Raw genomic sequence first — 57671 nt, 5'->3', positions numbered from 1 at the left:
CAAGCTCCTGCTAGACCCCTATGCCAAGCGGCTTTCCGGGCGGCTGGTCTGGAGTGACGCGCATTTCGCCTATCGCACCGGAAGCCCGCGCGAGGATCTGTCGTTCGACCGGCGCGACAACGCGCGCGGCATGCCCAAGGCTGTCGTCGTCGACGAGACCTTCAACTGGGGCCGCCGCGAGATCCGGCCCAACATTCCCTGGGAAGACACCATCATCTACGAGGCCCACGTCAAGGGACTGACACAGAAGCGCGACGACGTCCCGCCGAATTTGCGCGGCACCTATGGCGGCCTGTCCTCACCGGCGATGATCGAGCACCTGAAGAAGCTCGGCGTCACCACCGTTGAGCTCCTGCCGGTGCACAGTTTCGTCGATGACCGCATCCTGGTGGAGAAGAAGCTCGCCAATTACTGGGGCTACAACACCTTGTCCTTCTTCGCGCCCGAGCAGCGCTACGCCCAGGACAACGCCCTCGATTCCTTCCGCACCACCGTCGCACGCCTGCACGATGCCGGCATCGAGGTGATGCTCGACGTCGTCTACAACCACACAGCCGAGGGCAATCATCTCGGCCCGACGCTGTGCTACCGCGGCATCGACAACGCCTCCTATTACTGGCTGAACCGCGAGAACCCGCGCTACTACGACGATTTTACCGGCTGCGGCTCGTCGGTGAACCTCACCCATCCGCGCGTGCTGCAGATGGTGATGGATTCCCTGCGCTACTGGGTCGAGGTCTGCCACGTCGACGGCTTCCGTTTCGACCTCGCCACCACGCTGGCGCGCGGGCCGAACGGTTATGATCGCGGCAGCTCGTTCCTGACCGCGATACGCCAGGACCCGGTGCTGGCGAGCGTCAAGCTCGTCGCCGAACCCTGGGACCTCGGCCTTGGCGGCTACCAGGTCGGCGCATTTCCTTCACAATGGTCGGAGTGGAACGACCGTTATCGCAGCGCTATGCGCCGCTACTGGAGCGGCGAAGGCAGCCTGATCGGCGACATCTCCAGCCGCATGACGGCGTCCTCCGACCTGTTCAACCACGACGGACGGCGGCCGCGCGCCAGCGTCAACCACATCACCGTGCATGACGGTTTCACCCTCGCCGATCTCTTCAGCTACAACGAGAAGCACAACGAGGCCAATGGCGAGGACAATCGCGACGGCTCCAACGACAACCACAGCAACAATTGCGGTGTCGAGGGCCCGACCGACGATCCCCAAATCGTCAGCTTGCGCCGGCAGCTTCGCAAGAACGTACTGGCTTGCCTCATGTTGGCGCAGGGCATTCCGCTGATCCTCGCCGGCGACGAGGTCGGGAATTCGCAATCAGGCAACAACAACGCCTATTGCCAGGACAACGAGGTTGGCTGGGTCGGCTGGGACAATCTCGGCAAGGACGGCGACGACATGGTCGATTTCGTCGCCGAGCTCGCCGATATCCGCCGCCGGTTCTCGCAGCTTCGCAGCCATCGCTGGCTCGACGGCCGCCCCAAGGACGGCATCTCCTACGGCGCGCTGTGGCTGACGCCGGCCGGCGACGAAATGACGGAAAGCGACTGGAAATTCCCGGAAGGGCGGTTCCTCTCCTATGTGATGGGGCCGATGGAACCGGGCAGCGCCGCGATCTTTATCGTACTCAACGCAGCCCCCGAAGAGATCGCATTCAAATTGCCAAAATTGACCGAATACAAGAGCTGGCAGCAAATCCTGAACACGACCGACGCCAAGCTGAACACGGTCGACTTCCTGCCCGGAAGCGACAGCAAGGCGCCGCCGCGCTCCGTGCTCGCTTTCGCGGGGGCGCTATGAGGCCATCCTTCGGGGCGAGGCCGACGAAGGACGGCGTGTCGTTCCGGCTGTGGGCGCCTGCAGCGCGTCGTGTCGATCTCCTGCTCGACAGACGACACGCGATGCAGCGCCGGCAGGATGGCTGGTATGTCGCCGAGATTGCCAATCTGCCCGTCGGCAGCAACTACAAATTCAGGATCGACGACGAGATCGACGTGCCGGATCCGGCGTCTGCATTCCAACCCGACGACGTGTCCGGCCCGAGCGAGGTGATCGATCATGACGCCTTCGCCTGGCGCACGCCCGATTGGCGCGGGCGTCCCTGGGAAGAGACGGTACTGATCGAGACGCATGTCGGCACCTTCACTGCGGAAGGCACCTATCGTGCCATGATCGACAAGCTCGATCATCTCGTAGCGACCGGCATCACCGCGGTCGAGCTGATGCCGCTGGCCGACTTCGCCGGTCGTCGCGGCTGGGGTTATGATGGCGTGCTGTGGTACGCGCCCGACAGCGCTTATGGTCATCCCGATGATTTGAAGGCGCTGATCGACGAAGCCCATCTGCGCGGGCTGATGGTGTTCCTCGACGTCGTCTACAATCATTTCGGCCCCGAGGGAAATTACCTCGGCCGCTACGCGTCCGCCTTCTTCACCGACGCGCACACGCCATGGGGCAGTGCGATCGATTATCGCGTGCCGCAGGTTCGCGCTTTTGCCGTCGAGAACGCGCTGTCGTGGCTCAGCGACTATCGCTTCGACGGCCTGAGGCTTGATGCCGCCAATCACATCATGGCGATCCCCGGCGAGCAATCGATGCTGCAGGACCTCAGCGTCGCCGCGGGCGAGCTTGCCAAGGCCACGGGACGGCATATCCATCTCGTGCTGGAGAACGGCGACAACCGCGCGAGCCTGCTCGACGCCGCGCAGGAGCCTCCGAACGGCAAATATCGCGCCCAGTGGAACGACGACTACCACCACGTCTGGCACGTGATGCTGACGGGCGAGCTCGCTGGTTATTACGCGGACTATCAAACACCGCGCCTCGATCTCGCACGCGCGCTCGCCTCCGGCTTCGTCTATCAGGGCGAAATCTCTGAATTCTGGGGCAAGAAGCCGCGCGGCGAGAAGAGTGACGCGCTGCCGCCGGCAACCTTCGTCAATTTCCTGCAAAACCACGACCAGATCGGCAACCGGCCGCTCGGCGACCGGCTCGAAAGCCTGGCATCGCCCAAGCAGATCGAAGCAGCACTCGCGGTGACCCTGCTCGCGCCGATGGTGCCGATGCTGTTTCAGGGCGAGGAGTGGGGCTCCACCGTGCCCTTCCCGTTCTTCTGTGACTTCCAGGGCGGACTGGCTGATGCCGTCCGCAAGGGGCGCAGGCAGGAATACGCCTGGGCCTATGAAAAGTACGGCGACGACGTGCCCGACCCGCTCGATCCGGCAACGCTGCGATCGGCCGTGCTCGACTGGAGCGGCCACACGCCGGAGCAGGATGCACGCCTCGCGCTGGTGCGGGAGCTGCTCGCACTCCGCCACAAGGAGGTCGCGCCACGACTGAAAGGTGCGCGCTTCGGTGATGCCGCCGTGGCCGATAGCGGGCTGCTCACCGCACATTGGCACATGGGGGATGGCGCGACGTTGCGCCTCGTGGCCAATCTCTCCGACAAGGACGCCGCATATTCCGACGACGGTGTGGGGACCCTGATCTGGGGCGGCGCGACCGGCGATCGGCTTGCGCCCTGGTCGGTGGTCTGGCGCCTCGGAGGTTGACATGCCTCCAGCCATTCCTCTCGCAACCTACCGGCTTCAGCTCACCGCGGATTTCGATTTCGACAGGGCCGCCGCAGTCGTGCCCTACCTGAAGGCGCTGGGGATCACGCATCTCTACACCTCGCCGGTGATGAAGGCCCGCAAGGGCTCGACCCACGGCTATGACACCGTCGATCACAGCCAGTTCAATCCGGAGCTCGGCGGCGAGGCCGGCTTCGCGCGGCTGAGCGAAGCACTGACGCGACACGACCTCGGCCTCATCATCGACTTCGTACCGAACCATGTCGGCGTGCACTTTGCTGACAATCCCTGGTGGCTGGACGTGCTGGAATGGGGCCAGGCCTCGCCGCACGCCGTCTCCTTCGATATCGACTGGGATCAACTAGCTTTCCGCGCCCGTGGCGGCGTGCTGCTGCCGATCCTCGGAGCGTCCTATGGCGAAGCGCTCGAGAGCGGCGATATCGAGCTGCGCTACGATCCGGCCGAAGGCAGTTTTTCCGCCTGGTATTTCGAGCATCGATTGCCGATCGCGCCGGAGCGCTATGGCGAGATGCTGCGGATGATCGTGAAGGAAGCCGACGCCGCCGAAACCGAGGCCGGCAAGCGCCTGCTGTCGCTGGCGGCCCGCTACACGGGACTGCGGCGCCCCAACCGCAAGGAAGCGCCCGGCTTCAAGGCGGAGCTCAAAGAGATCGCAGGCGACGCCGACATCATCGCGCGCGGCCTCGGCGCCTATCGCGCCGCCAAGGACCGCCCCGCACAGACGCTGGCGCTGCATCATTTGCTGGAGCGCCAGCACTACAAGCTCGGGCACTGGCGGCTTGCCTCCAGCGACATCAATTATCGCCGCTTCTTCGACGTCAACGGGCTCGCCGGCATGCGCGTCGAGGATCCCGGCACGTTCGCCGCCACGCACCGGCTGGTGAAGCAACTCATTGCCGACGGCAAACTGCAGGGCATCCGGCTCGATCATATCGACGGCCTGCGCGATCCCGCGCAATATTGCCAGCGGCTGCGCCGGCTGGTGCGCGACGCCCAGGGCACCACAAAGCCGTTCTATACGGTGATCGAGAAAATCCTGTGCGAGCACGAGCGCCTGCCGCATTTCGCCGGCGTCCAGGGCACCACCGGCTATGAGTGGATGAACGCCATCACTCACGTTCTGGTCGACGCCAAGGGGCTGGAGGCCCTGGACGAAATCTGGCGGCAGATCAGCAACCGGCCGCCGCGGCTCGCGCCTTATGTCAAGGACGCCAAACGGCGCGTGCTGGAGACGCTGCTGACTAGCGAATTCACGGTTCTGACGCGCCTGCTTGCGCGCATCGCCAACGGGCACTACTCGACCCGCGACTTTTCCGCCGACAGCCTGCGGCAGGCGCTCGAGCTCTACGTGCTGCATTTCCCGGTGTACCGCACCTATTTGACGACAAGCGCGCCGACCGCGAACGATCGCAAGCTGATCGACGACACCATCGAGGCCGCTCGCCAGGAATGGTTCGCCGCAGACGAAGGCATTTTCGACTTCCTGCGCGACGCGCTCACCATGGATCTGCTCAAGCCTAGCCGTCCCCCGCACAGCGCCCCGCGCGTGCGCCGCTTTGCGCTGAAGGTGCAGCAGTTCACCGGGCCGATGATGGCAAAGTCGCTGGAGGACACTGCCTTCTATCAGTTTCACCGGCTGCTCGCCCTGAACGAAGTGGGCGGCGATCCCGCGAGCAAGGGCCTCACCATTCCCGCTTTCCACGAGACCATGCAGGCCCGCGCCAGGGAATGGCCGCAAGGGATGACGGCGACCGCCACGCACGACACCAAACGTGGCGAGGACGCCCGCGCGCGGATCGCTGCCTTAAGTGAAATTCCCGGCGAATGGACCAGCGCCGTGGCACGCTGGAAAGTCCTGAACGCGCCGCACCTCGCGCTCGACGGCAATCTGCGCGCTCCGTCGGCCACGTTCGAATACATGCTCTACCAGACCCTGCTCGGCGCCTGGCCGCTTGGGGAGTCGGCCGAAGCCGGCTTCGTCGCGCGTATCCAAGCCTATGCGCTCAAGGCCGCGCGCGAGGGCAAGGAGGAGACCAGCTGGCTCAACCCGCACGAGGCCTACGAGAGCGGCGTCAAGAGCTTCATCGCGAAGATCCTCGATCCCGCGCAATCAGGCGAGTTCCTGGAGGCGCTGCAAACCCTGGCTCGCCGCGTCGCGCTGCTCGGCGCGCTGAACGCGCTGAGCCAGCTCACGCTCAAAGCGACTCTGCCGGGCGTGCCCGATTTCTATCAGGGGACCGAATTCTGGGACCTGTCGCTGGTCGATCCCGACAACCGCCGCCCGGTGGATTTTTCCGCGCGACACGCGGCGCTGGGCACGCTGGACAATCCGGATTGGAATCACCTGATCAAGAGCTGGCCGGACGGCCAGCTCAAGCTGGCCTGGACGCGGCACCTGCTCAAGCTGCGCAACGAGTTGTCCGACGTCTTCGCGCGAGGCGACTACCAGCCGCTTCAGGTGCGGGGCGCACATGCCGACCATGTCGTGGCCTTTGCCCGCCGCCACGGCCGTACTGCTGCGATCGTCATTGTCGGGCGCCACTTCGCACCTTTCACGCAAGCAGGACGCGAATGGCCGGCGCTCGATGAGGCCGACGCCACCATCGACGTCACGGGCTACAGCATGCCGGGTTTCGCCGGCAACGATCTGCCGCTCGCGCAGGCGCTTCGCGGTTTTCCCGCTTCGGTCATCCCGGCGCGGCCCGTGGACGCGGCGAAACCGGTGCGACAGCGCACCCGCGCTTGAACGCTAGCTCTTCCCGTCTTTGCCCAACAGCAGCTGGCCGCGTTTGCGGATCGTGGCCTGCGCCATCTCGGCAAAGCGCTGCAACAGCCAGGGCAACACCACCTGCACCTTGACATGATCGTCGGCGACATCGACCTGGCCGCTCGCAATCTGCCCGAGCGCGCGGATGCGGAAATTCATGCTGTCGCCGTTCCAGCGCTCCTCCTCGACCTGCATCACCGGAATGCTGGCGGCAGCACGGCCGAGCCCGGTCTTGAGCCGGCGTACCGCCTCCTCGCGGCCGAGGCGGTGGGGAATAGAGACGACAAGCGGTGCTGACATGGCTCTGCCCCGTTAGTGATTGAACCTCACATAATCATGCCCACCGGTACCACAAAGGTTCCATGCAAGTTGAGCGTGCACGCCGTGTTTCATAGGCGGAACTATAAAACCTGCGGCAAGTTGCCCTGGCACAACGGGACAGGTTGCAAGAGACCCTTCAACGAAGGGCTGGAGGAGATTTGGCATGTCTATCGGTACGATCATTCTGATCATTTTGGTCATCGCGCTGCTCGGCGGCTTCAGCGGCATCGGCGGCGGCCCGTTCTACGGCACCGGCTATTACGGCGGCGGCGGTCTCGGGCTCGTCATCGTGATCCTGCTGATCCTGCTCCTGCTGGGACGGATCTAGCCGGGTTCGGTAGGGTGGGTTAGCCGCAAGGCGTAACCCACCTTTTTTCTCTCCGCGTCAACAGAAGTGGTGGGTTACGCTTCGCTAACCCACCCTACTTCGTTTTCCCCGCGAGCTTCTTGATCGCTGCCTTGATCGACACGGCCGCATCGTCATAACCATCCCACGCCTTCGACCGCGGCAGCAGCCCCGGCACCGCCCGCAACGTATAGCGCTTCGGATCGAGATCGGTCTTCACCTGCGCCCAGGTGAGCGGCATCGACACGGTGGCGCCGGCGCGTGCACGCGGCGACAGCGGTGCCACCGCCGTCGACATGCGATCGTTGCGCAAATAGTCCAGGAAGATCTTTCCATTGCGCAGCTTCTTCGACATGTTGAGCAGATAGCGCTCGGGAGCGTCGTCCGCCATCCACTGGCAAACGCCTTGTGCGAAGGCCTTGGCCTCTTTCCAGCTCACCTGATCGCGCGCGCCATGACGCAGCGGTACCACGACGTGCAGGCCCTTGCCGCCGGTGGTCTTGCAGAAGCTTTCCATGCCGATGTCGGTCAGCCGCTGCCGCATCTCCTTGGCGGCCTCGACGACCTCGGCGAAGACGACGTCGGGCGCGGGATCGAGATCGAACACCAGCCGGCCCGGGGTATCGTAGGCGTAGGGCGCACAATTCCAGGGATGCAGCTCGACACCGCCGATCTGCGCTACGGCGGCGAGCCCCTCGATTCGATCAATCTGCAAATAGGGTTTGCGATCGCCGGAGACCCTTGCGAGCTCCAGAAGATTCGATGTCCCCTGCATGGCGTGACGCTGGAAAAAGCATTCGCCCTTGATGCCGTCAGGGGCGCGGATCAGCGAGCACGGCCGGCCCTTGAGATGCGCGATCATCCATTCGCCGACGGCTTCGAGATAGCGGGCGAGGTCCAGCTTGGTGACGGGATTGCCATTGCCATCGTCCGGCCAGAGCTCCTTGTCCGGCTTGGAGATGACGACTCCCATCACTTCGGCACTGCCGCCGGCCTGGGCCGTTCGTGCGCCGGTCTTCGCTTTCGCGCGCGGCTTCGTCGAGGGCTCGGCAAGCTCGGTATCGACCGGTGTCTCAGCCTCCACCTCCTCCGCCGGCTTGTCCTGCCGCAGACCCTTGAAGGCGGCCTGGCGGATATTCCCGTCGGCGGTGAAGCCGGCGAACTCGATCTCGGCCACGAGCTCCGGCTTCAGCCAGTGCACCTCGCGCGTCTTTTTCGGTGCATTCTTGCCGCCAAAGGGGCTTTGCTTCGCCTCCATGGCCTTCAAGGACGGCATGATGCGCTTGACCTTGTCGGCGCCGAAACCGGTGCCGACCATGCCGACGAACGCGAGATGGTCACCGCGGTGCACGCCGGCCATCAGCGAGCGGAATTTGCCATTGGTGGTCTTGTAGCCGCCGATCACGACCTCATGGCCGGCGCGGCATTTTGCCTTGGTCCAGCTTTCCGTCCGCCCCGAACGATAGGGCGCGTCGAGCTTCTTCGACACCACGCCCTCGAGCTCGAGCTTGCAGGCCGATTGCAGCACGGCGTCGCCGCCGCTTTCGAAATGCTCGACATAGCGAATCTGGCTCGATTTGCGCTTGCGCGCCTCCAGCAGCTCCTTCAACCGCGCCTTGCGCTCGCCGAGCGGCAGCCGGCGGTAATCGAGACCCTCCGCAAACAGCAGGTCGAACGCAAAGAAGATCAGCTCCTCGGTCTTGCCGTCCGACAGCGCCGCCTGGAGCGACGAAAAGTTCGGTGCCCCATTATGGTCGAGCGCGACGATCTCGCCGTCGATCATCATGTCCGGTAACGCGCCTGCTTCTTTCGCGATGCTCGCGAATTTTTCGGTCCAGTCGAGGCCTTTGCGCGTCTTCAACGTCGCCTTGCCGCCCTCGACCCGCAGCTGCACGCGGTAGCCGTCGAACTTGATCTCGTGGCACCAGCCATCGCCGCCCGGCGGGCGCTCGACCGACGTGCAGAGCTGCGGCGCGACGAAGTCCGGCATCTCCGCCGCGTTCTTCGCGGTCGTTGCGGTCGTGGCTTTCTTCTTTGCCGTCCTGCCGGCCTTCAACGCCGCGCGCGGCGCCGGCTTGACCGTGCGCCCTTTCGCCTCGTCCGCCCGATCGGACTGCCAGACCGCGTCGGCCTTGGCCTTGGTGCCCTTCGCCAGCATGAACGGTTTTGGCGCGCGCCCCTTGCCTCCGGCGATCTGCTCCATCGCGCGCCCTGAGGCGACCGACTTGTCCTCCTCGAGAATGTCGTTGTCTGCGCCCTCGCGAACATATTCGTCGCGATGCTTGATCAAGAGCCAATTGGTCCGTTTGCCGCCGGTGCGATCGTTGCGCATGCGCACCAGGACCCAGCTGCCGTGCAGCTTCTCGCCATGCAGTGTGAATTTCAGATCGCCCTTCTTGAAACCGCGTTCGGGATCTTCGGATTCCCAGGTGCCGCGGTCCCACAGCATGACCGTGCCGCCGCCGTACTGGCCCTCCGGAATCGTGCCCTCGAAGTCGCCATAGTCGAGCGGGTGATCCTCGACCTCGACGGCCAGCCGCTTGTCGTGCGGATCAAGCGAGGGCCCTTTCGTTACTGCCCATGACTTGAAGACGCCGTCGAACTCGAGCCGCAGATCGTAGTGCAGCCGCGTGGCGTCATGCTTCTGAATCACGAAGCGGCGCTGCTTCGACGGCGCCACCGCGGTCTTGCCCGACGGCTCCGGCGTCTTCTCGAAATCACGTTTCTGTCGATACTTGGAGAGCTTTTGCAGCACGACTGGTCCCGGATTCTCTTTGGCGTGAAAGCCTATCACGGCCCGCATCCCACCCGGAACCAAAACCCCGCGGGACGGTTGGGGTTCCAAAATGACTCGCAGACGCTGGAGAACGGAATGGCACCGCGCGCCTATTGGAAGGGAACGTTGAAGCTCTCGCTGGTCAGTTGTCCCGTTGTGCTTTATCCGGCGACCACCGCGGCCGAGAAGACGCGGTTTCACATGATCAACCGCGAGACCGGCAACCGGTTGAAGCAGCAGATGATCGACGCCGAGACCGGCGACGTCGTCGAGAGCGACCAGAAGGGCCGCGGCTACGAGCTGCGCAAGGGCAAATATGTCGAGATCGAGCCAGAGGAGCTCGAAGCGGTCCAGATCGAGAGCAATCACACCATCGACATCGAGAGCTTTGTGCCGAGCGACGAGATCGACCAGCGCTACCTCAACCATCCCTACTACATCGCGCCCGACGGCAAGGCCGCGGTCGATGCTTTTGCCGTGATCCGCGACGCCATGAAGGACCAGGATCGCGTCGCGCTGGCCAAGATCGTGCTCACCAATCGCGAGCACATCATCGCGATCGAGCCGCTCGGCAAGGGCCTGCTCGGCACCACGCTGCGCTTCCCCTACGAACTGCGCGACGAGGACCAGTTCTTCGACGACATCAAGAGCCCGAAGATCACCAAGGACATGGTTGAGCTCGCCGGCCATATCCTCCAGACCAAGGCTTCCCATTTCGATCCCAGCAAGTTCAAGGACGACTACGAGAACGCGCTGAAGGCCCTGGTGAAGCGCAAGGCCAGCGGCAAGACAATCGAGCTGCCGGAGCCCGAGGAGAAGCCGAGCAACGTCGTCAGCCTGATGGATGCGCTGAAGCAGAGCTTGAAGGGACGCGGCGGAAAGAAGACGGCGGCGAAGTCCCATGCGCGCCGGGCATCGGGGCGAACGAGGGTCGCGAAGAAGACGCATCGCTCGACGGCGCGGCAGAGGAAGGCGAGCTGAGGAGACTGCTCGCCTAATTCTAGATCTCGTAGGGTGGGCAAAGCGGAGCGTGCCCACCATTATGCGCACTGCGACCGAAATGGTGGGCACGGCGCTTTGCGCCTTTGCCCACCCTACAAGTGTCTCTGGAACGTCAATCCCCCGCCTTCAACCGATAGCCGATGCCCGTCTCCGTCAGCACATATTGCGGCCGTTCCGGATCGGCCTCGATCTTCTGCCGGAGCTGGCGGACATAGACGCGCAGATATTGCGCGTCGGTCAACTCGTCCCAGAGCTCCCTCAGCAGGAAGCGGTGGGTGAGCACCTTGCCGGCGTGCTGCACCAGCACACGCAGGAGGTCATATTCCTTCGGCGACAGTTTGACGTCGCGCTCGCCGACTTTGACGATCCGGCGCACCAGATCGACCGAGAGATCGCCGGCACGAAACACCGGGCGTTCGCCCTGGATCTGAAGCTGGTGCCGCAGCGCGGCGCGCAGGCGCGCCAGCAGCTCGTCCATGCCGAACGGCTTTGTCAGGTAATCGTCGGCCCCGAGATCCAGCGCCTCCACCTTGCCGGCCTCGTCGCCACGGCTCGACAGCACCACGATCGGCACAGCTTCGTTGCGGGCGCGGATGGTGCGCAGCAGCTCATGGCCCTGGATGTCGGGAAGGCCGAGATCGAGGATGATCAGCGCGGGACCCTCGCTGAGCTTCTCCAGCGCGGTCTTGCCGTTCGACGCCTCCAGTATCTCATAGCCTTGCGTCGAGAGCCCCATCCGCAGCAATTTGCGGATCGGCGGCTCGTCGTCGATGACCAGCACCTTGATCGGGGCTGCGCTCATGCGGCGGTATCCAATGCGTGGGTCGGGGCCGGAATGGGCAGGCGGATGGTCAGAACCGCGCCGCTCCGGTCGCTGCGATTCGCGGCCGAGATCGTGCCATGCATCGCCTCGACGAAGCCGCGGGAGATGGCGAGCCCGAGCCCGGTGCCGGGACGGACATGGTCGCCCTTCTGCGCGCGATAAAACTTGTCGAACACGCTCTCGAGCTCCTCCGACGGAATGCCGTCGCCCTCGTCGGCAATCTGGAGCACCACATGATCGCTGTCGCGCCGGCTGCGGATCGAGACCACCGCGTGGGGCTGCGAATATTTGGCGGCGTTGTCGAGCAGGTTGAACAGCACCTGCTCGAACAGCACCGCATCGAGCTGGAGCATAGGCAGGTCTGCGGCCAACTCCAGCTCCACCTTGTGGGCGGTGAGGATCTTGGCTGCCCGCCGGAGCGCGCTGCCGACGATCTCTCCGAGATCGTGCAACGCCGTGTTGGGCACGATGGCCCCGGATTCGAGCTTGGTCATGTCGAGCAGATTGGCGATGAAGCGGTTGAGCCGTTCGGATTCGTCGATGACCGTCGCGAGCAGGTCGCGCTTCTCGGTGTCGGAGAGCGCGCTGGCGAGATCGCGCATGGTCGAGGCTGCACCCAGCACGGATGCGAGCGGCGTCTTCAGGTCGTGTGAAATCGACGTCAACAATGCGGAACGCAGCCGCTCGGATTCGACGGAGCGCTTGACGCGATCGACGTCCTCGACCAGCAGCACGCGCTCGATCGCCAGCGCGCCCTGGTCGACCAGCGCATCGAGCAGCCGGCGCTGGTCAGGCGTCAGCAAGGGACCGGTGCGGTCGTCGTCGATGCCGATCACGCCGATCGGGCCGCGCCCGGTGCGCATCGGCAGGAACAGCCGTTTTGCGCCAGGCAGGGTGTCCGAGCCGCGGCCTGCAGGGCGGTCGTTGCTCCAGGCCCAGTTGGCGGCGGCAAGATCGGCCTGATCGAGATCGTCTTCGGGGGGATAGCCCGACTTCACCGTGAGCAGGCCGTCCTCCGGCAACAGCAGCACCACGCGGACTTTCAGCATCAGCGCGATCTGGTAAGCGGTCGCCCACAGCACGTCGTCGAGCGTGCCGGTGCCGGCGAGCTTGCGGCTGAAAGCATAGAGCTGTTCGGTGGTTCGGATGCGGCCGATCGCAGCATCGGCCTGGGTTCGGACCCGTCCCGCGACGTTCGACACCACGAACGCAATCAGCATGAAGAAAAAGAACGCCGCGACATTGGTCGGATCGGTGATGGTGAAGGTATAGACCGGCGGCAGAAAGAAGAAATTGTAGGCGAGTGATGCCGCGACACTCGCAAGTAACGACGGCCACAATCCGTAGCGCACGGCAACGGTCACCACGGCGGTCAGGAACATCAGGTCGACGTTCTCAATGCCGAAATACGGCTTGATGGCCACGGCAGCAGCGAGGCCAAGTGCGGTGATCCCGAGAGCCTTCAGATAGGGCCGCGCATCGAACGGCTCCGATCGCGTTGCGGTCTGCACCGCCGTCTTTGGCGCCGGCTCGCTCGTGAGCTCATCGCCAGGGATGACATGCACGCTGATGTTCCCGGCGCGGCGCACCAGATCGTGCACGACGGAGCCGCGCGTGATCTCGAACCAGAGCGAGCGCGTCGACTTGCCGATCACGATTTGGGTGACGTTGTTGCCCTGCGCGAAGTTGACGACGTCGTCGGCGAGGCGGCGGCCGACGCCCGGAATCGTCAGCGCCTCACCGCCAAGCGATTCCGCGAGCCGCAGCGTATCGGCCAGTCGGTCGCGCTGCTCGTCGGAGAGCTGGAGCGAGCGCCGCGTCTCGATCGAGACCGCGATGAACGGCGCGTGCAGCCGGTCGGCCAGCCGCTTGGTGTAGCGCACGAGGCTGGCCGCACGCGGATCTTCGCTGACGCAGACGAGGATGCGCTCGCCTGCGGCCCAGGGACCCGCGATCGCATTCGCCTGCATGTGGGTGAGCAGCTGCTCGTCGACCCGCTCGGCCGTGCGCCGCAGCGCGAGTTCGCGCAGCGCGGTCAGGTTGCCCGGCGAGAAATAATGCTCCAGCGCCCGCTCGGCCTGCCTGGAGACATAGACCTTGCCCTCTTTCAGCCGCTGGATCAGGTCGTCCGGCGTGAGATCGATCAGTTCGATGGCGTCTGCGCGGTCGAACACCGAATCCGGCACGGTCTCCCGCACCCGCACATGGGTGATCTGCGCAACGACGTCGTTCAGGCTCTCGATGTGCTGAATATTGACGGCGGTGTAGACGTCGATGCCATGGGACAGCAGTTCTTGGACATCGAGATAGCGTTTTGGATGGCGGCTGCCGGCGGCATTGGTGTGGGCGAGCTCGTCGACCAGCGCGATTTTCGGCCGGCGCGCGATCACGGCGTCGAGGTCCATTTCCTCGACAGTCTGGCCGCGATAATCGAGCTTCTTGCGCGGGATCACTTCCAGCCCGCGCACCAGCGCCTCAGTCTCGGCCCGGCCATGGGTCTCGACGAAGCCGACCACGACGTCGATGCCTGACTTGCGCCTGGCGTGGGCGCTTTGCAGCATCTCGTAGGTCTTGCCGACGCCGGGCGCGGCGCCGACGAAGATCTTCAGCTTGCCGCTCACGCCCTCCTCCCGGCGCGCAGCTTCCAGCAGCGCCTCGGGCGAAGGACGTTGTTCGGGATCGCGGCGCTCTCGGACCATCAGCTCAATATAATCATCCGCGCGGACCTAGCCTAGACTACTTCGTGGCACGATCGAGCGCGAGATTGAGAGCCAGCACGTTGACCCGGGGCTCGCCGATCAGGCCGAGCAGGCGGCCCTCGGTGTTGGAAGCCACCATTTGCTTGACCTGATCCTCCGGCACGTTTCGCGCCTTCGCTACGCGCGGCACCTGGAATTGCGCCGCTTCCGGCGAGATATCCGGATCGAGGCCGCTGGCCGAGGTCGTCACGAGGTCGACCGGCACGGCGACATTGGGGTTCTCGCTCTTGAGCTTGTCCACATCTTCCTTCAGCCGGTCGGCGAGCGCCTTGCTGGTCGGGCCGAGATTGGAGCTACCCGAATTGGCGGCGTTGTAGGGCGCCGGCACCGTCTTGGTCGAATCGTTCGGGTCCGGCGCTACCGTCGCGGAGGGACGGCCGTGGAAATATTTGTCGTCCTTGAACTCCTGCCCGATCAGGGCGGAGCCAATCACCTTGCCGTCCTTCTCGATCATGCTGCCCTGCGCCTGCGCGGGGAAGATTGCGCCGGCAATAGCGGTCATCGCGAGGGGATAGGCCAAGCCAGTGACGGCGGTGAGCACCAGCAGCAGGACGATGGCGGGACGGATTTCTCTGAGCATGTGTTTCTCCTATTTCTCCGTCATTGCGAGCGAAGCGAAGCAATCCAGAATCTTTCCGCAGAGGCAGTCTGGATTGCTTCGTCGCTTCGCTCCTCGCAATGACGGGTTAAGCCAGGTGCAAGGCAACGACCGCGAGATCGATCGCCTTGATGCAGATGAAGGGAATGACGATGCCGCCGAGGCCGTAGATCAGCAGGTTGCGCCGGAGCAATGCGCCCGCCCCGACCGCGCGATAAGCGACGCCCTTGAGCGCCAGCGGGATCAGCGCGATGATAACAAGCGCGTTGAAGATGATCGCCGACAGGATAGCGCTCTGCGGGCTCGACAGGTTCATGACATTGAGCACGTTGAGCTGGGGGTAGAACGCCAGGAACATCGCCGGGATGATCGCGAAATATTTCGCGACGTCATTGGCGATCGAGAACGTGGTCAGCGCGCCGCGCGTCATCAGCAGCTGCTTGCCGATCTCGACCACCTCGATCAGCTTGGTCGGATTGGAATCGAGGTCGACCATGTTGCCGGCCTCGCGGGCCGCCTGCGTGCCGGTGTTCATGGCGACACCGACGTCGGCCTGCGCGAGCGCCGGCGCGTCGTTGGTGCCGTCGCCGCACATCGCCACCAGCTTGCCCTTGGCCTGCTCGTCCCGGATCAGCTTGAGCTTGTCCTCCGGGGTTGCCTGCGCCAGGAAGTCGTCGACGCCGGCTTCCGCTGCAATCGCGGCGGCCGTCATGGGATTGTCGCCGGTGATCATGACGGTGCGGATGCCCATGCGCCGCAGCTCGGCAAAGCGCTCGCGGATGCCGCCCTTGACGATGTCCTTGAGCTGGATGACGCCGAGCAGCCTACCGTCCCTGGCGACCGCCAGCGGCGTGCCGCCGGCCTTCGAAATGTCGTCGGCAATGGTCTGGATCTCGCGACCGATGTCCGAGAGCCCGGCGGGCTGGATGGAACGAGCCGTGTTGCCTGAGGCGACCACCAGCGGTGCACCACCACCGACATAGTTGAGGATGGCATCGACCGCGCCCTTGCGCACTGACGAGCCGCCGGCGTCGACGCCGCTCATGCGGGTCTGCGCCGTGAACGGGATGAAGGTGGCTCCCAACTCGGCCATGTCGCGGCCACGGATGCCGTATTTCTCCTTGGCCAGCACCACGATCGAACGGCCCTCCGGGGTCTCGTCGGCAAGCGAGGCGAGCTGGGCCGCGTCCGCGAGCTCCTGCTCGGTGACGCCGCGCACCGGGCGGAAGGAGGTCGCCTGGCGGTTGCCGAGTGTAATCGTTCCGGTCTTGTCGAGCAGCAGCGTGTCGACGTCTCCGGCGGCCTCGACGGCGCGGCCGGACATCGCCAGCACGTTGAAGCGGACCAGGCGGTCCATGCCGGCGATGCCGATTGCCGACAGCAGCGCGCCGATCGTGGTCGGGATCAGCGTCACGAACAGCGCGACCAGCACAACCACCGAGATCGAGCCGCCGGCATACGCCGCGTAGCTCGGGATGGTGACGGTTGCGAACACGAAGATGATGGTGAGGCCGGCCAGCAGGATGTTGAGCGCGATCTCGTTCGGGGTCTTTGCTCGTTCAGCGCCCTCGACCAGCTTGATCATGCGGTCGATGAAGGTCGAACCTTGCGCTGCCGTGATCCGCACGCGAATCCAGTCGGACAGCACCTGGGTGCCGCCGGTCACCGCCGAACGGTCGCCGCCGGATTCGCGGATCACGGGTGCGGACTCGCCGGTGATGGCGGCTTCGTTGACGGAAGCAACGCCCTCGATCACCTCGCCATCGGAGGGGATGGTATCGCCGGCCTCGACCAGCACGATGTCACCAACCTTGAGGCTGGTCCCCGGCACGAGATTGAAGGCCAGGCCGGCGCCGGTCAGCAGCTTGGCCTGGCTCTCGGTGCGGGTCTTGCGCAGCGATTCCGCCTGCGCCTTGCCACGGCCTTCGGCCACCGCTTCGGCGAAGTTGGCGAACAGCACCGTGAACCAGAGCCAGACGATGATCTGGAAGGTAAAGCTGAGATTCCCACCGCCCGTGACGAGATCGCGCAGGAAGATCACAGTGGTGAGCGCGGCCACGATCTCGACCACAAACATCACGGGATTCTTGATCATCAAGCGCGGATCGAGCTTGGCGAAGGACGCGCGGATCGCAGGCACGACGATCTTGGGATCGAGCATCGCCGAGACGGACGCGCGTTTTTGCAGTTTCATGGTATCCATGGAGGTCACTCCGAACAGTCAGAAGGCGGTCGATCAGAACACTCGCTGGTCAGAACACTTGGCCGGCGTTCATCGCGAGATGCTCGACGATGGGACCGAGAGCGAGGGCCGGGAAGAAGGTCAGGCCGCCGATGATCAGAATCACGCCGACAACGAGGCCGACGAACAGCCCGCCCGTGGTCGGGAGGGTGCCCGCGGACGGCGGGATCGATTTCTTGGCGGCCAGCGAACCCGCAATCGCCATCGCCGGGATGATCATGAAGAAGCGGCCGACGAACATCGCGCTTGCCAGCGTGAGGTTGTAGAAGAAAGTGTTGCCGGTGAGGCCTGCGAAGGCCGAGCCGTTGTTGCCGGTCGCCGAGGTGAAGGCGTAGAGCACCTCGGTGAAGCCGTGCGGCCCGGCATTCGCCATTGAGGCGACCGCCGCCGGATAGACCACGCCGACCGCGGTCCAGCCGAGGATCATCAGCGGCAGCACCAGGATCGCGAGCATCGCCATCTTGACCTCGCGCGCCTCGATCTTCTTGCCGACATATTCCGGCGTGCGGCCGACCATCAGGCCCGCCACGAAGATCGCGAGGATGACGAACAGCAGCATGCCGTACATGCCGGCGCCGACGCCGCCGACAATGACTTCGCCGAGCTCGATGTTGATCAGCGGAATCATGCCGCCGAGTGCGGTGAAGCTGTCATGCATGGCGTTGACCGCGCCGCAGGAGGCGGCCGTCGTGATCACGGCGAACAGCGAGGACGCGACGATGCCGAAGCGGACCTCCTTGCCCTCCATATTGCCGCCGGTCAGCCCGAGCACGTGCATGGTCGAAGTGCCGCTGGCTTCCGCCCAATAGGTGACGGCGACCCCAGCGACGAACAGCACGCCCATCACGGACAGGATTGCCCAGCCCTGGCGCTGGTTGCCGACCATGCGGCCGAACACGTTGGTCAGCGCCGCGCCGAGCGCGAAGATCGACAGCATTTGCACGAAGTTCGACAGCGCGGTCGGGTTCTCGAAGGGGTGCGCGGCGTTGGCATTGAAGAAGCCGCCGCCATTGGTGCCGAGCATCTTGATCGCGACCTGCGAGGCGACCGGGCCGACCGCAATGGTCTGCTTGGCGCCTTCGAGCGTTGTCGCATCGACATAATCGCCAAGCGTCTGCGGTATGCCCTGCCAGACCAGGAACAGCGTGTAGAAGACACAGATGGGCAGCAGGACGTACAATGTGCAGCGGGTGACATCGACCCAGAAATTCCCGACGGTGCGTGCCGACGCACGCGAGAAGCCACGGATCAGCGCCACCGCCAGCGCGATGCCGGTCGCCGCCGACAAGAAATTCTGGTGCGTCAGGCCGAGCATCTGCACGAGATAGGAGATCGTGCTCTCACCACCGTAGTTCTGCCAGTTGGTGTTGGTGATGAAGGAGATCGCGGTGTTAAAGGACAAGTCGGCGGCGACCGCCGACTGCCCGGCTGGATTGAACGGCAATACATCCTGAAGCCGCATCACGCCGTAGATGATGAGAAAGCCACCGACGTGGAACAGCAGCATGGCGACCGTATAGGTCAGCCAATGCTGCTCGCGCTTCTCGTCGACGCCGGAGAACCAGTAGATGCCGGCCTCGATCGGACGCAGCAGCGGCGACAGGAAGGTCCGCTCGCCGTTGAACACGCGCGTCATGTACCAGCCGAGCGGCTTTACGAGCGCGACGATAATGACGCAAAAGAGAATGATCTGGAGCCAACCGATCATAGTCATGAAATCAACCCTTCAGGCTTCGTGAGCACGGTCAGAATCGCTCGGGCCGCAGCAGCGCGTAAGTGAGGTAGAACAGGAGGCCGAGCGAAACGGCACCGGCGAGCGAATAATCGAAGATCATGGTCCGCTCCCTCAAAGCCGCTCGCAGGCGTAGGTGTAGCCGATCGCAAGGGCGAAGAAGCCGAAGCCCAGCGCCAGCATCAGAATGTCCATCATGGAGATACTCCTCGTTGCGCCCTTGATTTCGGCGCAACCGTTTCTCGGGAGACCCGGTCGGCGCGTGAAAGGAAATGCCGGTGCATTCCACGGCGCCTACCGGGACTTTTGACCGTGCTGAAGTGCCACCGCGGGCATAGGTTTTCGAGACGAAGGCCGTGGCGAAGTTATAGGAATCTCATAAAGGGGCGGGGCTGACAGCCTGGTCGGACAACGCTCGCGAGGCACATCACATCGTCGTCCCGGCGAAGAATGGCGCGCCACCGCCCCATCCCACACTTATGAAATCCCTATATCTCCCGCCCCGCCCCCATATCGTTTTCAAATGCCATTTTCGCCATCTTGGAGAGGCCGGCCGACTGACCGACGCCAATTCCAGGAGGCCTGACATGACCGCCGCACGCCGACACCACGAACTGCCGTCACTCAGCGACCGCTTGCGCAACACGCAGGTGATGACGCGGCCGTTGATGCTCGACATCATCGCGCACGTCTGCCGCCGCTTCCCTTCGCTTGGACCAAGCGAACGCACCGCACGCATCATGCGCCTGATCGATGTCGAGGCCTGGGCCGATGCCACGCTGGCGCTGGTAGAGCTGGAGCTGCCGCTATGGCAGGTCCGCCGCATCGCCTATGACGAGGGCGAATGGCACTGTGCGCTCTCGCGCGAACGCGAGTTGCCGGACTGGCTCGACGCCGCGGTCGAGGCCAGCCACGTCGATCTTTCGCTGGCGCTGCTGTCGGCTTTCATCGAGGTCGAGGCATTGGCCCTGGAAGTTTCGCGTCCGAGCGTTCCCACTGTTCGTCCCGCGTCTGACCCGCTCTATGAGCCGGTCGGCTGCGAAAATTTCGGCTAGTCCGCCGCTTGTCATCACAGTCGTGGCGCGCAGCCTCGGAGCATAAGCCCTCAGGCGCATCGACCGCGAATTGACCATGGCTGCCTACGGGGCGAGCAACCGGCTCCGTGGCCAAGAGGCACGGCTAAAAGGCGTGGCCAAAAACACTCGGCCGATCTGGCGCAGTTTCACGGAACCGTGTAGATCGGTTTCATGAGCATCAGCAACGTCAACGTGGTCGCCCATCCCCTGGTCCAGCACAAGCTCTCCCTGATGCGGGAGAAGGACCGCTCGACCAAGAGCTTTCGCGAGATCCTGAACGAGATCGGGATGCTGCTCGGCTACGAGGTGACGCGCGACCTGCCGCTGGAGCTGGTCGATATCGAGACGCCGATTTCGCCAATGCGGGCGCCCAAGATCGCCGGCAAGAAGCTCACGCTGGCGCCGATCCTGCGCGCCGGCGTCGGCTTCCTCGACGGCATGCTGGCGTTGATGCCCTCGGCGCGCATCGCCCATATCGGGCTCTACCGCGATCCCGAGACGTTGCAGGCCGTGGAATATTACTTCAAGGCGCCGCAGGACCTGTCGGACCGCACCGTGATCCTGATGGATCCCATGCTGGCGACCGGTAACTCGGCCTGCGCCGGCGCCTCGCTGCTGAAGGCGCGCGGCGCCCGCGACATCCGCTTCGTCTGCCTTCTGGCCGCGCCTGAAGGCATCGCGCAGTTCCAGAGCGAGCATCCCGACGTGCCGGTCTGGACCGCCGCGATCGACGAGCGGCTCAACGACCACGGCTACATCGTGCCGGGGCTGGGCGACGCTGGCGACCGGATGTTCGGCACCAAGTAGACAGGTTCGCGCGATCGGGTTAGCCCGGTTGCCATGAGCGCTAACGAATTTTCGCTGCAATCGCTGATCCGGACCGAAGCCGCCGCCGACCCGGCCTTCGTGTTCGACGGCACGCCGGTCTCGCGCGCGGAATTCTCGGAAAAGATCGAGCAGACCGCCGCCTGGCTTGCCGCGCGCGGTATCGGCAAGGGCGATGTCGTCGCGGTCTGGCTGGTCAACCGGATCGAATGGATCCCGCTGCTGTTCGCGGCCGCCCGGCTTGGGGCAATCGTCGCCGCCGTCAATACGCGCTACCGCAGCGCGGAGGTCGCGCATCTCCTGAAGCTGTCCGGCGCCCGTCTGATGGTGATCGAAGCCGCGTTCCGCTCGATCGACTTTGTCGCTATTCTCGCCGACATTGCGAAGGACGAGGTGCCTGCGCTGCGAGAGATCGCGGTGGTCGGCGCGGATGAGATTCCCGCCCAATGGCCCTGCGTGCGCCTCGATGCCTTCGAGAAGCCCTATCCGCCGGCCCCGCCGGCTCAGGATGATTTCGATCTGCCGGTTCTGCTCTACACGACATCGGGCACCACCAAGGGACCGAAGCTTGTCGCGCATTCGCAGCGAACGTTGGCCACGCACGCCGCCTGCGTTGCCAAGGCGCTCAAACTCTCGCCACAGCGCCATGCGCTGCTGGCCATGCTGCCGTTCTGCGGCACTTTTGGCATGACGAGCCTGCTCGGCTTCGTCGCAGCGGGCGCGACCGTCCATGTGCTCGACGCCTTCGAGGCGGCGCCGGCGCTGAAAATTCTCCGCGAGTGCGGGATCACGCACGCCTTTGGCTCGGATGAAATGTTCCGCCGCATCCTCGCCCTCGCCGAGGCGCCGCATCCGTTTCCGCATCTCGAACTCTGCGGCTTTGCCGCGTTCCAGCCCGGCTGGCGCGAGCTCGCTGCCGAGGCCGAGGCGCGCGGCATGCCGTTGCACGGCCTCTACGGTTCGAGCGAGGTGCAGGCGCTGTTCTCGATCGCACACTCGAGTGATGGCTTCACCGATCGCATCGAGGGCGGCGGCTGGCCGATGTCGCCGGAGGCAAGGGTCCGTGTGCGCGACACGGAGAGCGGCGAACTTGCGGCTCCTGGTGTATCCGGAGAGATCGAGATCCGGGCGCCGTCACGCTTCCTCGGCTACTACAACAATCCCGATGCGACGCGCGACGCCATCACCGCGGATGGCTTCTTCCGCACCGGCGATATCGGCCGGCTGCGCGGCGACGGCTCCTTCGTCTACGAAACCCGCGCGGGCGATGCCATGCGGCTCGGCGGCTTCCTGGTTGCGCCCGGCGAGATCGAGGACGAGCTCAAATCGTGCGCTGGCGTGGCCGATGCCCAGGTCGTCGCGGTCGATTTGAAGGGAAACGCCCGCTGCGTTGCCTTCGTGATCCCCGCCCGGGAACCCCACCACGAGCCGCCGCAGCAGGACGCGTTGATCGCGCGTCTGCGCGAGCGGCTGGCCGGCTACAAGGTCCCGGCGCGGATCTATGTCGTGGAAGCTTTCCCCGTCACCGACAGTGCCAACGGCGTCAAGATCCAGCGCGCCCGGCTTCGAGCCATGGCGATGGAGCGGATCGCTGCCGAATAACGTCTATGGGCTTCGCTTGGAGGCGACCATCGCAGCGCCCCACAATGGTGCGCGCTCAAGCCTAGTATGACTTGGCCAGCCCCAGCACCTTTTCCGCAATGAAGCTGAGCGCAAGCTGCGGGCTGACCGGTGCGATGCGCGGGATCAGAACTTCGCGCAAGTAACGTTCGACGTGGAACTCCTTGGCATAGCCGAAGCCGCCATGGGTCATCACCGCCTGCTCGCAGGCATGATATCCGGCTTCGCCCGCAATGTATTTCGCGGCATTGGCGGCGCCACCGCAAGGCATGCCCTTGTCGTATTGCCAGGCGGCCGACATCACCATCAGCCAGGCCGCCTCGAGCTCCACCCAGTTGACGGCCAGCGGATGCTGAATGCCCTGGTTCTTGCCGATGGGCCGGTTGAACACCACGCGGGTCTTGGCGTATTCGGTCGCGCGCGACAGTGCGAGCTTGCCGAGACCGACGGCTTCCGCTGCGATCAGAATGCGCTCCGGGTTCATGCCCTCGAGGATATACTGGAAGCCTTTGCCTTCTTCGCCGATGCGGTCTTCCATGGGGATCTCGAAATCCTCGAAGAACAGCTCGTTGGAATCGACGACCTTGCGGCCCATCTTCTCGATCTCGTGGACCTTGATCCTGTTGCGATCGAAGTCCGTATAGAACAGGCTCAACCCATGCGTCGGCGAGCGCACCTCCTCCAACGGCGTGGTGCGCGCCAGCAGCAGGATCTTGTGCGCGACCTGCGCGGTCGAGATCCACACCTTCTGGCCGTTGACGATGTAGCGGTCGTTCTTGGCCACCGCGCGGGTCTTGAGCTGGGTGGTGTTGAGGCCGGTGTTGGGCTCGGTCACGGCAAAGCACGCCTTCTCGCGGCCCTCGACCATTGGCGGCAGCATGCGCTTGCGCTGCTCCTCGGTGCCGAACACGACCACGGGATTGAGGCCGAACACGTTGATGTGCACCGCGGATGCGCCGGACATGCCGGCGCCGGATTCCGCGATGGCGCGCATCATGATCGCGGCCTCGGTGATGCCGAGGCCGGAGCCGCCGTAGGCCTCCGGCACGCAGATGCCGAGCCAGCCCGCGTCGGCGAGCGCCTTATGGAAGTCGTGCGGAAAACCGCCGTCGTGGTCCTTCTTCAGCCAATAGGCGTCGGGAAAGTCTTCGCAGATCTTCGCGATAGCGTCGCGAATGGCCTCCTGCTGATCCGTGAGCGCGAAATCCATGATGGTCTCCTTGCTGGGAGCCGCGCCCGCGCAATCTCCCGCCTCTTCGCGTTTCCCATGCGAGGGCCGTGGCCGATGACTGTACCCGGACGTGCCCTCGCTTGCGTTCTTTAGCTTGAAAAACCGGGCACAGATACGTGAATTTGCCTGCCAACTGTGTGTACCATGCATGGGATCATGCGGCGCCACGGTGTGAACGCGCCGTTATTTCGCAGGGAGGAAGACCGCGATGGCCGGACTTTATTTCGAGGAGTTTTCGGTGGGCCAGGAGTTCAGGCATCCCCTGACGCGGACCGTCACGGAGATGGACAACACCATGTTCAGCCTGCTGACCCTCAATCCGCAGCCGCTGCACATCGACGCGCATTTTTCGGCCCAGACCGAGTTCGGCCAGCGCATTTTCAACAGCCTTTACACCCTCGGCATCATGATCGGCATGACGGTCTATGATACGACCATGGGAACCACCGTCGCCAATCTCGGCATGACCGACGTCACTTTTCCGAAACCGGTCTTCCATGGCGACACTTTGCGGGCGACGACGAAGGTGCTTTCGTTGCGGGAATCCAAATCGCGCCCCAAGGCGGGCATCGTCGAGTTCGAGCACCACGCTCTCAACCAGAACGACGAGATCGTCGGAAAATGCCGCCGCATGGCGATGATGCACAAGAGGCCGGTCTGATGCGTTCGATGCTGTTCGTGCCGGGCGACTCCCCGCGCAAATTCGAGAAGGCCAGCGAAGGCAACGCCGACGCGCTGATCATCGATCTCGAGGATTCCGTCGTCACCGACAAGAAGCCGGAGGCGCGCGGATTGACGCTGGCGATGCTCAACGGCCGCAACAAGCCCCATCAGCTCTATGTCCGGGTCAACGCGCTCGACACCGGCATGACGCTCGCCGATCTCGCGGCGGTGATGCCGGGCAAGCCCGACGGCATCGTGCTGCCGAAATCGCAGGGCGGCGACGACGTGCGGCAGGTCGCGACCTGGCTGGAAGCTTTGGAGGCTGCGGCTGGCATCGCCATCGGCGCAACGCGCATCGTCTGCGTCGCGACCGAAACCGCAGGATCGATCTTCGGGCTCGGCAGCTACAAGGGCTGCTCTCCTCGCCTCGCGGGCCTGATGTGGGGCGCGGAGGATCTCTCGGCCTCGCTCGGTGCGACCGAGAAAGCGTCAGGCGGCGTGTTCCACAGCCCTTATCGCCTGGCGCGCGATCTCTGCCTGATGGCGGCCGCCGCGGCCGAAGTCGCGCCAATCGACACCGTCTATACCGAGATCGACAATCTCATCGGGCTCGAACAGGAAACGCGCGCGGCGCGGCGCGACGGTTTTTCGGCGAAAGCGCTGATCCATCCTAAGCACGTCGACGTGGTCAACGCGGCGTTCGAACCGACCGAGGCCGAGCGCAATTGGGCCGAGAAGGTGATCGCAGCATTCGCGAGCAATCCGAACTCCGGCACGCTGCGCCTCGACGGCCAGATGATCGACAAGCCGCATCTTCGTGCTGCGATGAAGATTCTCGGCCAGAGCTAGATCAGGAACGGAATAAACTGAACTCGCGGAGAGTCCCCCTCACCCGGAATTTGCTCGCGCAAATTCCGGCCTCTCCCCGCACGCGGGGAGAGGCCAAGATCAGACGATCTTGATCGACATGTCCGGCAAGCCGTCGAGCTTGCACAAGAGCACGTCGCCCTTCACGACCGGACCGACATTCTCCGGCGTGCCGGAATAGATGATGTCGCCGGCCTTGAGCTCGAACGCTTCCGACAGTTTTGCGATCTGCTCGGCCACGCTCCAGATCATCTTGCTGAGATCCGAGCTCTGCTTCACGGTGCCATTTATCGCCAGCGAAATGGCGCCTTTGTCGAAATGACCGGTCTTGCTGGCCGGGTGGATCGGGCCGAGCACCGCGGCGTGGTCGAAGCTCTTGCCGATCTCCCAGGGCTTCTTCTCCGCGGCCATGCCGTTCTGGAGATCGCGCCGGGTCATGTCGAGGCCGAGCGCGTAACCATAGACGTGGTCGAGCGCCTTCTCGGCCGGGATGTTGCTGCCGCCGGATTTCAGCGCGGCGACCAGCTCGACCTCGTGGTGATAGTTCTTGGTCAGCGACGGATAGGGATGATCGGCGACCTCGCCGATCGCGACGTTCTGGATTGCGTCGGTCGGCTTCTGGAAGAAGAACGGCGGCTCGCGGTTCGGGTCCGAGCCGCGCTCGATCGCATGCGCCGCGTAGTTGCGCCCGATGCAGTAGATGCGTCGGACCTGGAACACCTGGGTTTCGCCGACGATCGGGATGGTGACCATCGGCACTGGAAAGATCGGCTTCGGCCCCGTCTGCGCCGCAGCCGGCGCAACTTCCGCGATCGAAACAGCACCTGCGGCCGCGGCAATTGCGAGCAGCTCTCGTCGCGTTGGTGAGATCTCTTTCATGTTTTGTGCTCCCTTTTTATGTTCGTTGGGCGCATCATGCGCGCCGACCCGCCTGATAATCAATATTCAGTATGCCAGCAATGCTGCACCGGCACGTCCTCTGATCGACGAGAACAGGCCACCTGCAGCCGCGCCTTCCAAACCGGCTCCCTTTCGCCACTAGCATGGAACTTGCATAAATTCTGGGCGACATGGATGCCGCATGAACCTCATCAGCCTCGATATCCGCATGCTCCGGTCGCTGATCTCCGTGGTCGAGACCGGCAGCATTACCGAGACCGCGCGGCGGCTGGGCCGCACCCAGCCGGCGATCACCCTGCAATTGCAGCGGCTGGAGGAGCTCACCGGGAAACAATTGTTCGAGCATGCCGGCCGCCGGCTGACGCTGAGTGAGGACGGCACCACGGTTCTCACCTACGCCAAATCCATCCTGCGGTTGCATGACGAGTTGATTTCGCAGCTGGCGTCGCAGGAGATCGAGGGTCAGGTCGTACTCGGCACGCCCGACCTCTATGCCGCCTTCATGCTGCCGCAGATCCTCAGCGTGTTCCGAAAATCCTTCCCGCGCGTCCAGGTCGAGCTCAATTGCGCGCTCTCGACGCCGCTGGTGGGCCTGGTCAAGCGCGGCGATGTCGACATCGCGCTCGTCACCCGCATGAACGATTTTACGGGCGGCCAGGTGGTACGGCGCGAGCAACTGGTCTGGATGACCGGCGAGCAGTCCGCCGCGCACCAGGAACGGCCCATTCCGCTGGCATTGCTACCGCCGGGCAACATCTATCGCGACTACGCGATCGACACGCTGGAACGCGCGAATTTGCGCTGGCGCATCGCTTGCGTCAGCGAAAGCGTCGGCGGCCTCCAGGCGGCGGCCTTCGCCGGCATGGCCGTGACTGTACTTGGCCGCAGCGCGCTGGTGCCGGCGATGCGCGAGATCGGCCCGAACGAGGGCCTGCCGCCGCTGCCGAAGATCGAGCTGCTGCTCTACAAGTCGAGCGGCGCGACCTCGAAGGCGGCGACCGCCTTGCACGACTATCTCGCGCACTATCTGCGCCTCGACGAGGAGCTCAGCGGCCGCGGCGATCCGATCGAGCTGTCCTGAGCTTCATGCCTTCGCGCGCGCCGGCTTTTCGCGGAGCGCCAGTGACGGCCAGAACGCTGCCCAGGGCTGCGCCGCTTCGAACGCAGCGGCGATGCGGAAGATCGTGGGCTCGTCGAGCCAGGCAGCGACGATCTGCAAGCCGATCGGCATTCCCTCGCGATCGAAGCCGCAGGGCAGCGTCGCGGCCGGTAGGCCGGCGAGGTTGATCGGCCAGGTGAAGGGCGACCAGCCGAGATGCGGATCGACCTTGCCGCCGTCGATCGTCTCGACGCCGAGACGGCCGGCCTCGAACGCAGTCACCGCGACGGTCGGCGTCACCAGCGCATCGACGCGCTCGAAAAGCTTCAGGAAGCCGCTGCGAGCCTGGCCGCGGCGATACCCCGCTTCGATATAGTCCGTGCCGCTGTAGCGCCGGCCGGCACTGATGACGTCAAGATAATCTGCTTCGGAGCTGGCGAGATCGGCCGTGGTCTTGCTCGCGACAGCCGCCGCCTGTTCGGTAAAGGCGATCGGCTTCAGCGTGTGCTCGAGGATGCCGGGATCGAGGCCCGGACCATCCATGGTGACCTGCGCGCCGCAGGCATCGAGAATGGCCAACGCCTTGCCGAACGCCGCGCGCACATCGGGGCTGACAGCGGCGTAGCCGAGATCGACGCTGGCGCCGATACGAATGCCGTTCAACGGCGCGGCCTTCGTATCGAACCGCCGCGCCGCCACCGGCAGGCTCGCGGGATCGCGCAGATCGTAGCCGGCGATGATCTCCAGCGTCAGCGCGGCATCCGCAACCGTGCGCGTGATCGGCCCGGTATGTGCGAGCGAGCCCCAGGACGGTGGCGAGAAGCCGGGCGAACGCGGCACCAGGCCAAAGGTCGGCTTCAGGCCAAACACACCGCAGAAGGACGAGGGCACGCGGATCGAGCCAACGCCATCGGTTCCGATCGCGATCGGACCGCAGCCGGCGGCAACGCCCGCCGCCGCGCCGCCGCTCGATCCGCCGCTGGTGCGACCGGCGTTCCAGGGATTGCGCGTGGTGCCAGTGACCGGGCTGTCCGCCGTCAACTTGTATCCGGACTCGCAGGTCGTGGTCTTGCAGGTGACGATTGCACCCGCCTCCTTCAGCGCCGAGACAACGGCCGCATCGGCATCGGGCACGAATGCCTTGTTCATCGGCGAGCCGCCATAGGCCGGCACGCCTGCGACAAAGACCAGGTCCTTGATCGTCACAGGTATACCGGCGAGCGGCCCCTTGGCCTCGCCGGCACGCATCTCCCTGGTGAGACGATCGGCCTCCGCCCTCGCCTGCTCGTACATCGGCGTCACCACCGCGTTGCAGGCCCCATTCGTCACCTCCAGGGCGGCAATGGTGTCGTCGACGACATCGCGCGGAGTGAACGCCTTGCGCCGGTAGCCGGCCAGGATCTCGGTTGCGGAAAGCGAGCCAAGGCCAGTCAGCGCCGGCGGGAAGGCCGTTCGGCCAAAACCATCAGTCATCATCAACCCTAAAGTGCTAGCTGAGCGCCGCGTCGACGGCGCGCTTGGCCATGACCGTGACGAGATGCGCACGGTAGTCGGCTTCGGCATGGATGTCGGAGGTGAGACCCTCGGTGTCGATCTTGATCGCCGCGATCGCGGACGGATCGAAACTTCGAGACAGCGCATCTTCCATCGGGGGAACGCGGAATACGCCGGAGCCCGCTCCGGTCACGGCCACGCGAACGCCATCGGCGAATTTCGCGACGAACACGCCGACCAGCGCATAGCGCGACGCTGGCGCCTTGAACTTGGCGTAGCCCGCCTTGAGCGGCACCGGAAAGCGGATCGCCGTGATGATCTCGCCAGGCTCGAGCGCGGTCTCGAACAGGCCGCGGAGGAACCCGTCGGCCGCGATCTCGCGCGTGCTGGTGACGACGGTCGCGCCAAGACCGAGCACACCTGCCGGATAATCGGCCGCTGGATCGTTGTTCGCGACGGAGCCGCCGATCGTGCCGCGAATGCGCACGGCGGGATCGCCGATCATCGACGCCAGCGCGGCGAGACCGGGAATCTTTCCTTGCACCAGCTTCGAGGCGGCCACCACCGCGTGTGGCGTCATCGCACCGATGGTGATGGTGGCGCCGCCGTCGGTGATGCCCTTCAGATTCCCGAGCTTCGACAGATCGATCAAGGCAGGCGGGCTCGCCAGCCGCTGCTTCAGCGTTGGGATCAGCGTCATGCCGCCGGCGACGAGCTTGCTGTCCTCGATCGAGGTCAGCAGTTTGGCAGCGTCGGGAATCCGGTCCGGCTGGTGATAGGCAAACGGTTTCATGATTGTCCTCCCTATTCCGCAGCGACCGGCAGCGATGCATTCTGAAGCAGGCGCCAAATCCGGTTCGGCGTCGCCGGCATGTCGACATGGGTGACGCCGAGATGCGACAGCGCATCGACCACCGCGTTGATCACCGCGGCCGGCGAACCGATGGTGCCGACCTCGCCGCAGCCCTTCACGCCCATCGGCGTGTGCGTGCACAGCGTCGAATGGGTCGAGATGTTCATCATCGGCATATGGTCGGCGCGCGGCATGCAGTAGTCCATCAGCGAGCCCGATAGCAGCTGGCCCGAGCCCTCGTCATAGACCGCGTTCTCGTACAGCGCCTGACCGACGCCCTGCACGATGCCGCCGTGCAACTGGCCCTCGACGATCATCGGGTTGATGACCGTGCCGACGTCGTCCACCGCGGTGTAATTGACCAGCGTCACCGTGCCGGTTTCCGGGTCGATCTCGACCTCGGCGATGTGGCAGCCGCCGGGATAGGTGAAGTTGACGGGATCATAATAAGCCTGCTCTTCCAGTCCCGGCTCCAGCACTTCGAGCGGATAGTCGTGCGGCACGTAAGCGGCGCCCGCGATCTCCTCGAACGTCTTCATGCGGTCGGTGCCTGCGACCGAGAATTTTCCGGCCTCGAACTGGATGTCCATCTCGGCCGCTTCAAGCAGATGCGCCGCGATCTTCTTGCCTTTCGCGACCACCTTGTCGGTCGCCTTCGACAGCGCCGCGCCGCCAACCACCAGCGAACGCGAGCCATAGGTACCCATGCCGAACTGCACGCGATCGGTATCGCCAAACACGATGTCGACATTGTCAAACGCGACGCCGAGCTTTTCCGAGACGATCTGCGCGAACGTCGTCTCGTGGCCCTGGCCGTGATTGTGCGTGCCGATCATGACCGTGACCTGGCCGGTCGGATGCACCCGCACCGTGGCGCTCTCATAGAGCCCGCCGCGCGCGCCCAATCGTCCCGCGAAGCGCGACGGCGCGAGGCCGCAGGCCTCGACATAGGTCGAGTAGCCGAGCCCGCGGAGTTTGCCCCTGCGCGCCGACTCCGCCTTGCGGATACCGAAATTCCTGACGTCGGCCGCGACAAGAGCGCCGTCGAGACATCCCATCGGATCGCCGGAATCATACTGCACCAGCACCGGCGTCTGGTAGGGATAGGCCTCCTTCGGGATCATATTGCGCCGGCGGATCTCGACGCGATCGATGCCCATCTCGCTGGCTGCGACGTCGACGATGCGCTCCAGCACGAAGGTCGCCTCGGGACGGCCGGCGCCGCGATAAGCGTCGACCGGAACGGTATTGGTGAACACCACCTTCACGTTGCAGTAGATTGCCGGCGTGGTGTAGACGCCGCCGAGCAGCGGTCCGTAGAGATTGGTCGGGATGTTCGGCCCGAAGGTCGAGAGATAGCCGCCCATATTGGCGAGCGTGTTGACACGGAAGGCCAGGAACTTCCCGGTCTCGTCCAGTGCAAGCTCGGCCTCGGTGACGTGATCGCGGCCGTGACGATCGGAGACGTAGCCTTCCGACCGGCTCGCGACCCATTTGATCGGCCGCATCACGCGCTTGGCGGCCCAGGTGATCACGGCCTCCTCGCCGTAGTGGAACTGCTTGACTCCAAAGCCGCCGCCGACATCGGGCGCGACCACGCGCAGCTTGTGCTGCGGAATGTTCAGCACCAGCGCGCCCATCAGGAAGCGTACGACATGCGGGAACTGGCTGGTGGTCCACAGCGTGAAGCGATCCGTGCCGGGCTCATATTCGGCGATCGCCGCGCGCGGCTCCATCGGGTTGCCGATCAGCCTGTTGTTGACGAGGCTGAGCTTTGCGACATGCGCCGCTTTCCGGAACGCAGTCTCGACCGCGGCCTTGTCGCCGAGCTCCCAATCGCAACAGAGGTTGTTCGGCACGTCGTCGAACAATTGCGGCGCGCCGGGCCGCACGGCTTCGAGCACGCCGACCACTGAGGGCAGCACCTCGTAATCGACCGTGAGCAGTTCGGCCGCCGCGCTGGCCTGCGCCGGCGTCTCCGCGACGACGAAGGCCACCATGTCGCCGACGAAGCGCACCTTGCCCTGCGCCAGCATCGGGAATGGGGGCTCCTTCATCGGCACGCCCTTGGCATCCGAGATACCCCAGCCGCAGGGCAGCGATCCCAGCTTGTCCGCGGCGGCATCCTCGCCGGTCAGGACCGCGATGACGCCGGGCGATGCGAGCGCCGCACTCTTGTCGATGCCGCGCAGGATCGCGTGTCCGTGCGGCGAGCGCACGAACACACCCGCCGTCATGCCGGGACGCTTGATGTCGGAGACGTAATTGCCGCGGCCGGTGAGGAAGCGCTGGTCCTCTTTCCGTTTGGGTGAAGCGCCGATCCCGATCACATTGCCCATGGTCACTCTCCCCTCGCGGTGTTCATGGCGGCAGCGCCAGCCATGACCGAGACGACGATGTTCTGATAGCCGGTGCAGCGGCAGATATTGCCTTCGAGGCCGTGACGGACGTCGGCTTCCGTCAGGTCCGGCTTCTCGGTCGCGAGCGCCACCGCTGTCATCAGCATACCGGGCGTGCAAAAGCCGCATTGCAGGCCGTGATGCTCGCGAAACGCTTCCTGCATCGGATGCAGCTGGTTCGAACCGGGCGCTCCATGAAGCCCTTCGATAGTGAGGAGCGTCGCGCCGTCGAGCGCGGGCGCGAGCAGCGTGCAGCTCTTCACCGGCAGGCCGTCGAGGTGCACCACGCAGGCGCCGCACTGGCTGGTGTCGCAGCCGATATGGGTACCGGTGAGGTTGAGCCGCTCGCGCAGCAGCTCGGCGACTAGCATCGCCGGTTCGACATCGACAGTGGTCGGCCGTCCGTTGAGTGTGAAGGATATCTGCACGATCATACTCCTGTGCGCGACGGGTCTTTAGGCGAGTGGAAGCGCGCTGCCGGTGGCCCATGTGGCCATCACGACGTCGCCGACGGTGAAGGGATCCGCGAAGAAGGTCTTTTCCGGCACGTAGGCCACGAACGCGTCGTCCGGCACCGTGTCGAGCATGACCTTGACGAAATATCCCTGGTATTCGATCGCGAGCACACGACTCGGCAGCAACGTGGTGCAGCCCGGCGGTAGTTCCCTGCCCGGCCGGACCAGCGCGACATCGTCGCGGCGCACGGCGATATCGATCTTGTCACCGACGCTCACCGTGGACCGCGCCTGAAGCGGGACCTCGATGCCATCAGGCGCGGCCTGCGCGAGCGTAAAGGTCGAACCGTTGACCTTCTCGACCCGCCCCGACAGCACGTTCTGCCCGCCCATGAACTCAGCGACGTAACGATCGTGCGGATGGGCATAGACGTCGCGGGCCGCGCCCGCCTGCTTGATCCTGCCCTGCTCCATCACCACCACCAGATCGGCGAGCGCGATCGCCTCGAGCTGGGTATGGGTGACGTGGATGAAGGTGATACCGAGCTCCTGCTGCATCCGCCTGAGCTCCTGGCGCATCTGCACGCGGAGCTGCTCGTCCAGGGCGGACAGCGGTTCGTCGAGCAAGAGTACCCTCGGCTCGGTGATCGCGGCGCGCGCCAGCGCCACACGCTGCTGCTGGCCGCCGGAGAGCTGCGCCGGCAGGCGGTCGGCGAATTGCGTCAGCCGCACCTTCTCGATCATGGCATCCGCAGCGCGCAGGCGGTCAGCCTTCGACATGCCGCGCACGCGCAAGGCGAACGCGATGTTGTCGCGCACGGTGAGATGCGGGAACAGCGCGTAGGACTGGAACATCATCGCGGTGCGCCGCTGCACCGGCGCAAGACCGACGACGTTCTGCCCGCCGATCACGATCTCGCCGGCGGTCGGGTCCTCGTGGCCGGCGATCATGCGCAAAATCGTGGTCTTGCCGCAGCCGGAGGGACCGATGAAGCAGCAATAGGCGCCGTCGGCGATCTTGAGATTGACACCGTCCACCACATTGGTGACGCCGTCAAAGCTCTTGCAGACGCCCGCCAGTTCGATATCGCCGCGATCACTCTTCATTCTCAGCTCAACCCTTTGTGCTGCTGCCGCGCTTTTTCTGGATCAGCACGATGCTGCCCAGGCTTGCGCCGATCACGATGAAGGAGACGATCGTCGTCACCGTCCCGAGCGCATAGAGTGAGGGGGACGTGACGTTCAGCGTCATGCTCCAGATCTCCAGCGGCAGCGTGTTCAGTGAGCCCGCGGTCTGGAGGCTGCGCGCAAACTCGTCGTAGGAGAGCGTGAAGCCGAACAGCGCGACCGCGACGAGGCCGGGCGCCAGCACCGGAATCATCACCAGCCGGATCGATTGCCAGCGGCTGGCGCCGAGGTCGTAGGCCGCCTCCTCCCAGACATGGTTGAAGCGCGACATCACCGCGAACATCACGAGCACGCCGAACGGCAGCGTCCAGGACAGTTGCGCGCCGAGCGCCGAGGTGTACCAGCTCGCATTGAGCCCGAGCGCCTGGAACAACAGACCGGTGCCGAGGCCGAGCACGAGACCCGGCGCGACCAGGCTGCCGATCATCATGTAGAACACGACGGTGTCGCCGCGAAAGCGCTTGCGAAAACCGAGCCCGGCGAGGAACGAGACAATCACCGTGATGACCGTGACAATGACGGCGAGCTTGATCGAGCGGTCGAACGAGCCCTTGACGTCGCCGGTCCGCACCTGGGTGAAGAGATCGACGAACCAGTGTAGCGACTGTCCCTTCATCGGGAAGACGAGGCCGCCGCGGATGTCCTGGAACGACAGGACGTAGATACAGAACATCGGGCCGTACAGCGCCAGCACATAGAACGCAAACAGCGTTGCCAGCGCGTAAAACGTCCACGGCCGGCCGCCTGTGTTCGGCGCGATCGCCTTGGTAGTCGCGGGAGCAACCGTTTCGGGCATGTCGGCGAGAACCGCGCTCATCGCGTGATCTCCTGCCTGATGTCGACGGTGCGCAGGATCAGCGAGACGATCGCGACCAGCACCAGCGTCAGCAACACTGCGCTGGCCGCCGCGGTCGGATATTGCAGCACGCCGACGTCCTCGTAGAACGCGCTTACCACCGAAGCCGAGCCGCCGCCGGACATCACCTTGACCACGAAGAAATCGCCCATCACGATCGAGACGACGAAGATGGTGCCGAGGGCGATGCCGCTCTTGGACATCGGCACCACGATCAGGCGCATGATGTCGAAACGGCTGGCGCCGGCATCGATCGCGGCCTCGATCAGCTTCTTGTCGATCCGTGCCATGGAATTGAAGATCGGCACGATCATGAAAATGGTGAGCTGATGGACATAGGCGATGACGACCGCCAGGTCCGAGAACAGCAGCACTTCCAACGGCTGGCGGATCACGCCAAGCCCCAGCAGCGCCTGGTTGATCAGGCCTTCCTTGCCGAGCAGCGGAATCCAGGAAATCATCCGGATGATGTTCGAGGTCCAGAACGGCACCGTGCAGAGCAGGAACAGGCCAATCGCCAGCAACTGGTTGCGGACGTGGAACACCAGGAAGTAGGCGACGAAGAAGCCGATGATCAGTGTGAAGATCCAGGTCAGCACCGTGAATTTGATGGTCGCGAGATACAGCTTCAGCGTCAGCGCCGAATGCAGCACCTCGACATAGCTTGCGAGCGTGAAGCCCGGCGTCAGCCCGCCAAAGCCGTCGGTGGCAAAGAAGCTCGCGGCCAGCACGACCAGGATCGGCGCCACGAAGAATGGCACGAGCACCAGCACGAGCGGAGACACGTAGAGCCAGCCGGCGAGATTTGCGCGTGGTGAGGTTTGAGCTGGACTAAGAGCTGGACTAAGGCTTGGCTGCATGTCGGCAAACGCCTCGAACTCGGTCATTTGGCACCGGCGCATCGCCACGCCGGCGCTTCGTTCACGTCAGGAAAAGCAGGTTTCAGGCCACCTTGAAGTCGTTCCAGCGCTTGTTCATGTAGGCGGCTTCGTCCATCAGCGTATTCCAGCAGGAGATGTTCTTGACGCGGTCGAGGAACGAACCGCCGTCGCGCTTGGTGCCCGCCTTCTCCATCGCAACGCCATAGGGATCGTTGACCACCTCCGGCGCGGGCTGGCCCTCGTACCAGAACGCCCATTCGGCCGGCGTGAGGAATTTCTTCGCAGTCGAAGGCACCGGGCTGTAATAGCCGTAGCGCGCGACGAAGCCGCCCTGCCAGCCCGACAGATACCAGTTGAGATATTCGTAGGCCGCGTCCAGCTTCTTGCCGGAGAGATGCTTCATCAGGCCCATGCCGTTGCACCAGCCGCGATAGCCTTCCTTGCCGTTCTTGATGTTGACCGGCGCGTAGACGCAGGGGATTTCTTTCACGCGCACCGCAGCAACCGCCGGCGACCACATCGACTGGATGACCACTTCGCCCGCCGCCATCAGTTGCACCGACTGGTCGAAGGTGGTCCAGGTCGCGCGGAACTGGCCCTGCTTCTTGAGCTCGATCAGCTTGTTGCAGGTGAAGTCGATCTCCTCCTTGGTCATGTTGCCCTTGTTGCCGTACTTGATCAGCCCGGCGCTTTCGAAGCAGAGCGCGGCGTCCATGATGCCGATCGCGGGCACGTCGAGGATCGCGGCCTTGCCCTTGAATTTCGGATCGATCAGATCCTTCCATTCCGTGACTTCATGGCCGACGAGGTCGGGGCGGTAACCGATGGAGTCCGCGTTGTAGACCTGCGGCAGGAAGGTCGCCCATTCGGTCACGCCATCGTTGAGCTCGGTCGAATCGGGCTTGGCGATATACATGGCCTCGTAGGGCGAGATGCCCTGGCGCGGGATCTTGTGACCGTCGATCTCGCCCTTGGTGAAGATCGGCAGGATGTTGTCGAACTCCTTGACCTTCTTGACCTCGATGCCCTGGATCACGCCGCGCTTGGCGGCGAGCTTGGCCTGCCAGCCCTCGAGATCGGCGATATCGACCGTATTAGGCTGGCTTATGAAGCGGTTGATGGCAGCGGAGGTGTCGAGGTTCTGCATCGTCACCTTGAAGCCGAGATCCTTGGCCGCCTGGTCGCCGATCGCCTTCACCACCGAATAGGACACGCCGACATGGCGCAGCTCGATGTCCTTGATCTCCTGCGCCCAGATGGTTGGGAATCCGCGGATCGCGTCCGATCCTGCGGCAGCGCCGGCCACCGCCGCAGCGCCCTTCAACAGCGTGCGTCGGCTCAGCTTTTTCGCAGACCTGTCGCTCGTCCCCGCCGGATTGGCAGTGGATGTCCCCTTGTCCCTGTCAAGCATGGCAACCCTCGTTGGCTACGATGAACGCTGCGCACCGGTCGCCATTGACCGGCTGCGGATGTGACCAATTGCGCAGGAGGCTATGGGCGGGATGTTGTGAAGTAAAATTGGAAGTAAAAATTCGCTGCATAAACGCGGCTAATGGTTCGCCCCGCTGCATCGGCTTTTGGCAGCGCGCATAAGAAGGCGTCAGGACGTGCATACAAAACCGATAGCTTCGAACGTGCGGGCCCGTTCGCGCCGCAGACGTGATCAAGGCGGTCCTCAGGACCTGAGCTGGTCCCGCGCCGTCTCCGGCGCTATCAGCGTTGCGATGATGGTGATGACCGACAGCGCGATGATGTAGACCGACACGGCCCAATAAGAACCCGCCCATGCCAGCAGTGCTGTCGCAATCAGCGGCGAAAAGCCGCCGCTGAGCGCCGCGGCGACGTTGGCTCCCAGCGATGCGCCGCTGTAGCGCACCTGGGTGCGGAACAGCTCCGGCATGAAGGCCGCCTTCGGCCCGAACAGCAGCGCATGCGTCAGTGTCATCGTGACGACGAGCGCGAGCGTGATCAGCGCCGGCTCCCTGGTGTCGAGGAACCAGAACAACGGAAACGCCAGCGCCACCGAGAACACGCCACCGGCGAGATACAGCGCTTTGCGGCCGAAGATGTCGGACAGCCAGCCTGCGAGGGGCAACGTCGCGAGCTCGACGAGCGCGGCATAGACCACCGCATTGAGGATCACCTGCCGCGGCAGGCCGAGCTGCGTCGTGGTATAGACCACGGTGAAAACAGTGAGGAGATAAGCAAGCCCGACTTCGGACACCGTGATGCCGATCGCGAGCAGGAAGCTGCGCCAGTCGCGGCGCAGGACTTCCAGCGCCGGCTGCGCCAGCACCTCCTTGCGCTCGAGCACCTCCTTGAAGTGCGGCGTCTCCGCGAGTTTCAGCCTTACGATGAAGCCGACGCCGACGAGCAGGATGCTGATCAGAAACGGCACGCGCCAGCCCCAGCTCAAGAAGTCCGCTTCGGGCAGCTGCGTCATCAGACCGAAAATGCCGGTGGACGCGGCGACTCCGACGGGGAAGCCGATCTGCACCAGGCTGCCGTAGAAGCCGCGGCGGTTGCCGGCGTGCTCGGCCACCATGACCACCGCGCCGCTCCACTCGCCACCGAGCCCGATGCCCTGGACGAAGCGCAAGATGACGAGGAAGATCGGCGCCCAGACGCCGATCTGACTGTAGGTCGGCAGGCAACCGATCAGGAACGTGCCCAGTCCCATCGCGATCATGGTCGCGACCAGCATCTTCTTGCGGCCGAGCCGGTCGCCATAATGCCCGATGATCGCGCCGCCGATCGGCCGCGCGACGAAGCCGACCGCATAGGTCGAGAACGCCGCCAGTGTGCCGACGAAGGGATCGAAGCTCGGGAAGAACAGCTTGTTCAGCACCAGCGCCGCCGCCGTGCCGTAGATCAGGAAGTCGTACCACTCGATAGCCGTGCCGAGCGCGCTCGCCCACACCACATGCGCCGTCGTCGATTTCCCCGCCGCAGTGGAGACCCCCGATGCTGCCGTCATTGCCGCGCCCCAAGATTCCTGGGCGCCATCATGGCCAATCGCGATGGCGGTTGCAACTTGTCCGGGCATAGTCGTCGACGAGGATCACAGTGGGTGACAATTGCGCGCTACTGCTTCAGCACCGTCATTGCGAGGAGCCCTTGCGACGAAGCAATCCAGAATCCCGCCGCGGAAAGAACCTGGATTGCTTCGCTTCGCTCGCAATGACGTTGTTGAAACAGTCGCGTGCGCCGCTCCGCAACCTCTTCGCGGCCTTCACGGAACCTGCATCCCTTTATTCGCCATTGACAAACTTATTCAACATTATCTAACTTGCTCTCACAATAACCAGCCGCGCCAAGCGGCCCATAAACGAGAGGGAACGACGATGAGAGGGCTTTTGGCCTGCGCTATGCTCGGGGCCATGACTTCGGCTGCCATAACCACCGTTGCGAACGCGCAAATCTCCGACGACGCTGTGCGGATCGGCGTGCTGACGGATCTGTCGAGCTGGGGCCGCGACAACAGCGGGCCAGGCTCCGTGGAGGCCGCGAAAATGGCGGTGGAGGAATTCGGGCCCACCGTGCTCGGCAAGCCGATCGAGATCATCAACGCCGACCATCAGATGAAGACCGACGTCGGCGTGCAGATCGTGCGCGGCTGGTTCGACAACGGCAAGGTCGATGCCGTCGTCGACATTCCCAATTCCGGCATCGCGATCGCCGTCCACAACATGGTGCGCGAGCGCAACAAGATCGCGCTGCTGTCAGGCCCCGGCGCGAGTTCGTTGACCGACGAGCTTTGCAGCCCGAACACCGTGCACTTCACCTATGATACCTACGCGCTGTCGAAGGTGACGGCCTCCGCCGTGATCAAGGAAGGCGGCAAATCCTGGTACTTCATCACCGCCGACTACGCCTTCGGCCAGCAGCTCGAGAAGGACGCCACGCGCTTCATCAACGAGATGGACGGCAAGGTCTTGGGCGGCGTGAAGCACCCGACCAACACCGCCGATTTCTCCTCTTTCGCGCTGCAGGCGCAGAGCTCGAAAGCCGAGGTCGTCGCGTTCGCGAATGCCGGCCAGGACACCGACAATGCCATCAAACAATCCGGCGAGTTCGGCCTGGTCCAGGGTGGTCAGAAGCTGGTCGGCCTCCTGATGTTCGACACCGACGTGCATGCGGTCGGCCTCAAGGCCGCGCAGGGCACCTACATGACCACGGCGTCGTACTGGAACATGGACGAGGCGACCCGCGCTTGGTCGCGGAAATTCTACGAGCGCACCAAGGTGATGCCGACCATGATCCAGACCGGCGTTTACGGCTCGGTGCTGCATTATCTCAAGGCCATCAAGGCCGCCGGCACCGATGATCCCGCCAAGGCGATGGCCAAGATGCGCGAGCTGCCAATCGAGGATACATTTGTTCATGGCGGACGCTTGCGCGAGGACGGCCGCGTCATTCGCGACATGTATCTCGCCAAGGTGAAAACACCCGAGCAGTCCAAGGAGCCGTGGGATTACCTCGAGATCATCAAGACGGTGAAGGGCGAGGACGCCTTCCGCCCGGTCTCCGAGTCCAAATGTCCGCTGCTCAAGAAGTGAGGCCTGCATGACCGGCAACGAGCGCAACGCAATTGAGAGTTACGAGTGCGATGTGCTCGTGGCTGGATCGGGCTGCTCCGGCATGTCGGCCGCGATCACCGCGCGCTATCGCGGCCTCGACGTCCTGATCGTCGAAAAGGAGCCGCGCTTCGGCGGCACCACCGCTCGCTCCGGCGGCTGGTTGTGGATTCCCGGGACGTCGCTGGCAAAGGCCTATGGCATCGAGGAGACGCCTGAGCAGGCCCGCACCTATCTGCGGCACGAAGCCGGCAACAATTATGACGCCGCCCGCGTCGATGCATTCCTGAGCGCCGGGCCCGAGGCGGTCGATTTTTTCACCAGCAAGACCGCGCTCCGTTTCGACATGCCGCTGGTGTTCCCGGACTACCACGCCGAGGCGCCCGGCGGCGCCCAGGGCGGTCGTTCGATGGTGGCACGCCCGTTCGACGGCCGCGAGCTCGGCGACCAGATCAAGACCCTCGGCATGCCGCTGCCCGAGCTGACCGTATTCGGAATGATGCTTGGATCCGGCAAGGACATCGTCCACTTCATGCGCGCGACGAAGTCGCTGAATTCGGCGGTCTATGTCGCAAAGCGACTGTCGCGGCATCTGATGGACGTGCTGCGCTATGGCCGCGGCATGACGCTGACCAACGGCAATGCGCTGGCCGGGCGCCTGGCGAAATCTGCGCAGGACCTGAAGATTCCGATGTGGCTGTCCGCGCCGGTGCGCGAGCTGACGGTCGAGAACGGCACCGTCACCGGCGCCATTGTCGCCCGCGAGGGACGCGACGTCCGTATTCATGCAAGACAAGGCGTCGTGCTCGCCTGCGGCGGTTTCCCGCATGATGTCGAACGGCGCAAGAAGATGTTCCCGCACGCGCCGACCGGCAACGAGCATTTTTCGCCGGGACCGACCGGCAACACCGGCGACGGCCTGCGCCTTGCGGAAAGCGCCGGCGGACATGTCGAGGACCGGCTGCCGAACGCGGCAGCCTGGGTCCCGGTCTCGGTCACTAAGCGCAAGGACGGCTCAAGCGGTGTGATGCCGCATTTCATCGACCGCGCCAAACCCGGCGTGATCGCGGTGATGCGTGACGGCAAGCGCTTTGCCAACGAGGGCAATTCCTATCACGACTTCGTCCAGGCCATGGTGAAGGCTGCGAAGCCCGGCGAGGAGATCGCGGCCTATCTCGTCTGCGATCACCAGACCCTGCGCAAATATGGCCTCGGCTGCGTGCCGCCATTCCCGATGCCGCTGGGTCATCACATCAAGACCGGCTATCTCATGCGCGGCGAGACACTGGAGGCGCTCGCGGCAAAGGCGGACATCGACAGCATGGCGTTCGTCGAGACCGTCAAGCAGTTCAATGCGACCGCACCACAGGGGCATGATGCGGCCTTCGGCAAGGGCTCAAAGGCCTATAACCGTTATCAGGGCGATGCGCTGCACGGCCCGAACCCTTGCGTCGCGCCGATCGAGAACGGGCCGTTCTACGCCATCAAGATGGTGGTCGGCGATCTCGGCACCTATGCCGGCATCGTCACCGACGAGAATGCGCGGGCGCTGGATGCAGAAGGACGGGTCATTCCGGGGCTCTATGCCGCCGGTAACGACATGGCGAGCATCATGGGCGGCAATTATCCCGGCGCCGGCATCACGCTTGGGCCGGCGCTGACCTTCGGCTACATTGCCGGCCGTCATCTCGCCGACAGCGCCGCCAAGCGCAACGCGGCATAAGCCACGCCAGGAGGCGCATGAAGAGAGAGAGCCGCGGCATCCAGTCGATCGAGGTCGGCGGAGAATTGCTCCGCGCGCTTGCGAGAAGCGGCGGGCCGATGATGCTGCGCGATCTCGCGCGCGAGGCCGGCATGACGCCGGCCAAGGCGCATCCCTATCTCGCCAGCTTCTCCCGCATCGGCCTGATCGAGCAGGACGAGACCACCGGCCGCTACGAGATCGGCGCGCTGGCGCTGGAGCTCGGCCTGATCAGCCTGCGCCGCCTCTCCGGCGTGCGTATCGCCGGACCGAAGATCGCGGCGCTTGCGAGCCAGATTGGGCACGCGGTCTCGCTGGCGGTCTGGGGCACGCATGGCCCGACCGTGGTGCAGCTCGAAGAACCCGGCCAGCCCGTGCACATCGTGATGCGGGCCGGCTCGGTGATGGCACTGCTGGAGACCGCGACCGGCCGCGCCTTTGCCGCCTTCCTGCCGGAGAAGACCATCGACGCCGCACTCGCAAGCGGCCTCGATCGTCACGGTGTCGGCTATAATCCGAAGCGGCCGATCAAGGGCGTGAAGCTCGCTGACATGCTCACCGAAGTGCGCAAGCACGGCCTCGCCCGCGCGCTCGGCGACCCCCTGCCCGGCGTCAATGCGTTCGCCGCGCCGGTGTTCGACCATTCCGGCCATGTCGCACTGGTGATCACCGCGATGGGGCCGGAAGGCACGTTCGATGCCCGCTGGGACAGCGCGATCGCCCACGCGCTACGCGACTGCGCCGGCGGGATCTCGAAGCGGCTCGGTTACGGGATGACGGTTGCGGCGGAGTGAGGTTGCCTGCAACCACCGCTGTCATGCCCCGCGAAGGCGGGGCATCCAGTACGCCGCGGCCCATCGGCCCTGTCGCTGCTATCTCGGAGTACTGGATCGCCCGGTCAAGCCGGGCGATGACAGCGAGTGTGGGACAACCTTCCGAGTCCTACTTCTCCTTCACCGGCACCGTGTAGTTCAGGATCAACCGCCCGCCATCCGGATAGATCGTCTGCCCCGTGATATAGGACGCATCGTCGCTCGCCAGGAACGCGACGACGGAGGCAACCTCGCTCGGCTCGCCGCCACGGCCGGCCGGCGTGCGTGACATCACGGTTTTGCGGGCATCCTCCGAGGTGTAGATGGACGACGCCACCATGTCGGTCAGGATCGTGCCCGGCCCGACCGCGACGACGCGAATGTTGTGCGGCGCGAGCGCGACGGCGGCCACTGATGTGAGCTGCTTCATGCCGCCCTTGGACATGGCGTAGGTCGCAAGTGCCGGGATTGCCAGCAGTGCATTGACCGACGACATGTTGATGATGACCCCGCCGCCGCTACCTTGCGCAATCATCTGCTTGGCCGCCGCCTGCACGCCGAAGAAGGCGCCCTTCAGGTTGATGCCGATGATCTCGTCGAATTCTTCTTCGGATATCTCCAGGAGGTCCCGGTTGCGGGCGACGCCGGCATTGTTGACCATGATGTCGAGCCGGCCGAACTCTCTTGCAGCCGTTGCGACCAGCTGGTCGACATCGACACGCTTGGCGACATTGCCGACGACAGTGCGCAAGGCATCCGGCCGCGCGAGTTCGGCGGCCGTCGCGGCCAAACCCTCGGCATCGACGTCCGAAATGACGACCTTGACGCCGTCATCCAGAAATCGCTTTGCGCAAGCCTTGCCGATACCGCGCGCCGCGCCGGTGATGGCGGCGACCTTGCCGGATAATTTCATGGTCTCACTCCAGGATAGCTGCTTCACAGCAGACTGTCGCCGGGTGAGAAACCCGGCTCAGGCCGCCGCGAAGCCGAGATGAGCACGGAACCGGTTCTTGATAAAGACAGCATCGCGCGAGGGCAGCGAGCGCGGTGGATTTTCCGCCAGAACCTTGATGACAAACAGCCGCGGGCCATCGGCCGGCTCGGCGATTTGGGTTGCGAGGCGCTGCACCTCCTCGATCGTCCGCACGGTTCCGGCAGCGGCAAAGCCGCAAGCCACGGCGATTGCGGTGAGATCGACGCCGCGCCCGGTGTGGCTGGCCTGCATCCCGGTCTCGCCAAAATGCTGGTTGTCGATCACGACGATGTCGAGATTGCGCGGGCGCGCGACTCCGATGGTGGCGATGCCGCCGAGGCCCATCAATTGCTCGCCATCCCCGGTCAAGGCGAGGACGCGTTTTCCCGGCTGGGCTTGCGCGAGGCCAAGCCCGATCAGCGCGGCGCCGCCCATGGCGCCCCAGAGATAGAAATTGCCGTCGTGGTCGCCGATCGAATGAAGGTCATAGGTCGGCGAGCCGAGGCCGGAGACGACCAGAGTGTCGTTGCGATTCTTCAGGAGCGCGGCGACGGCGGCACGGCGGTCGAGTTGGGCTTGCATTGGCATCACCACTTCTTCTTGCCGATCAGGCGCTGCCCGATCAGCACCGCGATCTGCTGATCGGAATCGTAGGCGAGCGCTGCGGCCGATTCGACCGTCTCGACCAGATCCTCCGCCGTCTCCGCCCGCATCACCTTCAAACCAATCGCTTCCAGCGAGGGCTGCGTCGCCCGGCTCATCGGCACCTGCCAGGGATTGAACTCGGCCCATTCGCCGCGCATCGTCACCAGCATCAGCAGTGGAAATCGTCCGATCGCCGACAGCGACAGCATGTTGATGCAATTGCCGACCCCGCTCGACTGCATCAAGAGCACGCTGCGCTGGCCGCCGAGCCAGGCGCCGGCGGCGATGGCGACGCCCTCCTCTTCCGTCGTCAGCACGTTGGTGGTGACGTCGCGATCGGCCGAGAACAGGCTGATGAGCTGGCTGTGGCCGGCATCGGGGACGTATGACATCTGCCGCACGTCGGCGGCTTTCAGGATGCGGTAGAGCTCGGACGGCCAATTGTCTGCGCGCGTGTCGGGATTGGATTGAAGGCTGTGCACCGCATGTCTCCGTGGATTTCGAGCGGCACTCTAACGATGTTCAGGCGCGAAAGCTCTGACCGTCTGGCGCGATCAGGTATCGAGGGATTGTATAGCTGCCTCTTCCGCTGCCGGTGGGACAGCGCACGATGCGCATGGCTGCGCCCTCTCCCCTTGCGGGAGAGGGCATCACCGCTGACAGATACAAACTCATTTGGATGAGGGGTATCTCTCCGTGCACTCATCCGCATCTATATGCGCGGAGAGATACCCCTCATCCGGCGCTTCGCGCCACCTTCTCCCACAAGGGTAGAAGGAAGAGGAGCCATAGGCAACTTCTCGACCTCTAGCCAAACTGGCGCGGCCGCAGTCCTGCATGAAACCAGGTGATCATGGAATAGATATCGTAGACGGGCAATCCGACCTCGGCCTGAAGCGCCGCCGCATAAGGCGGCATGTTGGTGCATTCCAGCACGATCGCGCCGACATCCGGGTTGCTGGCGACCAGCTCCTTGCCGGCCTCGACCACGTCACGTTCGGCCTGCGCGATATCCATGTCGTCCTTCTCGGCCTTGATCAGGACGCGGAAGAATTCCTTGCCGTGCTCGGTGCCGACCAGCGGCGTATCGAGCGGCACGCCGGCGCCTTCGAGATGAGCCGGCGTCAAGGATGAACCTGAGACCGTGACGAGGCCGACGCGCTTGCCCGGCGGCAAGGTCGCCTGCACCCACGGCACCTGCATCAGTGACGAGGTCGCGACGGGAACGCCGACCGCGGCTGCGATCTCCTTCTGGAACAGCGAGAGGAAGCCGCAATTGGTGGTGATGGCTTCCGCCCCGAGGCGCACCAGATCCTTCGCCGCGTCGATGAAATCGGGCAGCAGACCGGCTGCCCCCTTCAGCACCACTTTCTCGGGCGAGGCACCGCTCACCACGCGATAGAGCACGGGGAAAGGCCAGGTGGTGCCGTTGCCCATGTCGCCGGGAATGCGGGGAAAGCGCGCCTCCAACATCAGGATGCCGAGCGGTGCTCCATAGACGGCCTTGCCGCCGCGGGCGATTCGGAGGGACGAGTTGGCTGGAGCGGTCATGATGCGGTCTCAGAGAAAACGATCGGGCGAAAACGGTGCGAGAGGAATTTCCGGCGGCCTGCCGCTCAGAAGCTGGGCGACGAGACGGCCGGTGCGGGCCGAACCGACCAGGCCGATATGGCCGTGGCCGAAGGCATAGACGATATCGCGCGAGGCCCGCGCGTAACCGATGCAGGGACGTCCGTCCGGCATGCTCGGCCGATGACCGAACCAGGTCTTGATGCGGGAGGCCGGAATGTCCTTGGGCAGTTTTGGGAACATGCTGACGAGATGGTTGCGCAGAATCTCGGCACGTTTCCAGTTCGGCGCGGCCTCGAGGCCTGCGATCTCGACCGTGCCGGCGGCGCGCAAACCCTTGTCGGTCCAGTTCACCACCATCTTCGCATCCGAGGCCATCATCGAGCTGCGCGGGCCCGTTTCCGGATTCTCGATCATCACGTGATAGCCGCGCTCGGTCTCCAGCGGCAGCGGATCGCCGATGGACGCCGTGAGCCGCTTCGAATGCGCACCGGCGGCAATCACCGCGGCATCACACGCAATCTCGCCGGCCTCGGACAGGACAGCCACGAGCTTGTTGCCGGATAGTTTCAGCCCAATTGCCTTGGCCCGCACGAGCTCGGCGCCGCTTGCCAGCGCATGTTGCGCGAGGGCCGCGACATAGGCACCGGGGTCGCGGCAGCGACCGGCTTCCTCCACCACCACGCCAAAAGTGTAGCGCGGATGCAGATCGGGCTCGCGCTGACGCATCTCGTCGGCCGAAAGCTCCAGCCATTCGACACCGACGCCCTTGCGCACGCGCCAGCCGAGATCATTGTCGAAATTGCCGCGTGACCGGAAGACATGCATCACGCCGTTACGCTCGATCAATTCAGGGACGCCCGCCTCCTCCGCGAGCTTCCTGTGCAATAGCGGCGCGTCCTTCAGGAGGTCGCGCAGCGCAAATGCCGTCTTCTCGACCCGCGCCTCGGTCCAGCCCGAGAGCAGATATTTGATCAACCAGGGCAGCGCCTTCGGCAGATAAGACCAGCGGATCGCGAGCGGTCCGAGCGGATCCATCAGATAACCCGGCACCTTCTTCCAAACACCGGGCTCGGCCGGCGGGATCACCGAATGCGAGGAGAGCCAGCCGGCATTGCCGTAGCTCGCCGCCTGTTCGCCACCGGGCTCGCCCGGATCGATCAGCGTGACGCGATGTCCCTCGCGCAGCGCCTCGATCGCGCTGATCACGCCGACCGCGCCGGCACCGATGATGGCGACGTGACGGCCTTGCGGCATCGGCTATGCCTTCACCGCAGGGGCAAAGTCCTTGCCGACCGACATCGCACGCGGATCGATGATGCAGTGGAGGATCGACGGCTTGCCCGAGGCGAGCGCACGCTCGAACGCCGGCGCGAACTCTTCGGTGCGCTCGACGCGCTCGCCATGGCCGCCGAATGCTTTTGCGTACATCGCAAAATCCGGGTTCTTGAGCTGGGTGCCGACCACGCGTCCGGGATAGTCGCGCTCCTGGTGCATGCGGATGGTGCCGTATTGCGCATTGTCGACGACGATGACGACGAGGGCTGCGTCGTACTGCACGGCGGTCGCGAACTCCTGTCCGTTCATCAGGAAACAGCCGTCGCCGGCGAAGGCTATGACGGTACGGTCCGGATATTGTCGCTTGGCGAGCACCGCGGCCGGCACGCCATAGCCCATCGAGCCCGACGTCGGCGCGAGCTGCGAGGCAAAGCTGTGGAAGCGGTGATGGCGATGAATCCAGCCGGCATAATTGCCCGCACCGTTGCAGACGATCGCGTCCTCAGGCAGGCGATCGCGCAGCCAGGTCATGACCTGGCCATACTGGAACGTGCCGGGCAGCTCGCGCGCCTTGTCGGTCCAGGCGAGATAATCGGCATGCGCCTTGGCGGCCTCGCCCTTCCAGGCAACGGCGCCTGCCGGCTTCAGCGTCTCGACCGCGGCCGCGAACGCAGCGGGCGTGGCCTGGATCGCGAGCTCAGGCTGATAGATGCGGCCGAGCTCTTCGGAGCCGGGATGAACGTGGATCAGCTTCTGCCGCGGGGTCGGAATGTCGAGCAGCGTGTAGGATGAGGACGGCATCTCCGACATGCGGCCGCCGATGAGAAGAATGACATCGGCGCCGTCGATCCGCGCCTTCAGGCCCGGGCTCGGGCCGATGCCGAGGTCGCCGGCATAATGCGAGTGATCGGCGTCGATCAGCGACGCGCGGCGGAACGAGGTCGCGACCGGCAGGTCGAACCGCTCGGCAAAGCGCGCGATGCTCCTGGTCGCCTCATCGGTCCAGCGCGAGCCGCCGAGAATGACGAGCGGTGCTTTGGCGCTCGCAAGCATGGCGCCGACACGCTCGATATCGGTGGGCGCCGGCCAGCTCATCGCCGGCTCGATCCGCATTGCGTCCGCAACGGCTGCGGTCTCGGTCAGCATGTTCTCGGGCAGCGAGATCACCACGGGACCGGGACGGCCCTGCATGGCGACGCGGAAGGCGCGCGCGACCAGCTCCGGAATGCGATCGGGACGATCGATCTCGACCGCCCATTTCGCCATGGTGCCGAACACCGCCTTGTAGTCGAGCTCCTGGAACGCCTCGCGCTCGCGCATGCCGGTGTCGACCTGACCGACGAACAGGATCATCGGCGTGGAATCCTGCATCGCGATGTGCACGCCGTGGCTGGCATTGGTGGCGCCCGGGCCGCGGGTGACGAAGCAGATACCGGGACGGCCGGTGAGCTTGCCATAGGCCTCCGCCATCATCGCGGCACCGCCCTCGGCGCGGCAGATCATGACGTCGATCGGGCTGTCGTGCAGCGCATCGAGCGCCGCAAGGTAGCTCTCGCCCGGCACGCAGGTGACGCGCTCGACGCCTTGCGCGACCAGCTGATCGATCAGGATCTGGCCCCCGGTGCGGGTGTTGCGAATGGTCATGACGGCTCCCTCAAGGCTTTGGCGATGCGTTTCGCAGCTTCGCGAAACTTTGTTCGGAGCTGGCGTAGGACAGGCCGAGAGGGCGCGCAAGATCGAAAGGCTTCTCGCACCCTGCGCAGGCGTCATGCCCGCCCCTGCCGTTTGCACTACCGCCCTGCAGCGATGATGAACATCCCTGTCTTCACCTCGAGCCTGATCCAGGCGCCCGCTGATCCACGCCATGCTGCCGCCGGACAAGGTCATCGGCGTCTTCACCGAACGCGGCCATCACATGAACGACGAGCATTTCGCGGCGTCGGGTGGTCGCAGCAGCAGATTCCCGTTCAGGTCCAAGGCATGCAGCCAGATGCGCAATTTCCTGCGGCCTACATCCTCGGCCGCGAGGAACTGGACATCGAGGTGCGGCACGCCAAGATGATCGAGATGACGCAAGCCTTCATGGCGTCCTCCAAACTCCCGGCGCCATCCTGTTCGAATGCACCAACATGTGCCCGTTCTCGAGGGACGTGGCCGAGGTATCGTGCCTGCCGGTGTTCGACACCAACACGCTGATCAATCTGTTCTACCGCGCGGCCAATCCGGTGCCGTTCTTGCGCTGATTACCTACCGGACGATCAACGACAATTGGATCTATTTCTGATTTCTATTTGATCGTCCTGAAGGGCGCGGCGAAATCACACACCGTCGTCCTCGTGCGATTTTGCAAATCCCGCGGCGGTACGGTTTGACAACTTAGGCGCATCAGCGACACGCTCAGTATGCCGGTACAACAATTCGACGACGCTCGCTGGAGCGTACTCGTTCGACCTCACGTCCCGCGAGGACGCACGAAAGGACACTGACATGATCGAGCTCACGGTCAATGGGATCAAGCGCCAGGTCGATGTTGTTCCGGAGATGCCCCTGCTCTGGGTGCTCCGCGACGAGCTCGCTATCACCAGTCCCAAATACGGCTGCGGGGTCGCGCAATGCGGAGCCTGCACCGTGCAGATCGACGGAATGGCGGTCCGGTCTTGTCAGGCGCATATCGGCGAGATTGCAGGCAAGTCGGTCGTCACGCTCGAAGGGCTGGAAAAGCGGGACCAGCACCCGGTTCTGCAGGCCTGGATCGAGCATCAGGTTCCACAGTGCGGCTACTGCCAGACCGGGCAGATCATGCAGGCCATCTCGCTTCTCAACCTGATCTCCCAGCCGACCGACGAGGACATCAACGAGGTGATGTCCGGCAATCTCTGCCGTTGCGGCACCTATCCGCGCATCCGCGCCGCGATCCACGCGGCCGCTGCAAAGAAGATGGCGGAGAAGTGAGATGGGCGAATTGCAGAGGCTGTCCCGCCGCGCATTCGTTTTCGGCTCCGCTGCGGTGGCCGGCGGCATTGCATTCGGCTCCTACGGCGACGCAGCGCAAGCCGCGGCGGCCGGTGACAATCCCTTGTCCGCCGGGCTCGGACCGAATTCCGCAAGCTTCAATCCCTGGGTCGAGATCAGCCCGGAGAAAATTACGCTGATCGCGCAGCATGCCGACATCGGTCAGGGCGTCGGCTCGATACAGCCGATCATGATCGCCGAGGAGATGGATCTCGATCCCGGCCAGTTCGAAGTTCGCTTCGCCGGACCCAGCCCCGCCTATTTCAATACCGGCTTCGCAGACGAGTTCGCGCCGTTCGTGGCTGCGGACCAAAGTCCCGCCGCCGAGGAAGCGCGCGCCAAGACGCTCGAATGGCTCAGGCAGTCCGGCCTCCAGATGACCGGCGGGTCGAGCACGCTGCCGGACACCTATGAAAAGCTGCGCGTTGCCGGCGCGGTCGCGCGCGAGACGCTGAAGGCGGCTGCCGCCAAGCGGTCGGGCATCGCTGTGGCTGACCTGCGCACCCAATCGGGCCATGTGATCCTGCCCAACGGCACCAAGATCGCCTATGTCGATCTCTCTGCGGACGCCGCACAAATTCCGCCCGTACTCGATGCCAAGCCGCGCGATCCCTCGAAATGGCGCATGCTGGGCAAGCCGATGACGCGCCTCGACATCCGCGACAAGGTCATGGGCGAGCTGAAGTTCGGCATCGACATGAAAATGGACGGCATGCTGTATGCCGCCGTCAAGCTGAACCCTGGCAAGGGCCAGCCGCTGAAGTCCTACGACGCCAGCAAGGCGCGCGCGATGCCGGGGGTCAAGAACATCCTCGAAATCAAGAACGGCGTCGCCGTGATCGCGACGAACAGCTGGTACGCCATGAAGGCGGTCGATGCCATCGCTTGCGAATGGGCGCCCTCGGCGTATCCCGCCGAGCAGGCCGACCATTGGAAGGTGCTGGAATCCTCGTTCAAGCCGGAATTCCTCGGCAAGGAGTGGCGGAAAATCGGCGATATCGAGGCCGGCTTGAAGACGGGCAAGCTCGTCGAGGCCGAATATCGCGCTCCTTACGTGGGGCATCAGCCGCTCGAGCCGCTGAACGGGATCGGCCTCGTCACCGAAAAGGGGATGGAGATCTGGGTCAGTCATCAGAGCCCCCGTTTCGTGCAGTACGTCGCGGCGACAGCGATCGGCCTCCAGCCGGAGCAGGTCACCTTCCACAATCAATGGGCTGGTGGAAGTTTTGGCCATCGTCTCGAATACGAGAACGTACGGGTCCTTGCGGAGATCGCAAATCAGATGAAGGGAACACCGATCAAGCTGGTGTTCTCGCGCGAGGAGGATTTCCTCCAGGACATTCCGCGGCAGATCGCGATCGCGCGGCACCGCGGCAGCGTCGACAAGAGCAAGATCGTCCCGGCCGATCTGCAACTGGCCTCGACCGCCCCACTCAAGGGGCTGCTCGAACGTTCGGGCACGCCGTCGAAGGATCCCGACGGACAGTTGGCCGCCGGCCTGTGGAACGTCTATTACGATATCCCCAACTTCCGGGCCACGAGCTACGAGGCGCAAGGATTGTCGCCGAGCACCACGTGGCGGTCGGTCGGCGCCTCGACGTCAGGGTTCTTCACCGAGAGCTTCATCGACGAGTTGATCCACGCGGCAGGTCTCGATCCCATGAAGGCGCGCATCGCGATGTGCACTGTGCCGCACTATCGCAAGGTACTCGAGACGGTCGCTGAGATGTCGGACTGGAAGGGACCGCTCGGCAACGGCAGGGGCCGCGGCGTCGCCTTCGTGGAATCCTTCGGCACACCGACGGCTGAAGTCGTCGAAGTGACGAAGACCGAGCGAGGCATCCGGATCGACAAGGTGTGGATCGCGGTCGACGTCGGCAAGGTCGTCGATCCCGTCAATTTCGAGAACCAGGTGCAGGGCGGCGTCATCTGGGGGCTCGGCCACGCCATCAATTGCGAGCTGACCTACGCCAAGGGCGCGGTACAGCAGACCAACTACAATCATCACGAAGCGATGCGGATCTACCAATGCCCCGTGATCGAGGTTCGCGGGCTCGAGAACGATCCGAAAGTGAGAGGCGTCGGCGAGCCGCCTGTTCCGCCGGCCGCGCCCGCCCTTGCGAACGCGATCTTCGCGGCGACCGGACAGCGCATCCGCGAAATGCCCTTCAACAAGTTTATCGATTTCGTCTGAGGCGGGCCATGAAGAGATCTTTGATTGCGACAGCCCTTGCCGCGTCGGCCGTTGCCGCCCTCACCGGAATCGTCGTGGCCAAGGACGAAGCCAGGAAGGATGCCTTGCCGCCGGGCAGCGTCAGCCGCACCGAAGGGCTGGAGGCCTGGAAGCGCATCGAGGCCGTGGTGACGCATCCGCGTTGCGCCAATTGCCACGTCGACATCAAGGCCATCCCGATCTGGACGCCGGCAGGCGAAACCAAGCCGCGCGTCCATGGCATGAACATCCACGGCGGCGACAGCCGCATCGGCGCCGAGAAGATCGCCTGCTCGACCTGTCATATGACCTCCACCCAGGCCAACGAACCGGCACCGTCGCCGCCGCGCGCCGGCATCGACTGGCAGCTCGCCCCGGTCGAGTTCATCTGGTACGGCAAGAGCGGCGCCGAGATCTGTGCGCAGCTGAAGGACCCCAAGCGCAATGGCGGTCGCGACGCCGTGGGTCTCCTCGAGCATCTCAGGCACGATGCATCGCTGAACGGCTTCATCCCGCGCGGATGGGCGCCCGGGGCGGGTCGTACGACGCCGCCCGGCACGTTTGAGGATCACGTCAAGGACATGGCCGTGTGGGGCGCCGCCGGACAGCCCTGTCCGGACTGACGGCGACGAGCACGCATGCCAGCGACACCTATGCGAGCCGCCCAGACACAAGCGGCGCTATTAGACCATGATCAAACTATCTTAGCGCCAGTGGGCTTTCGCCAGGACGACGAACAAAACTCACCCGCCCTTTTTCTGCCGAGCGCTTGCCAGCAGCACCAGCATGAACGAGGCCGCCGTCATCAGTGTCGAGATGGCGGCGATGGTTGGGTCGATCTCGTCGCGGAGCGCGGTGAACATACGCTTGGTCAGCGGCTGATACTGGCCGCCGGAGATGAACAGCGCGACGATGGTCTCGTCCATCGCCGAGATGAAGGCGAAGATGCCGCCTGCGACCACGCTGGACTTGATCTGCGGCAAGGTCACCGCGAAGAAGCTGCGCAGGCGGTTCATGCCGAGGCTGCGTGCGACCATCTCCTGCGCCGGATCGAAGCTTTGCAGGCCCGCCAGCACCGAGATGATGACGTATGGCAGGCCCAACATGACGTTCGCCAGCACCAGGCCCGGCAGCGTCGCGACCAAGCCGACTTTCGCATAGAGGAAGAAGATGCCCACCGCAGTGATGATGATCGGCACCACCAGCGGCAACAGCAGCATCATGTGGATCAGCCGCATGATCCGCAGCTTCGACTGGCTGATGCCATAGGCGGCGGCGACGCCGAGCGGCGTTGCGATAAACACGGTCAGAAGCGCGACCGTCAGCGTCACCCGCGTCGCCTGCATCCAGGCCGAGTTGGAGAAATACTGCTGATACCAGCGCAGCGAGAACGACGGCGGCGGAAAGGTCAGAAAGCGCGCGCTGGAGAAGGAGATCGGCGCGATGATCAGCACCGGCAGGATCAGGTAGACCAGCACCAGCGCGCTGATCATATAGAGGGCGATCCGGGCGGGCGACAATCGCGTCATTTCTGCCCCAATATGCGATCGAGCGAGATGAAGCGGCTGACGGCGAAAAAGATCGCGAGCACGCTTAAGAGCAGCACGACGGCGACCGCGCTCGCAGCACCGAACTGGTTGTAGAGCTCGACATTGCGGCTCACCAGCATCGACACCATCACCGTGCGGCCGCCGCCGAGCAGTTCCGGCGTGATGTAGAAGCCGAGGCAGAGCACGAACACCATGGTGCAGCCTGCGAGCACGCCGGGCAGAGACAGCGGCAGAAAGACGCGGACGAAGGTGAGCGACGGGCTCGCCCCCAGGCTGGCGCCGGCCTGCATGAGATCGCTCGGAATCTTCTGCATGGTGGCATAGAGCGGCAGCACCATGAATGGCAGGAGGATGTGTACCGTCGCAACCACCGTGCCGAAGGTGTTGTGCACCAGTGCGAGCGGTTCGCTCGTGACGTCGAGATAACGCAAAAGCTGGTTGATCACGCCGGTGCGCTGGAGCAGCGCCAGCCAGGCATAGGCCCGCACCAGCACACTGGTCCAGAACGGCAGCACGACCAGCGACAGGATGAGAATACTCCATCCTTTCGGCACCGAGTTGGCGAGGTAGGCCACGGGATAGCCAAGCAGCAGTGCGATCCCCGTGACCGCGAGGCTGATCTCGAAGGTCAGCGCAAAACTTCGCCAGTAGATGTCTTCGGTGAAGACGCGGCGATAATTCTCCAGCGTGAAGCCGTCATGGTAGATCGACTGCCAGGCGAGCCAGCCGACCGGCAGCACGATCAGAGCCAAGATCACCAGCAGCGCCGGCGACACCAATGCCAGCATCAGCGCATGCTCGCGGCGCTGATGCTTTTGGGAGGGATCTGGCATTGATGTCGTCAACGCAGCCTCGCTTCGCTTACTTCTGCATGAACGACGCCCAACGCTTCTCCGCCGCTTCGCCGGCTGGCGACGACCACCACGCGTAGGACATCAGCGCCTGCTTGGCCGCATTGGCCGGCTCGCTCGGCAATTGCGCGGCGCGCTCGGGCTTGATCACGTTGGTCTCGAACGCCTTTGGATTTCCCGGACCATAGTCGATATGCAGCGGCAGATTGGCCTGGTGCACGGGATCGACGGCCTCGTTGAGAAACTTGACGGCCGTCTCGAGATTCGGCGCGCCCTTGAGGATGCAGAGCGAGGTGCTTTGCAAAACGCCCTGGTTGTAGGTGAAGGCGACCTTGGCACCCTCCTTGGCGACCGCGCTGACGCGCCCGTTCCAGGCCATCTCCATGTCGACCTCGCCGTCGTTGAGCAGTTGCGCCGACTGCGCGCCGGAGGTCCACCACACCGTGATATTCGGCTTGATCTCTTCGAGCTTCTTGAAGGCGCGGTCGACGTCGAGCGGATAGAGCTTATCGGGCGCGACGCCGTCGGCCATCAGTGCCGCCTCGAGTGTGGCGAACGGGTGGTTGCGCAGTGCGCGGCGCCCGGGAAATTTCTTCACGTCCCAGAAATCGGCCCAGCTGTTCGGCGCGTCCTTCGGAAAGGTCTTCTGACTGTAGGCCAGGACGCTGGAATAGAACTCGTAGGAAACCGAATAGGGGCTGCGATAGGATTCCGGCATCGCCGCGCCATTCGGAATCTTTGAGAAGTCGAGCTTCTCGATCAGCCCCTGCTCGCCGCCACGCAGGCAGTTGCCGGTCGGCGTATCCACGACGTCCCAGATCGGCTTGCCGCTGCCGACCTGGGTCTTGATCGCCGGCCAGGCATCGGGAATGGAATCCTGGTTGATGGTGATGCCGAGCTTCTTGGCGGAAGGATCGAGGATCGCCACCGTCTGCGCCTGCTGATAGGCGCCGCCTTGCGAGACAAAGGTGATCTGTTCGGCAGCGGCGGCGGTGCCGGTTATTGCGAACAATCCGAGCGATCCGCCCAACAATGCGTAGCCAAATCGAATATCTCGTTTCGTCGTCATCCTCGCCTCCTCTGTCACCAATTGAATGTCACTGACCGATCGCGTCGAGAAACTGGTACCAGCCGGCGATCATGCGCACGGCGGGCTCGCGCAACGGATAGAACGGGATGGCTTTCAATCGCCGCGCGTCGAGCAGCCCGACGTCAGGCGTCTCGCCGCGGACGAAGGCGGCGAGATAACGGCCCATCAGGCTCGACATCGCGACGCCCGCGCCGTTGTAGCCCATCGAGAACAGCGTGCGGTCGTCGAGCCGGCCGAGATGCGGCACCGAATCCAGCGTCATGGCAACGAGGCCCGACCATTTGTACGCGAGCGGCACATCGGCCAGGTCCGGAAAGATGCCGACCATCGCCTTGCGCAGCGCATCGAATGCGGCTTCCGAGTCCTGCCTGCCGAAGGCGCCGCGCCCGCCGAAGATGACGCGATTGTCGACCATGCGGAACCAGCGCATCATGCGCTTGGTCTCGGTGTAGGTGCGGCCCGTCAGCATCAGCTTGCCCGCGAGATTGCGCGGCAGCTGCTCGGTAGCGACCATGGCGCTGCGGAAGGGAATCAGGGTGCGCTGCATCTGCGCGGTGGCATCCGTCAGGTCCGAATAGCTGTTGGTGGCAATGATCGCCTGCTTCGCCCGCACCGCACCTTGCGGCGTCTCCGCGACGATGCCGCCGTTGTCGCGCCGGAGTCTTACGACCGGCGACTCCTGGAAGATCGGCACCCCGCGGCGCGCGACGCCGTCGGCGAGACCGCGCAAATAGTTCAGCGGATGAATGCCGCCAGAGCCGGGATTGAGCACGCCGCCAACGAAGCTGTCGGAGCCGGTCTCGTCGCGTACGCCGCGCTTGTCGAGAATACGGACCTCGGCGGAGCCCATCTCGCGCGTCATCCAGTTGGCTTCGTCGATCGCGGCCTTCAGCGTGGTCTCATTGTGTGCGGCCTTGACCTGGCCGGTGCGGGCAAGCTGAGCGCTGGTGATGCCGAATTCGGAGACCAGCTCCTCGACCATGTCGGTGGATTCATGCGCGATCTCGTACATTCGCCGCGCCATGGCGCGGCCGTGCACGGCGTCGATCTCGCGGAACGAGAGACGGAATTTTGCGGTGATCACGCCGCCATTGCGCCCACTGGCGCCCCAGCCCGGGCGGTTGGCCTCGAGCACGATGGGGCTGAGCCCGCTCTTGGCGATGTGGTGGGCCGCGGACAGGCCGGTATAGCCGGCACCGATGATCACCACGTCAGCCTGGCTCTCGCCGGACAGGACCGGAAACGCGCGCGCCGGCTCCGCCGTGGCTTCCCACAGCGAGTTGGCCGACGGCAATGCGCCCCAGTTCTGCGTCATCTCCGCGCTCACAAAGTTACACCGCCGGCCCGATCGCCGCGTCGGCGAGTGCCTTCAATGTCGGGAAATGGAAGTCCGGCTTGGTCAGCGTCTCCACGGCCGGCGTGCCGCCGAAGCCTGCCATGCCCTGACGCCGTTCGATCCAGCACACCTTGTAACCGAGCTTCCGCGCGATCCCGATGTCGTGATACTGGCTCTGCGCCACGTGCAGAATGTCGGACTGCTTGTAGCCGAACGCCGACTGGCGGCCCTTGTTGTAGGCAAAGAATTCCGGGTTCGGTTTGGCGACGCCAGTCTCGTCGGCGCAAACGGTATCGTCGAAGGGATTGCCGAGCGCATGCGCGTAACAGGAGAGCGCGACGCGGTCGGCGTTGGTCATCGCGACCAGCCTGAATTTGGTGCGCAGGCGCTTGAGCGCCTCAACCGAGTCCGGGAACGGTCCCCAGCGCAGCACCGCGAGTTGGAAGACGTCGCAGGAGGCGTCATCGGCCTGCAGCCCGAGCTCCTTGGCGAGATGGCGATAGACATGGAACATCACCTCGCTCGAACGCTCATGGTGCTTGTCGCGGCCACGCTTGTAGGATTCGAAGATCTTGTCGTCGCTGAGCTCGGCCGGCGACTTGCCCGAGATCCTGCGCACCGCGGAGAGCACGCCGGTCTCGAAATCGAT

48 protein-coding genes (2 of these 48 cut by a window edge) are annotated in these 57671 nt (G+C 64.4%); 17 read left to right on the top strand and 31 right to left on the bottom strand.

Features of this window, described 5'->3' with window-relative positions; translation table 11 throughout:
* The 3 genes in view from glgX to treY are tightly spaced (at most 1 nt apart) and all read left to right on the top strand, a layout consistent with a single transcriptional unit that may run on beyond the window.
* Positions 1-1810, top strand: the 3' portion of a protein-coding gene (gene glgX, locus ABIB90_RS21975; protein ID WP_007595729.1) for a glycogen debranching protein GlgX. It extends 269 nt beyond the left edge of the window; only the last 1810 of its 2079 coding nucleotides appear in the window; its start codon lies off the left edge, out of view; the stop codon is at positions 1808-1810.
* Positions 1807-3561, top strand: coding sequence for a malto-oligosyltrehalose trehalohydrolase (treZ, locus tag ABIB90_RS21970; protein WP_354201350.1), 1755 nt, complete (start codon positions 1807-1809; stop codon positions 3559-3561). Before glgX ends, treZ begins: the two co-directional genes overlap by 4 nt.
* Before the next feature lies 1 nt (position 3562).
* Positions 3563-6349: a malto-oligosyltrehalose synthase gene (treY, locus tag ABIB90_RS21965; protein ID WP_354201349.1), complete on the top strand. Its 2787-nt coding sequence runs from the start codon at positions 3563-3565 to the stop codon at positions 6347-6349.
* Between the two features lie 3 nt (positions 6350-6352).
* On the opposite strand, the gene ABIB90_RS21960 is transcribed toward treY, so the two are convergent.
* Positions 6353-6670 (bottom strand): polyhydroxyalkanoic acid system family protein, encoded by a 318-nt coding sequence (locus tag ABIB90_RS21960; RefSeq protein ID WP_007613819.1) that lies wholly within the window; start codon positions 6668-6670, stop codon positions 6353-6355.
* 184 nt (positions 6671-6854) lie between these two features.
* Here ABIB90_RS21960 and ABIB90_RS21955 point away from each other — a divergent pair, with 184 nt between their 5' ends.
* On the top strand, positions 6855-7019 hold the full coding sequence (locus ABIB90_RS21955; protein ID WP_007595743.1) for a DUF3309 family protein: 165 nt from the start codon (positions 6855-6857) through the stop codon (positions 7017-7019).
* A 94-nt stretch (positions 7020-7113) separates the two neighbouring features.
* On the opposite strand, the gene ligD is transcribed toward ABIB90_RS21955, so the two are convergent.
* A complete protein-coding gene (gene ligD, locus ABIB90_RS21950; RefSeq protein ID WP_354201407.1) occupies positions 7114-9792 on the bottom strand; it encodes a DNA ligase D in 2679 nt (892 codons plus the stop codon).
* 117 nt (positions 9793-9909) lie between these two features.
* On the opposite strand from ligD, the gene ku reads away from it, so the two are divergent.
* Complete coding sequence (ku, locus tag ABIB90_RS21945) at positions 9910-10794, top strand: non-homologous end joining protein Ku (RefSeq protein ID WP_354201348.1); 885 nt, start codon at positions 9910-9912, stop codon at positions 10792-10794.
* A gap of 133 nt (positions 10795-10927) precedes the next feature.
* Here the strand turns inward: ku and ABIB90_RS21940 are convergent, their stop codons facing one another.
* The 6 genes from ABIB90_RS21940 to ABIB90_RS21915 all read right to left on the bottom strand — a co-directional run bounded on the left by ABIB90_RS21940 (position 10928) and on the right by ABIB90_RS21915 (position 19072).
* Entirely contained in the window at positions 10928-11617 is a 690-nt protein-coding gene (locus ABIB90_RS21940) for a response regulator (RefSeq protein ID WP_007595746.1), read from the bottom strand.
* The gene (locus ABIB90_RS21935; protein ID WP_354201347.1) at positions 11614-14337 is read right to left on the bottom strand and encodes a DUF4118 domain-containing protein; all 2724 of its coding nucleotides are present in this window, start codon (positions 14335-14337) and stop codon (positions 11614-11616) included. Before ABIB90_RS21935 ends, ABIB90_RS21940 begins: the two co-directional genes overlap by 4 nt.
* Before the next feature lie 37 nt (positions 14338-14374).
* A complete protein-coding gene (locus ABIB90_RS21930; protein ID WP_354201346.1) occupies positions 14375-14977 on the bottom strand; it encodes a K(+)-transporting ATPase subunit C in 603 nt (200 codons plus the stop codon).
* 106 nt (positions 14978-15083) lie between these two features.
* Positions 15084-17198 carry a potassium-transporting ATPase subunit KdpB gene (gene kdpB / locus ABIB90_RS21925; protein ID WP_354201345.1) on the bottom strand — a complete coding sequence of 705 codons (2115 nt, stop codon included), beginning with the start codon at positions 17196-17198 and terminating at the stop codon, positions 15084-15086.
* A 49-nt stretch (positions 17199-17247) separates the two neighbouring features.
* Entirely contained in the window at positions 17248-18951 is a 1704-nt protein-coding gene (gene kdpA, locus ABIB90_RS21920; RefSeq protein ID WP_354201344.1) for a potassium-transporting ATPase subunit KdpA, read from the bottom strand.
* Positions 18952-18982: 31 nt separating this feature from the next.
* Positions 18983-19072: a K(+)-transporting ATPase subunit F gene (locus tag ABIB90_RS21915; protein ID WP_018454042.1), complete on the bottom strand. Its 90-nt coding sequence runs from the start codon at positions 19070-19072 to the stop codon at positions 18983-18985.
* Between the two features lie 484 nt (positions 19073-19556).
* Between ABIB90_RS21915 and ABIB90_RS21910 the strand changes: the two genes are divergently transcribed.
* From ABIB90_RS21910 to ABIB90_RS21900, 3 genes are all read left to right on the top strand, one after another.
* Complete coding sequence (locus ABIB90_RS21910; RefSeq protein ID WP_354168286.1) at positions 19557-20024, top strand: hypothetical protein; 468 nt, start codon at positions 19557-19559, stop codon at positions 20022-20024.
* 192 nt (positions 20025-20216) lie between these two features.
* Positions 20217-20852, top strand: a complete 636-nt coding sequence (gene upp / locus ABIB90_RS21905; RefSeq protein WP_354127265.1) for a uracil phosphoribosyltransferase — start codon at positions 20217-20219, stop codon at positions 20850-20852.
* Between the two features lie 33 nt (positions 20853-20885).
* Positions 20886-22472: an AMP-binding protein gene (locus tag ABIB90_RS21900; RefSeq protein WP_354201343.1), complete on the top strand. Its 1587-nt coding sequence runs from the start codon at positions 20886-20888 to the stop codon at positions 22470-22472.
* Positions 22473-22533: 61 nt separating this feature from the next.
* On the opposite strand, the gene ABIB90_RS21895 is transcribed toward ABIB90_RS21900, so the two are convergent.
* Positions 22534-23700, bottom strand: coding sequence for an acyl-CoA dehydrogenase family protein (locus tag ABIB90_RS21895; protein ID WP_007595760.1), 1167 nt, complete (start codon positions 23698-23700; stop codon positions 22534-22536).
* A 229-nt stretch (positions 23701-23929) separates the two neighbouring features.
* On the opposite strand from ABIB90_RS21895, the gene ABIB90_RS21890 reads away from it, so the two are divergent.
* Positions 23930-24382 carry a MaoC family dehydratase gene (locus ABIB90_RS21890; RefSeq protein ID WP_007595761.1) on the top strand — a complete coding sequence of 151 codons (453 nt, stop codon included), beginning with the start codon at positions 23930-23932 and terminating at the stop codon, positions 24380-24382.
* Complete coding sequence (locus ABIB90_RS21885; protein WP_354168293.1) at positions 24382-25233, top strand: HpcH/HpaI aldolase/citrate lyase family protein; 852 nt, start codon at positions 24382-24384, stop codon at positions 25231-25233. Before ABIB90_RS21890 ends, ABIB90_RS21885 begins: the two co-directional genes overlap by 1 nt.
* Before the next feature lie 99 nt (positions 25234-25332).
* Here the strand turns inward: ABIB90_RS21885 and ABIB90_RS21880 are convergent, their stop codons facing one another.
* A complete protein-coding gene (locus ABIB90_RS21880) occupies positions 25333-26130 on the bottom strand; it encodes a fumarylacetoacetate hydrolase family protein (protein ID WP_219681205.1) in 798 nt (265 codons plus the stop codon).
* A 202-nt stretch (positions 26131-26332) separates the two neighbouring features.
* Between ABIB90_RS21880 and ABIB90_RS21875 the strand changes: the two genes are divergently transcribed.
* On the top strand, positions 26333-27232 hold the full coding sequence (locus ABIB90_RS21875) for a LysR substrate-binding domain-containing protein (RefSeq protein ID WP_027519799.1): 900 nt from the start codon (positions 26333-26335) through the stop codon (positions 27230-27232).
* A gap of 3 nt (positions 27233-27235) precedes the next feature.
* On the opposite strand, the gene ABIB90_RS21870 is transcribed toward ABIB90_RS21875, so the two are convergent.
* From ABIB90_RS21870 to ABIB90_RS21830, 9 genes are all read right to left on the bottom strand, one after another.
* Complete coding sequence (locus ABIB90_RS21870; RefSeq protein ID WP_354168297.1) at positions 27236-28723, bottom strand: amidase; 1488 nt, start codon at positions 28721-28723, stop codon at positions 27236-27238.
* Positions 28724-28739: 16 nt separating this feature from the next.
* Positions 28740-29537, bottom strand: coding sequence for an FAD binding domain-containing protein (locus ABIB90_RS21865; protein ID WP_354168299.1), 798 nt, complete (start codon positions 29535-29537; stop codon positions 28740-28742).
* An 11-nt stretch (positions 29538-29548) separates the two neighbouring features.
* On the bottom strand, positions 29549-31936 hold the full coding sequence (locus tag ABIB90_RS21860) for a xanthine dehydrogenase family protein molybdopterin-binding subunit (RefSeq protein ID WP_354168301.1): 2388 nt from the start codon (positions 31934-31936) through the stop codon (positions 29549-29551).
* A gap of 2 nt (positions 31937-31938) precedes the next feature.
* Positions 31939-32430, bottom strand: a complete 492-nt coding sequence (locus tag ABIB90_RS21855; RefSeq protein ID WP_354168303.1) for a (2Fe-2S)-binding protein — start codon at positions 32428-32430, stop codon at positions 31939-31941.
* Between the two features lie 21 nt (positions 32431-32451).
* On the bottom strand, positions 32452-33558 hold the full coding sequence (locus ABIB90_RS21850; protein WP_007595769.1) for an ABC transporter ATP-binding protein: 1107 nt from the start codon (positions 33556-33558) through the stop codon (positions 32452-32454).
* Positions 33559-33565: 7 nt separating this feature from the next.
* Positions 33566-34456 (bottom strand): ABC transporter permease, encoded by an 891-nt coding sequence (locus tag ABIB90_RS21845; RefSeq protein WP_354201342.1) that lies wholly within the window; start codon positions 34454-34456, stop codon positions 33566-33568.
* Positions 34453-35382: an ABC transporter permease gene (locus ABIB90_RS21840; RefSeq protein ID WP_354168307.1), complete on the bottom strand. Its 930-nt coding sequence runs from the start codon at positions 35380-35382 to the stop codon at positions 34453-34455. Before ABIB90_RS21840 ends, ABIB90_RS21845 begins: the two co-directional genes overlap by 4 nt.
* A 55-nt stretch (positions 35383-35437) precedes the next feature.
* Positions 35438-36787: an ABC transporter substrate-binding protein gene (locus ABIB90_RS21835; RefSeq protein WP_354201341.1), complete on the bottom strand. Its 1350-nt coding sequence runs from the start codon at positions 36785-36787 to the stop codon at positions 35438-35440.
* 264 nt (positions 36788-37051) lie between these two features.
* On the bottom strand, positions 37052-38353 hold the full coding sequence (locus ABIB90_RS21830) for an MFS transporter (protein ID WP_354201340.1): 1302 nt from the start codon (positions 38351-38353) through the stop codon (positions 37052-37054).
* A gap of 367 nt (positions 38354-38720) precedes the next feature.
* Here ABIB90_RS21830 and ABIB90_RS21825 point away from each other — a divergent pair, with 367 nt between their 5' ends.
* The 3 genes from ABIB90_RS21825 to ABIB90_RS21815 are packed head-to-tail and all read left to right on the top strand — an operon-like array spanning position 38721 to position 42488.
* Positions 38721-39935 (top strand): ABC transporter substrate-binding protein, encoded by a 1215-nt coding sequence (locus ABIB90_RS21825; protein WP_354201339.1) that lies wholly within the window; start codon positions 38721-38723, stop codon positions 39933-39935.
* A 7-nt stretch (positions 39936-39942) separates the two neighbouring features.
* Complete coding sequence (locus ABIB90_RS21820; protein ID WP_354201338.1) at positions 39943-41676, top strand: FAD-dependent oxidoreductase; 1734 nt, start codon at positions 39943-39945, stop codon at positions 41674-41676.
* Between the two features lie 17 nt (positions 41677-41693).
* Positions 41694-42488 (top strand): IclR family transcriptional regulator, encoded by a 795-nt coding sequence (locus ABIB90_RS21815; RefSeq protein WP_354160517.1) that lies wholly within the window; start codon positions 41694-41696, stop codon positions 42486-42488.
* A 148-nt stretch (positions 42489-42636) separates the two neighbouring features.
* Here the strand turns inward: ABIB90_RS21815 and ABIB90_RS21810 are convergent, their stop codons facing one another.
* The 7 genes from ABIB90_RS21810 to ABIB90_RS21780 all read right to left on the bottom strand — a co-directional run bounded on the left by ABIB90_RS21810 (position 42637) and on the right by ABIB90_RS21780 (position 49047).
* A complete protein-coding gene (locus tag ABIB90_RS21810) occupies positions 42637-43419 on the bottom strand; it encodes an SDR family NAD(P)-dependent oxidoreductase (RefSeq protein WP_007595793.1) in 783 nt (260 codons plus the stop codon).
* Between the two features lie 57 nt (positions 43420-43476).
* Complete coding sequence (locus tag ABIB90_RS21805) at positions 43477-44067, bottom strand: thiamine pyrophosphate-dependent enzyme (RefSeq protein ID WP_354201337.1); 591 nt, start codon at positions 44065-44067, stop codon at positions 43477-43479.
* Positions 44067-44606: a thiamine pyrophosphate-binding protein gene (locus tag ABIB90_RS21800; protein ID WP_007595796.1), complete on the bottom strand. Its 540-nt coding sequence runs from the start codon at positions 44604-44606 to the stop codon at positions 44067-44069. The genes ABIB90_RS21805 and ABIB90_RS21800 overlap by 1 nt, the downstream gene beginning before the upstream one ends.
* Before the next feature lie 325 nt (positions 44607-44931).
* Positions 44932-45675, bottom strand: coding sequence for an aspartate/glutamate racemase family protein (locus ABIB90_RS21795; RefSeq protein WP_354201336.1), 744 nt, complete (start codon positions 45673-45675; stop codon positions 44932-44934).
* Positions 45676-45684: 9 nt separating this feature from the next.
* A complete protein-coding gene (locus ABIB90_RS21790) occupies positions 45685-46950 on the bottom strand; it encodes an NAD(P)/FAD-dependent oxidoreductase (protein ID WP_354201335.1) in 1266 nt (421 codons plus the stop codon).
* A gap of 3 nt (positions 46951-46953) precedes the next feature.
* Positions 46954-48615, bottom strand: a complete 1662-nt coding sequence (locus tag ABIB90_RS21785; protein WP_354160509.1) for a thiamine pyrophosphate-binding protein — start codon at positions 48613-48615, stop codon at positions 46954-46956.
* Between the two features lie 267 nt (positions 48616-48882).
* Positions 48883-49047, bottom strand: a complete 165-nt coding sequence (locus tag ABIB90_RS21780) for a hypothetical protein (RefSeq protein WP_354160507.1) — start codon at positions 49045-49047, stop codon at positions 48883-48885.
* A gap of 411 nt (positions 49048-49458) precedes the next feature.
* Here ABIB90_RS21780 and ABIB90_RS21775 point away from each other — a divergent pair, with 411 nt between their 5' ends.
* From ABIB90_RS21775 to ABIB90_RS21765, 3 genes are read left to right on the top strand one after another with little or no spacing between them, the layout of a single operon-like run.
* Positions 49459-49923 carry a (2Fe-2S)-binding protein gene (locus tag ABIB90_RS21775; protein ID WP_354201334.1) on the top strand — a complete coding sequence of 155 codons (465 nt, stop codon included), beginning with the start codon at positions 49459-49461 and terminating at the stop codon, positions 49921-49923.
* Between the two features lies 1 nt (position 49924).
* On the top strand, positions 49925-52177 hold the full coding sequence (locus tag ABIB90_RS21770; RefSeq protein ID WP_354201333.1) for a xanthine dehydrogenase family protein molybdopterin-binding subunit: 2253 nt from the start codon (positions 49925-49927) through the stop codon (positions 52175-52177).
* A gap of 8 nt (positions 52178-52185) precedes the next feature.
* Positions 52186-52818 (top strand): hypothetical protein, encoded by a 633-nt coding sequence (locus ABIB90_RS21765; protein WP_354160501.1) that lies wholly within the window; start codon positions 52186-52188, stop codon positions 52816-52818.
* Between the two features lie 120 nt (positions 52819-52938).
* Here ABIB90_RS21765 and ABIB90_RS21760 read toward each other — a convergent pair whose 3' ends face one another.
* The 5 genes in view from ABIB90_RS21760 to ABIB90_RS21740 are tightly spaced (at most 28 nt apart) and all read right to left on the bottom strand, a layout consistent with a single transcriptional unit that may run on beyond the window.
* Complete coding sequence (locus ABIB90_RS21760) at positions 52939-53724, bottom strand: ABC transporter permease (protein WP_354201332.1); 786 nt, start codon at positions 53722-53724, stop codon at positions 52939-52941.
* Positions 53721-54578 carry an ABC transporter permease gene (locus ABIB90_RS21755; RefSeq protein ID WP_247287793.1) on the bottom strand — a complete coding sequence of 286 codons (858 nt, stop codon included), beginning with the start codon at positions 54576-54578 and terminating at the stop codon, positions 53721-53723. The genes ABIB90_RS21760 and ABIB90_RS21755 overlap by 4 nt, the downstream gene beginning before the upstream one ends.
* A gap of 28 nt (positions 54579-54606) precedes the next feature.
* On the bottom strand, positions 54607-55665 hold the full coding sequence (locus tag ABIB90_RS21750) for an ABC transporter substrate-binding protein (RefSeq protein ID WP_354201331.1): 1059 nt from the start codon (positions 55663-55665) through the stop codon (positions 54607-54609).
* A 28-nt stretch (positions 55666-55693) separates the two neighbouring features.
* Entirely contained in the window at positions 55694-57001 is a 1308-nt protein-coding gene (locus tag ABIB90_RS21745; protein ID WP_354201330.1) for an NAD(P)/FAD-dependent oxidoreductase, read from the bottom strand.
* A gap of 16 nt (positions 57002-57017) precedes the next feature.
* Positions 57018-57671, bottom strand: the 3' portion of a protein-coding gene (locus tag ABIB90_RS21740; protein WP_354201329.1) for an HAD family hydrolase. It continues 63 nt past the right edge of the window; the window shows 654 of its 717 coding nt (coding positions 64-717); its start codon lies beyond the right edge, outside the window; it ends in the stop codon at positions 57018-57020.

This window comes from Bradyrhizobium sp. JR4.1, from assembly GCF_040548605.1.
GTDB classification, from domain to species: domain Bacteria; phylum Pseudomonadota; class Alphaproteobacteria; order Rhizobiales; family Xanthobacteraceae; genus Bradyrhizobium; species Bradyrhizobium canariense.
Note: the sequence above shows the minus strand (reverse complement) of the source record. Positions and strands in the feature narration are given on the sequence as shown.

Bases quoted from the DNA above. Each gene is read 5' to 3' on its own strand.
- treZ (WP_354201350.1), top strand. From the start codon at position 1,807: ATGAGGCCATCCTTCGGGGCGAGGCCGACGAAGGACGGCGTGTCGTTC.
- treY (WP_354201349.1), top strand. From the start codon at position 3,563: ATGCCTCCAGCCATTCCTCTCGCAACCTACCGGCTTCAGCTCACCGCG.
- ABIB90_RS21960 (WP_007613819.1), bottom strand. From the start codon at position 6,670: ATGTCAGCACCGCTTGTCGTCTCTATTCCCCACCGCCTCGGCCGCGAG.
- ABIB90_RS21955 (WP_007595743.1), top strand. From the start codon at position 6,855: ATGTCTATCGGTACGATCATTCTGATCATTTTGGTCATCGCGCTGCTC.
- ku (WP_354201348.1), top strand. From the start codon at position 9,910: ATGGCACCGCGCGCCTATTGGAAGGGAACGTTGAAGCTCTCGCTGGTC.
- ABIB90_RS21940 (WP_007595746.1), bottom strand. From the start codon at position 11,617: ATGAGCGCAGCCCCGATCAAGGTGCTGGTCATCGACGACGAGCCGCCG.
- ABIB90_RS21935 (WP_354201347.1), bottom strand. From the start codon at position 14,337: ATGGTCCGAGAGCGCCGCGATCCCGAACAACGTCCTTCGCCCGAGGCG.
- ABIB90_RS21930 (WP_354201346.1), bottom strand. From the start codon at position 14,977: ATGCTCAGAGAAATCCGTCCCGCCATCGTCCTGCTGCTGGTGCTCACC.
- kdpB (WP_354201345.1), bottom strand. From the start codon at position 17,198: ATGGATACCATGAAACTGCAAAAACGCGCGTCCGTCTCGGCGATGCTC.
- kdpA (WP_354201344.1), bottom strand. From the start codon at position 18,951: ATGACTATGATCGGTTGGCTCCAGATCATTCTCTTTTGCGTCATTATC.
- ABIB90_RS21915 (WP_018454042.1), bottom strand. From the start codon at position 19,072: ATGATCTTCGATTATTCGCTCGCCGGTGCCGTTTCGCTCGGCCTCCTG.
- ABIB90_RS21910 (WP_354168286.1), top strand. From the start codon at position 19,557: ATGACCGCCGCACGCCGACACCACGAACTGCCGTCACTCAGCGACCGC.
- upp (WP_354127265.1), top strand. From the start codon at position 20,217: ATGAGCATCAGCAACGTCAACGTGGTCGCCCATCCCCTGGTCCAGCAC.
- ABIB90_RS21900 (WP_354201343.1), top strand. From the start codon at position 20,886: ATGAGCGCTAACGAATTTTCGCTGCAATCGCTGATCCGGACCGAAGCC.
- ABIB90_RS21895 (WP_007595760.1), bottom strand. From the start codon at position 23,700: ATGGATTTCGCGCTCACGGATCAGCAGGAGGCCATTCGCGACGCTATC.
- ABIB90_RS21890 (WP_007595761.1), top strand. From the start codon at position 23,930: ATGGCCGGACTTTATTTCGAGGAGTTTTCGGTGGGCCAGGAGTTCAGG.
- ABIB90_RS21885 (WP_354168293.1), top strand. From the start codon at position 24,382: ATGCGTTCGATGCTGTTCGTGCCGGGCGACTCCCCGCGCAAATTCGAG.
- ABIB90_RS21880 (WP_219681205.1), bottom strand. From the start codon at position 26,130: ATGAAAGAGATCTCACCAACGCGACGAGAGCTGCTCGCAATTGCCGCG.
- ABIB90_RS21875 (WP_027519799.1), top strand. From the start codon at position 26,333: ATGAACCTCATCAGCCTCGATATCCGCATGCTCCGGTCGCTGATCTCC.
- ABIB90_RS21870 (WP_354168297.1), bottom strand. From the start codon at position 28,723: ATGACTGATGGTTTTGGCCGAACGGCCTTCCCGCCGGCGCTGACTGGC.
- ABIB90_RS21865 (WP_354168299.1), bottom strand. From the start codon at position 29,537: ATGAAACCGTTTGCCTATCACCAGCCGGACCGGATTCCCGACGCTGCC.
- ABIB90_RS21860 (WP_354168301.1), bottom strand. From the start codon at position 31,936: ATGGGCAATGTGATCGGGATCGGCGCTTCACCCAAACGGAAAGAGGAC.
- ABIB90_RS21855 (WP_354168303.1), bottom strand. From the start codon at position 32,430: ATGATCGTGCAGATATCCTTCACACTCAACGGACGGCCGACCACTGTC.
- ABIB90_RS21850 (WP_007595769.1), bottom strand. From the start codon at position 33,558: ATGAAGAGTGATCGCGGCGATATCGAACTGGCGGGCGTCTGCAAGAGC.
- ABIB90_RS21845 (WP_354201342.1), bottom strand. From the start codon at position 34,456: ATGAGCGCGGTTCTCGCCGACATGCCCGAAACGGTTGCTCCCGCGACT.
- ABIB90_RS21840 (WP_354168307.1), bottom strand. From the start codon at position 35,382: ATGACCGAGTTCGAGGCGTTTGCCGACATGCAGCCAAGCCTTAGTCCA.
- ABIB90_RS21835 (WP_354201341.1), bottom strand. From the start codon at position 36,787: ATGCTTGACAGGGACAAGGGGACATCCACTGCCAATCCGGCGGGGACG.
- ABIB90_RS21830 (WP_354201340.1), bottom strand. From the start codon at position 38,353: ATGACGGCAGCATCGGGGGTCTCCACTGCGGCGGGGAAATCGACGACG.
- ABIB90_RS21825 (WP_354201339.1), top strand. From the start codon at position 38,721: ATGAGAGGGCTTTTGGCCTGCGCTATGCTCGGGGCCATGACTTCGGCT.
- ABIB90_RS21820 (WP_354201338.1), top strand. From the start codon at position 39,943: ATGACCGGCAACGAGCGCAACGCAATTGAGAGTTACGAGTGCGATGTG.
- ABIB90_RS21815 (WP_354160517.1), top strand. From the start codon at position 41,694: ATGAAGAGAGAGAGCCGCGGCATCCAGTCGATCGAGGTCGGCGGAGAA.
- ABIB90_RS21810 (WP_007595793.1), bottom strand. From the start codon at position 43,419: ATGAAATTATCCGGCAAGGTCGCCGCCATCACCGGCGCGGCGCGCGGT.
- ABIB90_RS21805 (WP_354201337.1), bottom strand. From the start codon at position 44,067: ATGCCAATGCAAGCCCAACTCGACCGCCGTGCCGCCGTCGCCGCGCTC.
- ABIB90_RS21795 (WP_354201336.1), bottom strand. From the start codon at position 45,675: ATGACCGCTCCAGCCAACTCGTCCCTCCGAATCGCCCGCGGCGGCAAG.
- ABIB90_RS21790 (WP_354201335.1), bottom strand. From the start codon at position 46,950: ATGCCGCAAGGCCGTCACGTCGCCATCATCGGTGCCGGCGCGGTCGGC.
- ABIB90_RS21785 (WP_354160509.1), bottom strand. From the start codon at position 48,615: ATGACCATTCGCAACACCCGCACCGGGGGCCAGATCCTGATCGATCAG.
- ABIB90_RS21775 (WP_354201334.1), top strand. From the start codon at position 49,459: ATGATCGAGCTCACGGTCAATGGGATCAAGCGCCAGGTCGATGTTGTT.
- ABIB90_RS21770 (WP_354201333.1), top strand. From the start codon at position 49,925: ATGGGCGAATTGCAGAGGCTGTCCCGCCGCGCATTCGTTTTCGGCTCC.
- ABIB90_RS21765 (WP_354160501.1), top strand. From the start codon at position 52,186: ATGAAGAGATCTTTGATTGCGACAGCCCTTGCCGCGTCGGCCGTTGCC.
- ABIB90_RS21760 (WP_354201332.1), bottom strand. From the start codon at position 53,724: ATGACGCGATTGTCGCCCGCCCGGATCGCCCTCTATATGATCAGCGCG.
- ABIB90_RS21755 (WP_247287793.1), bottom strand. From the start codon at position 54,578: ATGCCAGATCCCTCCCAAAAGCATCAGCGCCGCGAGCATGCGCTGATG.
- ABIB90_RS21750 (WP_354201331.1), bottom strand. From the start codon at position 55,665: ATGACGACGAAACGAGATATTCGATTTGGCTACGCATTGTTGGGCGGA.
- ABIB90_RS21745 (WP_354201330.1), bottom strand. From the start codon at position 57,001: ATGACGCAGAACTGGGGCGCATTGCCGTCGGCCAACTCGCTGTGGGAA.